Source organism: Nostoc sp., assembly GCF_036917815.1.
Lineage (GTDB): Bacteria > Cyanobacteriota > Cyanobacteriia > Cyanobacteriales > Nostocaceae > Nostoc.
This window is the reverse complement of record NZ_JBALEK010000002.1, coordinates 1-57671: the sequence shown is the minus strand read 5'-3', so window position 1 is coordinate 57671 and position 57671 is coordinate 1. Positions and strand designations below refer to the sequence as shown.

Genomic DNA, 57671 nt, shown 5'->3' with positions numbered 1-57671 from the left:
AAGGCAGAAGTATTATTGATTGGTCATTTGTCATTTGTCATTTGTAAGAACCAAGGACTACGATATGCGGCGCGAACGGTTGAGGGTGGGGACTTCCGCGATACGATTAAAAGGAAACAAGCGAGGCTAAAAACATGATCCTGCCTGGAGCAACTGTTCGCGTCAAGAATCCCGCAGATACCTATTATCGCTACGAAGGACTCGTGCAACGCCTGAGTGATGGCAAAGTAGCCGTATTATTTGAAGGTGGTAACTGGGATAAATTAGTTACCTTCCGCCTGAGCGAATTGGAACTTGTAGAGACCACCGCCGGACGTAAAAAAGCCAAATAAGATTAGTCATTAGTCATTTGTCCGTTGTCATTTGGCAAGAACTAATTACTAATGACCCTTACGGGTGATGCCTCCGGCACGCCAAGGGCGAACGCTAGTCACTCATGGGGGAAACCCCCAGACGCTCTCTACGAGACGCTGCGCGTAGCTTGCTTCTCTGTAAGAGTACGCGGACTCGCTTGCCGCCGGCGCTATCGCCCTTGGTGTCTCCCCTTCTCCCAAAGGGAGAGGCTAGCGCCAAGGGAGAAGACCGCGCTGGCTCACCAATGACTAATGACTAAATTACTATGCGCCTCCCATTACCACAGTTTGCCACTAGCGATCGCCATCCCAACCACATTGCGGAGGTAATTGAAACTACTAGTACTGAATTTCTGGCTCAGTGTTTAGAACCAGAAGATTTGACCTTTCCCTCTATGCCACCCTTTGGTAGTTGGGTTTGTTCTGTAGATGAGGAATCTGGCAATCAAATCTATGCTGTAGTGTATTATGCCACAACTATGCCCATAGATTCCGTACACCGAGCTAGAGCGTTGGGGTTATCCTTGCAAGACTTACGGGAGGAACAACCCCAAATATTTGCCATGCTCCGCACAGAATTCCGGGCTGCGATCGTGGGATTTGAACTATCTTCGCAAAATCAAAGTTATAACCAAAGAGTATATCAGTATCTTCCACCCCGTCCCCCGCAAATTCATCAAGCTGTTTATCGATGTGAACCAGAAGCTATCATTAAATTTACTGAAGAACTAGATTTTTTACGGACACTGCTTTGTATCAATGGTGCGCCAATCGAGTCGTTGACCGCAGCAGCCATTCGAGATGTATACCAGTTACGCAAAGCTGACCGAGAATGGCTAATTAAAGCTGGACGTAACTTGAGTGTGCTACTGAAAGACGACTACGATCGCTTGCGGTTCATTTTGAGTCAAATCCACCCGTAGGTACTTAGTTCTGAGACAATTACTTAGTTAGTGTAAATTAAGATTTCTGATTTTTCTTCAGGTGGCTTCTCAATTTACCCATCAGGCGATCGCCCCCAAGGTAATCGCTATTTTACCATAGCCCCTTCAATTCCTACATCATGGAACTCTTATCACAAGTTCTGGTTCTGGAACCAACTTCCCAAGTTCTTGGCAAGGAACCCATTGTTCCCTTTGCTATTTTACTGGTGGTCATCTTAGTTATACCCATCTTGTTCGATCGGCTAAGATTACCAGGATTAGTGGGTTTGGTTTTCTCAGGGCTAGTACTTGGTCCCTCAGGCTGGAATCTATTTGAGCCTGACTCGCCAATGATTAACCTCCTATCAGACATTGGGTTAATTTACTTGCTGTTTGTCGCTGGGCTAGAGGTTGATCTAGAAAAGTTCCGGCGAAGTAAAAGCCGTGCCTTTGGATTCGCTAGCTTGACTTTCAGTATACCCCTGGTGATGGGAACCTCATTAGGGCTGATTTTCGGCTATGGCTGGAATACTTCAATCTTAATTGGCTCTTTATTTACTTCCTATACCCTTTTGGGATATCCCATAATCAGCCGTTTGGGAGTGGTAAACAACGAAGCTGTTACTGTCACCATTGGAGCGACAATTTTTACAGATATTGGCGCAGTGCTGATCTTAGCCGTTTGTGTAGCGATCGCTCAAGCTGGAGCATTCAGCTTTGCTAAACTACTCACCTTGTCGGGTTGGTTAATTATTTATTCTGTTGCCGTTGTCACAGGCTTTGATTGGGCGGGCAAAGAATTTTTCAAGCGATCTGGAGACGACGAAGGAAACAAGTTTTTGTTTGTGTTGCTTTCGGTGTTTCTGGCGGCTGTGGGCGCTCAATTGATGGGTGTAGAAAAAATTGTTGGGGCTTTTTTAGCGGGTTTAGCGGTGAATGAAGCTGTGGGTGAAGGCCCTGTTAAAGAAAAGGTAGTATTTATTGGCAGTGTGCTATTCATTCCCATTTTCTTTGTTGACCTGGGCTTACTGATTAATCTACCCGCCTTTGTGAACAATCTGGACACGCTGAAGTTAACGCTGTTGATGATAGCCGGTTTGATTGTCAGTAAATTAATCGCGGCTTTGTTGACAAAACTAGTTTACCGCTACAAGTGGCAAGAAATGCTCACGATGTGGTCGCTGTCACTTCCCCAGGTTGGTACAACCTTAGCAGCGACGTTAGTGGGATATCGGGCGGGGTTGCTGCCACTAGAAGTATTACACAGCGTCATTGTCTTAATGCTTATTACATCAACCTTGGGGCCGTTGATGACCAGTCGAATAGCTGTTGGTTTAAATTCCTCACCAACCGAAGATCCAACACCACCCTTACCTGACCAGAACGCACCAGAGACAGACAGTGCTTTTACTATAGTCGTACCTGTGTATAATCCTCAGACTGAACAGTATTTGATTGAAATGGCGGCGTTATTAGCGCGTCAGTCTCAGGGGAAAATTATCCCACTGGCGATCGCTACTGCTGCCGCTCACATGGATGCACCGCAGTTAGAAGCCTCTCTACAACGGAGTGAACAGTTATTAACCAAAGCCACGGCACACAGTCGAATATTGGGCGTGGCCGCAGAACCAATGCTGCGAATTGATGATGCCTTTGCTCAAGGAATTAGTAGAGCTGCTCGTGAACAAAACGCTAATTTAATTGTTATGGGTTGGGGTAAACGCACTGGGTTACGAGCGCGTTTATTTGGGAATGTGATTGATGGTGTGCTTTGGGCATCCCATTGTCCAGTGATGGTGACACGTCTAGTAGAATCACCGAAAAAAATTCAGCGCATCTTAGTACCTATAGAAAATTTAACCGCACCGACATTACAGCCTGTACAATTTGCCCAGATGTTGGCAGAGGAAAATCAGAGCCATATTACTGTGCTGAATGTGTGCGATCGCCGCACTAGTTCGAGTAAAATTGCTTGGAGGCGATCGCATCTCTCCCTACTAGTATCTAAATTAGCTTTGACCAATCCCCCAGAAATTCAAATTATCGCTCACGAAAATGTTGCCCAAGCAATTTTGCAGGCAGCACGATTATATGATTTAGTAGTTTTACCTTTTATACGTAATCGTACCAGTCCTGGAGGGTTAGCTATTAGCGATGTCACAACCCAATTAGCCAGACAACTTACCTGCTCCATAGTCATGCTTGGAGAACCGCAACGCACTCAAACTAATGTAATTACCTCTAATGCGGTTACTACCATTACATCTACTGTATAATACAAGCCATAGTTCAATCTACTTAAGTAAGTGGGCACAATAAAACCAAACTGTGTGAAGAAAAGTAAACAAGGCTCAAACTCTTTTTCCCCCAGCTAAGTGCCTTATCCCAACGATAATTATTTACGCCGACCTACTTAAGTGGAGGTTGGGTATCCGAGAATTTCCACAAATCTTTGCAACAAATAAATCGGCTGTACAGATACACAGATGTTCGTCCCTCTCTTGTTGAAGATTTGATAAAGCTTAGGTAAAAAACCAACAATTTTCAAACAATGTTTGTTATTTTACTAATTAAATTCTTCAGGAAGCAGGTAAAAACATCATAAAACAAACTACATCCGTGAAAAATAGCTAAGTTCAACAAAAATTTTTGCTTGAGCCGTGTTCTTTTTTTTATTTTGTATTTTTGTCCCCAAGCTGGGTAATCTAAAAGTAAGTGCAATAGCTACTGAAAATATTTGTAAGTAACTGGGAAACTATGAGAATTTTGGTGACCGGCGGTGCTGGGTTTATTGGTTCCCATCTCATCGACCGACTAATGGCTGCTGGGCATGAATTAATATGCTTGGATAATTTTTACACTGGTCACAAACGTAATATCCTTAAATGGCTAGGTAATCCGTACTTTGAACTGATCCGCCACGATATTACCGAACCAATTCGGTTAGAAGTGGATCAAATTTATCATTTAGCTTGTCCAGCTTCACCAGTACATTACCAGTACAACCCAGTTAAAACCGTTAAAACTAACGTGATGGGAACACTGAACATGTTGGGACTGGCTAAACGTGTGAAAGCTAGGTTTTTCTTGGCTTCAACTAGTGAAGTATACGGAGATCCAGAAGTTCATCCCCAAACTGAAGAGTATAGGGGTAGCGTCAATCCCATTGGCATACGTTCATGCTACGACGAAGGTAAAAGGATTGCTGAGACTCTAGCGTTTGATTACTATAGGCAAAATAAAGTTGATATTCGAGTTGTGCGGATATTCAACACCTACGGGCCGAGAATGTTAGAAAACGATGGTCGGGTGGTGAGCAACTTTATAGTTCAAGCCTTACGGGGTAATCCTTTAACCGTATATGGTGATGGTTCGCAAACTCGTAGTTTCTGCTACGTTTCCGATTTGGTAGAAGGATTCATCCGCCTAATGAATAGCGACTACATTGGCCCAGTCAACCTGGGCAATCCTGGTGAATACACGATTTTACAATTGGCACAAACTGTGCAAAATATGATCAACCCGGACGCGGAGATTAAATTCGAGGAACTACCTTCGGACGATCCCCGGCGTCGCCAGCCCGATATCACAAAGGCAAAAACTTGGTTAAATTGGGAACCCACCATTCCTCTGCAAGAGGGGTTAAAACTGACAATAGAAGATTTTCGCGATCGCATTCAAGGCGATGTCAATAATTCAACCATCTAAGCAGCCTTTAGTGTCGCTTTGAATTTTCATGCAGGCTCACCCTCGATAACTAATCTGCTTAGTGGCTGAGTTTACTGCCAGTGTGTACGTGTCAAGTTGACAACTTCTTTTTGAAGACTAACCCAAAAAAAGTGAGGAGCTAAAAAATGCGTGTTTGTGTGATTGGTACTGGTTACGTTGGTTTAGTTACAGGTGCTTGCTTGGCTCATATTGGGCATGATGTAATTTGCGTAGACAACAACGAAGAAAAAGTTAAGTTGATGAAGTCTGGGCAGTCCCCAATTTTTGAGCCGGGACTCTCAGAAATTATGCAGTCTGCCATTCAAACAGAGAAAATTCATTTTACTAGCGATCTCGCAGCCGGAGTCACCCACGGGGAAATTTTGTTTATTGCTGTGGGAACACCACCTTTACCCACTGGTGAAAGTGATACTCGTTACGTCGAAGCTGTAGCCCGTGGGATTGGGGAAAATCTCAACGGTGGTTATAAAGTCATAGTGAATAAATCTACAGTACCCATTGGCTCAGGTGACTGGGTGCGGATGCTTGTTCTAGATGGTATTGCTGAACGGCAGAAAACACTGATACCCGCAGGTGGAGTGTCGAGTGATCAGAAATTACCTGAGTTTGCAGCCGAGTTTGATGTAGTCAGCAATCCAGAGTTTTTACGCGAAGGTTCGGCAGTTCACGACACCTTCAACCCCGATCGCATCGTACTAGGGGGCAATAGTCAGAGGGCAGTAGCCTTGATGAAGCAACTGTATGCCCCAATTGTGGAGCGGAAGTACGCTGAGGATCAATCTTTACCACCTGTGCCAATTTTGACAACAGACCTGAGTTCGGCGGAGATGATCAAATACGCCGCTAATGCCTTTTTAGCCACTAAGATTAGTTTTATTAACGAAGTCGCTAATATTTGCGATCGCGTCGGTGCTGATGTCACCCAAGTAGCCAAAGGTATCGGTCTAGACTCCCGCATTGGCAACAAGTTTTTACAAGCTGGTATTGGTTGGGGTGGTTCTTGCTTCCCCAAAGATGTCTCCGCCCTAATTCACACTGCTGATGACTATGGCTATGAAGCCCAGCTAATGAAAGCTGCTGTCAGTGTCAATGAACGCCAACGGTTGATTGCTTTAGAGAAACTTCAACAAGTTCTGAAAATTCTCAAAGGCAAAACAGTTGGACTACTCGGACTCACCTTCAAGCCAGATACCGACGACTTGCGCGACGCTCCAGCCCTCATCCTCATTGAGCAGCTAAATAGACTGGGAGCTAAAGTCAAAGCTTACGACCCCATTATTTCCCAAACAGGTATGCGTCATGGGCTTTCTGGGGTGTTAGTGGAAACCGATGCCGAAAGACTAGCTGATGGCTGCGATGCTTTGGTACTTGTCACCGAATGGCAGCAGTTCAGCACTCTCGACTATGTAAAGATGGCAAAATTAATGGCCCACCCAGTTATCATTGATGGTCGTAACTTCCTCGACCCCGAAGCACTGATCCGCGCTGGATTCCAATATGTAGGTGTGGGACGGTAGGCAATACAGTTCGGATCAGGTTTTTTAATACAACCCATAATCAATAACTCCTAACTCCCTTCAAAACCTCAAGATTTAAATACCGCCTAGATCATTCTAGGCGGTATTTAATTTGTTTAAAGCTTCACTTTACTTGGTGTTTTTGCGTGAAAATATCATATCAAGCGCTATGTGGAATACGTTCAACTTCAGCATATCCACTGAAAATAAGTTTTTGACCTTCAGTTTCTAATCTATTGAGCCTCATTTTCACTCCATCAAGGTCAAAACGATCCAAATCGACCATATTATCCAAAATTTCTACCAGCGCTACGCTCAAGGTTTGGGAAATTTCCCTTTGCGCTTCTGGCACTTGGTCAAGTTGAATTTTCGGATCTTTGAAAGAAACTCGCCGCCGCCTTTCTATGCCTATGCTTAGGATCATACTCAGGGGAACTAGTTCGCCATTGTTTAAATCTGCTTTTGCTAAAAGCTGTAAACGATTTTCAGGTAATAGCTGTACCTCAACTTCCGTAAAGGAGACTGGTTCACCGCCAGATAATGCCGTCAGTGATGGTACGGTGAGGTTAAGCAGGCGCTTTTTCACCAGTTCCGCATTAAAGGCTTGGTTTATGCCTGCTTCTGATAATATGACTTGAGCGATCGCCTGAGTAGGTTGCTTAAGGCTAAGTTTGCCACTTAAAACCGAGCCGAAGTCAATAGCCACCGCATCAGTTTCAAAAGTCATCTCCTCAACCGCGAAATCTCTCCGAATCACCAAGGCACGACCGCTCATTTTGAAGCTATCAATGCTGCCTTGCAAGAGCTTGCTGGAGGGGTAGCAGCGCACAAAGACTTCTACTGACTCGCTTTGAGTAAACAGGTGGCGAATCGTTTGGCTGGCGACCGTGTTGAGCATCCGCTCTCCCCAATCTGTGCCTTTAGGATCTTGTAAACCAGTAAGTCCGCCGAACATGTGGTTTTGGGTCTCTAGAAGTTCTTTGTACTTTTGTAACAAATTGTCAAGAATACAGCAAGCGATCCCGTGATTAATTGTGCTGATGCTGATGCATAGGATGGCTGATGGTTATAAATTCCATGTATCAGATGTTACTTTTACGCGTAGATATAGCCAAGCTGACACCAGGGGCAAGATAGTACAAATTTACCTAAAACTGAGGTTTGTAGTATCCCAATGACAGGACTGAAACCCTTATGATTTCGTTATAGCCTTGTCTAAGAATGTTAACATTTCTTAATCAAAGGCGATCGCAACCTCTACACCAAGTGCGATCGCCTCTCTCATAATCATGAGGCTATTTGGTAAATTGCAGGACGATATCTCGGTTCAGGAATTAGTTTTCCCACAATTTTGGCCGCATCTAACCATGCTTCTTTTGCTTTCAAAACTTCACGAAGTGCTTCTTCTTCTGTTGAACCAAACGCTGAACAGTACTTCAAATCAGGAATATCAGCAATATAGCCCTCATCTTCTTGACTGTAGAAAATATTAATATGATAGTTTTTCATCCTTCATCCTCCAAAGTAAGTGTATATTTTTCAATCAAAATCAAAAATTGACGGACTTGATACGGAACAGCTTCGCCCTTTCGATTTTGCAGGTTAACAAGCTCAGGAATATCTGGATTAGTAAATATGTGGTGACTACCATTAACCCGTGATAGAGAAAATCCAAATGCCTCAACCAAAGTCACCAGTTCATTAAATTGAATATTCTTAGAACCAGAAAGAACTTTCTCTAGCAATTTACGTTTTTTCGACATTATTTATACACTTTATCATCACAAAATCAAAAGCGTGTAGAGGCAAAGCAGCTTGTGATTGTACATCGCTATATTTCTCAGCAACTGAGTATCGCCACCAAAATACGCAGTAAATCTTCTATATCAGCAGGAACACGATATAAATTCAGGTTTTGAGTTATTTGTTTACTTTCTCGATTCAATAGAGCAAATTGCCAAATATACCCTGTAGAAACAGCCCCCTGTAAAATTGGCTCTTGAGAGTCAGTCCACGCATCAATAGCAATCAGTTCTACAGCAAGCTGAGTAAAACCCCTTGCCAAATCAGCATTTTTAGCTTCTACAACTAAGAGTTTATGGTCTGCGTGCAAATAATAATCAAGGTAACCTTTTAATTTTTCTGTAACCATTAAAGGATATTCGATTCTAAGTTGAGCGTGAGTGTAATGAACAACATCCAATAAAATGGGGGCAATTAGTAACTCTCTGCGAGCTGCCTCACTAGTCAAACTAATATATGGCAAACTCTCCTCAATCCTAGATTTGAGATTTGCGAGTCTGTCTAATTCAATGCTGGACTTTTGTAGATTGAGAGAGGAACGTTTTAAAGAATAGCCAAATTCAGCCAGTATATCTTCTGGCTCGAATGACATCTCAAAATAGCTTCTGAAAGTGTATGAGTGATTTGGTTGGAGGATGGGAATTTTGCTCATAGCTTTTAGTGTAAAATGATTATGTCCAAAGTTTTGGACATAAGTCACACAGTTTTAATGCCTGTCATTGAATCTAACAACTCTTTGCCACTTTCCCATCGGGAATCTGTAAAAATCCTGATCATTGGCTCCCGTCGAGGTATCAACAGGATTATTTAAAATATTTGATCCGCTTCTAGTGTAGTAAATGAGTCAGGATTGGAACCCAGGTGATCCGTTGCCGAAGGCAGAGGATGCCGAGATAGACCCTCGCAAAATTGAAGAATACTCCATGAATCCAAATAATCCTAGTAACCAAGGAAAGTGGATGGCATTCGCTGCAATTGGCTACGATGTACAAAATGCCGAGGCTCGTAACGCTGCGACTGTTGATGTAATCAGACAACTGCGTGAAGGTCTTGGCAATGCACCAGCCGTAAAAGGTCAGATAAGTATTTATGGTTTTCGATTTCAGGTAAGAGTGAGGATTCAGGGATTAAATAAAAGAGAGGGAACTCTTGTAACTCACTGGCAGATTGATAATGGAAAAGAGATTCCCCGACTAATCACAAACTGGCTGGAAGTAAACAAACGAGAGGAAGATAATAATGAAAGCTAAACTTTACGATCAAATAAAAACATTGGCACAAGTGCAACCAGATTTTGCCGACCAGATGATTCCTAAAAATACACTGGGAACAATTGTAGAATGCTACGAAAATCCTGAAGGTTATGCAGTAGATATTGCCATACCCAATCAAAAGTTAATTGGAAGCTATGAATACGTAAATGTTATTCTTACTGCTGACCAATTTGTGCTTGTGAATACTGTCTCGCAACCACTGAATGTTGTTACTCAGTAATGGCAAAACCTGATCGGGTCATGTGTAGGAGGATAGAGACGCGGATATGCGCTCTTAAGTTACCTACCTCGTCAACAACTTCCGCCGCAAATTATCCAACGCTGCATTCGCACTCACATAACGAATTAGAGAACGTCCTCGCACTGCACCAAACTGATACTCAAAACTTGCCACTTCATCCTTTGGCCCAGCTAAACCAACGTAAACTAAACCTACCGGCTTAGTATCTGTTCCTCCATTTGGGCCAGCAATTCCAGTGATACTCAATCCCCAAGTTGTTGCAAGGCGGGTTTTGACTCCAACAGCCATTTGCTCTGCAACGATCGCACTTACCGCCCCAAATCTATCTAAATCTTCCTGTTTAACCCCCAGCAGCCGAACCTTCACCGAATTGTCATAAGAAATTACTCCACCCCAAAAGTAATCAGAACTCCCAGAAATATCAGTCAACATTTGCCCTAAACCGCCACCAGTGCAAGATTCTGCCACTGAAAGGGTTTCTTTTGATGCCCGCAACAACTGACCGACCACGGAAGCAAGGGTATCATTATTAACGCCGTAAAAATCCAGTCCGGCAATTTCTTTAAGTTGTTTTTCAATGGGTGCAATTAAGGCTTCTGCTGCGGCTTCTGAAGTTGCTTTAGCAGAAACTCGCAATCTTACTTCCCCCTTGCCTGCATAAGGGGCGACTGTGGGATTTGGTAACTTTAAATAGGAAGCAACTTTTTCCGCCAAAGCCGATTCACCAATACCCCAAAATTTTAAACTCCGGCTGTGAATAATTTCTTTACCCCAACCTTGACTTTTGAGAAATGGCACAGCTGTTTCTTCCCACATCGAGTGCATTTCACTCGAAACACCGGGAAAGGTAAAAATTGTAATTTCAGGACGAGGTTGCCAGATAATACCTGGTGCTGTTCCCGTGAGGTTAGGTAGAATTTCTGCACCTTGGGGAATCAAAGCTTGCTTGCGGTTACTTGGTGACATAACCCGACCACGTTGGGCGAATTTCTGGGTTATATCTTCGATGATGTCAGAGCGTTCTACTAAGGGGACTTTAAAAAAATCGGCGATGGTTTCGCAGGTGAGATCATCTGGTGTTGGGCCAAGTCCACCAGTGAAAATGAGAATTTGCGCTCTGGAAATAGCAATTTCTATAACTTGTTTCAATCGTTCTGGATTATCCCCAACAACTGTTTGATAGTAATGGGGGATACCTAGCTGCGCTAATTGTTGCGCCAAAAACTGAGCATTACCGTTGAGGATATCTCCTAGCAATAGTTCAGTACCAACACAAATAATTTCTGCACTCATTGGATTGGGAATGGGGAGTAGGGAATGGGGAGTGAGGAATGGGGAGTGAGGGGACAAGGAGAATAAGTATATCCCATGCCCCATGCCCCATGCCCAATTATGCTAGTGCTGGTACAGGAATTTCCAGGTGAGGGTATAAGGGGAAGCGATCGCACAATGCCGCTACCCGTTGCCGACAATCTTGGGTTACTACCTCGGAATCTGGAGAAAGTAGGCGATCGCTAATAATGTTCGCAATCTCGGTAAATTCTGCTACTCCTAAGCCTCGCGTGGTCATTGCTGGCGAACCTAACCTCAGTCCACTGGTAACAAATGGCGATTGCGGATCAAAGGGAATAGTATTCTTGTTAGCAGTAATATTCACGGTACTAACTAGCTGATCTGCCTGTTTACCAGTTAGACTTACAGAGCGTAAATCTACTAATAGTAAATGGTTGTCAGTGCCATTAGACACTAACTTTAAACCCCGGTTTTGCAGTTGTTCGGCCAAAGCACGAGCATTTTCAATCACTTGGGCAGAATAGGTTTTAAACTCAGGCTTGAGGGCTTCTCCAAAAGCTACTGCCTTACCAGCAATAACGTGTTCCAATGGCCCGCCTTGGCTGCCAGGAAAAACAGATTTATCTAGCTTTTTACCTAGTTCTGCGTCACTGGTCAAAATTAAACCACCTCTAGGTCCGCGTAGAGTCTTATGGGTAGTTGTTGTCACCACATGACAATGAGGAATCGGATCGGGATGAAGACCACTAGCAACTAAACCAGCAATGTGGGCAATATCGGCAAGTAAATAGGCGCCGATTTCATCAGCAATACTACGGAATTTTTCAAAATCAATTATACGGGGATAAGCCGAATAACCACAAATCAGCAGCTTAGGACGCTCCCTCAGCGCCAGCTCCCGAATTTGGTCATAGTCAAGTTGTTCTGTTTGTTGACTAACCCCGTAATGACTAACTTGGAACCACTTACCTGAAACATTTACAGGGGAACCGTGGGTAAGATGTCCCCCATGAGACAAATCCATGCCCATAATTTTGTCCCCTGGTTGCAGCAGCGACAGGAATACTGCAAAATTGGCTTGTGCGCCAGAATGGGGTTGCACATTGGCATGAGCAGCACCAAATATCTGTTTAGCACGGTCGATCGCTATTTGCTCAATTTTGTCGATAAACTCACAACCGCCATAGTAGCGTTTACCAGGTAAACCCTCGGCATATTTATTTGTCAGTACTGAGCCTTGAGCCGCCAGTACAGCAGCAGAGGTAAAGTTTTCACTAGCAATCAACTCCAAGTGGTCTCGCTGACGCTGTAGTTCGTCGTTGATTAACTCTGCGATCGCCGGATCACTGGAGGAAAGAAAGTCTGAATTAGTCCTAGTCACTTCAATTATCCTTATGGAAATTTGTACAACGGCTGATTTTAGTTGGATGCAGCTCCTAAATAACAGTCAAGAGCAATGGTTTTTGACTGCTGCACAGAGGCGATTAATCGTCTGCGTACCCTGGAGGTTTATTTGTACCAACTTATTTATTATTAGACCCAAGCTCAATTAATGCATTAATTATCATAACCTTGCTTTTGGGAATCTTGATTTTGCGGCGATCGCTCTGATGTGATACAGAGAGAAAGGCGATCGCTTCGGTGTTACCGTGGAGTGAATTCCGAGTCAGGAGTGGGAAATATACTGAAGTAGTAAAACACCATTGCCCATAGGTGTCAACTTAACGTAGAAGCCAGTCTAGAACTAGCTTTTAGAGATTGTCTCGTTCCCAGTCAGAGACTGGGAATGCCCGTCGTTGGGGCTGCCGCCTCAAGACTGGCGGCAGCAGCGCAATTGATCTGCATTTCCAGCCAGAGGCTGTAAACGAGGTTTTAAAGGGGTTTTATCTTAAGTTGACACCAATGACCATTGCCCTACTTAATCATTCGTGAACAACAAGATCCCCGACTTCTTAAAGAAATCGAGGATCTGGGGGTTGCAATTTTCACAAATCAAATAGGATTAATATAGCGATTTTGATAGTAAGCCAAAATCTGGTTAACTCGTTGCCGACATTCTAAACCAGAGTTTGCCCTCCACGAAAGGCTCAAACCACCAATTTGACTTTGATTGTAATCAAATTCTTGGGATGATTGGGGAATTAAATCTACTTCCACCCCTTCGACTTGACGTAAATGCGCTGCTATTTCTCTATAGACAGCTAAAGGCAAACCAGCGAATTCAATTTTCTCCTTAGTCTCCATCTTTATGAAGCTCCCACATTAAAGGTATTTTGGGGGGGCGTTGTCGCTGAAACAGGATTGCCGGTAGCAGATGCAGCAGGCGGCGTTGAGTTGACAGCCCCTTCCCCTACCATTTTGGCAACTTCGATACCAAATTGTTCGAGAATCACAATCGGGTTGGAGCCTCCATTCATTTCAATACGTTTAATCAGTACGCCATTCGCTAATCGCTGTCCCGCCTGGACATAGCGACTCGCTGGCTCATCGGGTACTTTGATAATTGCCTGTGGTTCTTTACTAATTAGAACTACACCAGTCACAATAACTGCCCTTGCTAAGTCAGGTTGTGCTGGTGGTGGCAATACAGAGACTAAAGTCGGGTTGGCGACAACTTGAGGCAAAACCTTAGGCAAGACCGAAATCAAGGTAGGATTGACTTTTTTTGGTACAGGTTTCTGTTGATTTAAAGCTATCCTGGGTGTTGGAAGTTTTGGTTTTATTATCAATGCAGTCGGTAGTTTAGGCAACACGGGAACTGGTCTTCCAGGCGCTTTAGACATTCCCGGAACCAGTTGCCCGAAAAGTTGTGCAAAGGGGTCACTCCGATTTTTTGATATCTCAACTAACCGCACGCGCTCTGTAGCATTAGTGGATTGAATCAAGCTAGCAGATGCAGGATTAACTTGTGAAACCTGTTTGACAGGTATCACTGGATTTTTAAAGGATTGAGCCGTTGGTAGCGACTTTTTTGCTATTTGGGGAATTGGCGCAGGATTGATAGCTTGTTGTGTATCTTCAGAAGCACATCCAGCGATCGCCAAAGTTAGAATAGCTGCAATTGTAATTTTTGAAGTTCTGCCCATGAGCCTTTCTCAAAAGCCATTGGAAAATTGAAAAGTGGAAATCAATATGCCTAAAATTTGTATCAAAGGCAAAGTATGTTCCCTTTATAACCTAATTTTTGACATTTCAAGGGTTATTTTTAGCACTACCTACCCAGCATAACTGCGGGTTGGTGTTTGTTTGCAATCAATCCTCTGCCACACCCATAAGCTCTTTCATCAAATCCAGACCTTTCTTCACTCTACGGGAAACTGTTACTACACTGATGCCCAGATGTTCTGCAACTTGTTTTTGGGTCAAATCTTGCAAAAATACACATTCCAACACATCGCGGGTACGTTTTTCTAGCTGAAGCAGCGCCTGTTGTAAGCGAAGTTGGTCTTCTTGTGCCAGTTGAAAGCTGCGATAGTTAGGATCTGGAACCAATTCTCCCAAACAGGTAGAGCCTTCTTCGCCATCTTGGATTGGCACATCAAGACTTAAGGGAGCGCGATTAACCCATGCTAATTTAATTTCTTGCCATTCGTTTGGAGAAATTTCTAGTGCTGCTGCTAATTCTGAGTCGCTTGGTTGGCGATTATGTTTTGCCCGCCAAGAACGTGAAACTCCTATTGCTTGCTGTTGCAGCGCCAACCACCTGCGAGGAATTCGCACGGTGACACCTTTATCTCGGAGATAGTGTTGAATTTCACCCCGAATATAGGGAAGAGCGTAGGAACTGAAGGCGTGTCCTTTAGAAAGTTCAAATCTTTCAATCGCCCTGATTAAACCCAAACATCCAACCTGGAGCAAATCATCGTAGGTTTCATGACATTGATTTGTCCAGTAGTGAGCTTCTTTTCTCACAAGTCCAAAATTGAGTTTTACCAGTTGATTGCGGACATTTTCTGACGGAGATTGCTGATATTCCCGCAACAACTGCCAAATTTCGTGTTTTAGTTCATTGGTGACTGTGGTAGGCATAGCACCGGGTTTAGTGAGCAAATAAAGAATCAATTATTCATTTTTAAATTCAGCTGCGATCGCACGATATCAAAGACAATATCGCGCTATTTTTCCTAGAAAATACTATGGTAGATAGCAAAGCTTTTCTATCAAAATTACATAGGGTGCTTGACAATCGAGCAAAATTTAAATGGGCGAAATCACCATTTAGGTTGTTATTTATCTTTGGTATGACCTGTAGCTTTTTTTAGAACTACATAGGAATAAAATATAAAATTAATCACTAAATATCAAACCGAGATTGTACTTAACTTGAATTAATTAATGATGAAGCTAATTTAGAGAAACAAAACAACAGTAGTTACGTTTTTATTGGATAAGCAAAAGTTGGATTTACAGTAAAATTACGTGTCTATTCAACTGAGATTTATCCAACAATTAAAAATTACTAATAATCTTCAAAAAATAATACGTGTATTTACTCAAGCCAATAAAAAAAGGGCATCTTACCCTTTTTTGTACTTAAGTCTATGGTCAGGTTAAAGGGATGAATCAATTCACCCACAAAACCCAGGTATCATACTTTTCTCAATTGCAAGAGTTATTTCGCCCACAATTTTGCTCTACTTTAACTTTTCCCCATCTTTGTAGAAAATCTCTCAACCCTCCTGAAAAAAGATGGTAAATATAGCGCTTCTCAGTTGAGTTCAATACAGACTTAACCCCCAGCCTCTTAAAAGCAAGGAAAGGGGATTAAGTGTATTGCATACAAAGGAAAGGGGATTAAGTGTATTGCATACAAAGGAGAACCGCTATAAGTTGAGTTTTGCGATCAAGTCTGATACTTACAGAATTGTCGTTCTGAGTATAGCGGTTCTCGTTTACGTGAGGTACACCCGTAGGGGCACGGCACTGCCGTGCCCCTACACCTTGTGATGTAATGTTGTACCGCATCTGAATGGAAACCGCTATACCAGTCAGTTAAGTTACTTTCGAGGATTTAGCTACGAGTCGGTTCAACACGTCCATAAAATAGACCGCGAATCTTAACTTCTTTAGGTTCGCCAGCACCTAAATCTGTATCAGATGGCTGTTCGCTCTCGAAAGTACCAGCAATTTCACCACTAGAGTTATCCACTTTAGCGATTTGCAGAGAAATCTTGCCAGTGAGAATTTCAGCACGCTTGACGTTAGTGCGAGTAAGTTCCTCATCATCCGCTTGGGCGGGGAGAGCCACAGCATTATCGTAGCCACTGACGACACCACGACCCTTGGGATCGAGGAAGGCAGCACCACGATAGGAAGGAACTTTGAAGGTGCCTTCAAAGTCCGTAGAGGTGTTGATACTGGTTAAACTGGGTTGGGTTTGAGCAACCAAGTTTTTGATGGTGAACAGGAAAGGTACTCGCTCACCACCAGGAAGTTGCACTGTGATGGCTTGGAAATCCAGACCATCGGTTTCCGCAAAGGTCAGGCTATTATCGGCGTTGATTTTTAAGTTACCTTGCACCTGGTCAATGGTGGAAGTGTATCTAGTCAACAATTTACCAGCAACAAATTCTGCTTCTTGGCGTTTATTAGCAGGTTCTTCTTTGATGAAGAAGCTAGTTGGTTCCAAGCAAAGTTCTTTGATGGCATAAGACTGGCTAGAATCAATGGGAATGGAACCACGGCTTGTTTCTGCTAGTTGGGGGCATTTGTTAGCCAAACCAGTGCCACGAATTTGATCGTAAGTGAGTACATCTCTACTACTACTAGTAGGAGCATCACTACAAGCAGTTATTAGCCCCAGGCACAAAGCCAAGAATGCAACAATTAAAGCGCGATACCTCATGGTCAACCTCAATCTCAAAAATTAATATCTAAGTTGTAAAACTGCATCGAAGCTTTGATCTCTGATGAGAAGCCGCTACTCTGCAAAAAGCTACCTTTGGTCGGATACGGCTTTGCTCTGGTTAAGAGAGTTGAAGCAAGTGTCCGGGCGTTTAGGTTGTCAGCCTCTGCTCAAACTTTTCTCTGCTAAACGTGTCGCTCTCTTGAGCTTGGGGTGTAAACCCCAGACTAAGTAGCACACTGCATCCATTTGGGATGTGTGTTACTTGGGGAGCAAAAAACCAGCAGTTTTACTGTTGGTGGCATTTGTTAGAGTTGGGCGGGTGGATGAGTAAGCTCCACACAGAGCAGCATAAATGCTTGCCTCGAAGAGCGCGAAGAGGGGTGTCTGCTTCGCACTTTGCTTTTGCTATATGCAAAAGCAGCGTCGCCCAAGTCTTTTTGTATCATGTATGTGACGCTACTACATACAGCCCATTGTTTGATGGGTAAATCAGCCAGATCATACGATTTTTTTTAACTCAAAATCAAAGTACTCAAAATCGAAGAAAGTCTCGTTTTGATCACATCTAGCTGCTGTGGAGGCTATGCTAAAGGTTACTACGCTCTTTTAGGAGCGATCGCAATTGCTTTTGATAAAGATACAAATCTAGTTATATTCACCCCTGACTAGGGCAAGTGAGGGGACAAGAGCGACAAACTAGGGAAAATTAAAAATCTCCGGTAAATTTGAGTTGACCTCAATTTATACGGAAAGGGTGGCATGAACGATCACAAAAATCTGGAATTAGAGAAGTTGTCCTCTCAACTGCAAGCGATCGCAACTGTGGTAGGTGATACAGTTACAGCTTGTAAAGACGATACTGTAGCTCTTTTAGCTTTATTGCGGCAATTGGAGCAGTTACACCGAGAGATCCGGGATGGGGTTTTTCAAGAGAGTTTGCCTGTTAACCGTCAGCAACTCTACTCACTGCTGAAAGATATTGAGTCTGAGGGAGGCTGGCCTTATATTGAGCGGATGAGACTACAAGCTTTTTTAGCCAATTTGCCACAAGAGCGTCCCGAAGAAAATAACCATGAAGTTTTGGAGAGCGATCGCTCCTTGAGCTGATCATCCCGAAAATTATTTTGTCGCTCTGAATTAACAACTCCGATCGCCTCATCAACCGCTAAACCAAAAGCGGTTGCTCATTGAGGCTTCAACCTAATTCGTAATTCGTAATTTAAAAAGGTTTTCTACGGGTTATGCCATCACAAAGAAGGCGATCGCGCTTCTCAAGATTGCGGTTGTATTTGAGGTAATCGCCCACCCAGTCGCAACCACGAACAAGCAAATCATCAAGATTTAAATTCCACAGAATTATCGTCTTGTCATCACTAGCTGATGCTAATGTTTGACCATCTGGGCTAAAACTGACACTTAAGACTGAAGCGCGATGCCCATTGAGACTTTTAATTAATTTGCCGTCACTGCTCCAGAGTTTCACTGTACTGTCCCAACTGGCGGCGGCGAGCAATTCACCATTAGGGCTGAAACTGACGGCATTAACGCTATCGCTGTACCCTTTTAATAGGGTTTTTAACAACGTCCCATCCCGTCGCCACAGTTTCACGGTGTTATCCCAGCTAGCAGAAGCGAGTAACTCGTCGGTGGGACTAAAGCTGACACCCATCACCCAGCTGTCATTCGGCGAGAAAGTTTTAAGCAAAGTACCATCCCTTTGCCAAAGTTTAACAGTTTGATCGTCACTGGCAGAGGCTAAAACCTGACTATCATGGCTGAAATTTACGCTATTTACCCAACCCTGATGCCCCACTAAGGTTTTGAGCAACTTGCCTTGACGGTTCCAAAGTTTCACTGTCTTATCTTTGCTAGCTGATGCTAAAAACTGACCATCAGGACTGAAATTCACGCTCATCACACCATCGTTATGCCCGTGAAGAGTCCTGATTAAAGTACCGTCAAGCCGCCAAAGTTTCACTGTTTTGTCAAAACTTCCTGAGGCCAGGATTTCACCTTTGGGGTCAAAACTGACACTAGAAACTTGGTCTGTGTGCCCCACCAAAGTTTTGTATAGTCGGGTTTTTACCTCGCCACTAGTGGTGTAGCGTTGCCAAAGTTTGACAGTGCGATCGCTACTACCAGAAGCTAGCATCTGACCGTCGGGACTCCAAGCAACGCTCAAAACTCGCTTCTGATGCCCTTGCAGAATAGACGGTGTTGGAGCATCTAAACTCCATAGTTTCACGCTTTTGTCGAAACTTCCTGATGCCAGCAGTTTGTTATTTGGACTGAAAGCGATGCTGACGACAGCATCGCTGTGTCCTTTGAAAGTTTTGAGTAAAGTGCCAGTGATACTCCAGAGGTTTATGGTTTTGTCTTCACTTGCGGAAGCTAACTTTTTACTATCGGAACTAAAGCTCAAACTCCACACTGTATTGCTATGCTGCCGTAAAGTTTTGTAAGGACGAAAGTCAAAGCCGTCTTTAGCACTGTTAATCTCCCGCCGCCAAAGTTTCACTGTCTTATCTCGACCTGCTGATGCCAAAAATTTACCGTCCGGGCTGAAAACAGCTACAATCACACCGTCCTGATGTCCTTGTAAAGTTGTAACCAGGCTACCGTCCCGTCGCCAGATTTTCACTGTCTTGTCGTCGCTGGCTGAGGCGATAAATTGACCATCGGGACTGAAGTTTACCCAGTTAACCCACCCTTGATGTCCCCTCAGTATTTTTACTAAGCTACCGTCTTTCCGCCAGAGTTTTACGGTTTTATCCTTACTGCCACTAGCTAGCAATTCGCCATCAGGACTGAAATTAACGCTATAAACCCAATCTCCATGTCCTTTCAGGGTTTTATATGGCTTAGGGTTAAATTCACCTGTAACCGGGTTTTTGTGCCAAATTTGCACTGTTTTGTCGAGACTGCCAGACGCTAGGCTTTGACCATCCGGGCTAAAACTTACACAACTAACAGCATCAGTGTGACCTTTGAGAGTTTGGAGTAAGGTCCCGTCAGGACGCCAAAGTTTCACTGTCTGATCTCGACTACCTGATGCTAGCAACTGACCATCTGGGCTGAAAGTTACTCCCCAAACAATATCAGTATGCCCTTCTAGGCGGTTAACCTCCGTTACGCCATAAACTGCCTGTTCCAGGGCTGTCACGACTCGCATTCGGGTATCTGGTTGCACAACCTCTGCCTGTTTAAGCCCTCTCCAAGCCCGCAAACTTTCTAATAGGGCATCAAATTCTTTATTAGAGGCAAACAAAGCTTCGCTAGTAGAAGTGATCGCACTAATGTTGAAGTTGGTTTCACTGCTTTCAGCTCGGAGAGTTTGGCGGACTGCTGCTCTTTTTTGCAAGTCGGCTTGCCACCATAATACTGCTATTGTTCCCCCCATGATTGCCAGGATTGCGCCTGCTATCCGTGCTTCTCGCAGTCGCCGTTGCAGCACCAGATTTAGTTGCTGTTGACTAAGTTTTTGGGCTACTTCCGCTCTAGTTTTTTCAAGTTTGATTTTTTCTAATTCGGCGAGCATACCATAATTGTTCTTTTGGCGAATTGGTTCAACTAAATAATCGTGAACCAACTGGTAGCGATCGCCTAACTCTTCTCTAACTCGCAACACCAAACCGGAACCCACCAATATTTCTAAAATCAGTTCCCCAACTGTGTCAAAGCTTGATATTCTATCTATATCATGATTATTAACTAATATAGTCGCTAAATCAGCTTTAGTTTTTAACGGTCGCGTTCCCTTTTCATCAGTTAACTCAAATAATAACTTCCAACTTAACTCTTCATTTTGTTGACCACAATCTTTGATCACTTCCCCCAGCCAGCGTTCCACCAATTTTGTCGAGCCACCACAAAGCTTGTATTGTCCCAATGTGGTAATGTTTTCTATTTGGAGTTGAGCGCCGACTATTTGTAATTCAATTGGATGTACTTCGTCTAATTCTCCTGTCAAATCCTGCACTAATCGGTTAATTAATTCCTCACTCAGTTCATAATGTGAACGTTGAGTCAGACTTTGAATTATGGCTTTGGCATCTTGACTAGAGAATTTTCCTAAATAGTAGCGAATATCTTTATCGAGAATATTTTTATTAATTACGCCTAAATCATATAACCCAGTACTATTTTTCTGGCTCAAACGTTCAAACTCTAATAAATGATGTAAATAATCTTCTCGTAAGGAAAGAATAATTTTTACATAAGAAATATTTAAACATTCACTAAAAAATTTATAAAATTCTATTCTTTGTGTGGGAGGATTACTAACAAAGAAAAATTCTTCAAACTGGTCTAATATGATAACTATTGTATGATTTCGCTCAGATGCTAACCGAATTTTTTCTACTAGGATCGTGGGTGTAGAGTCAAGACTAACCGATGTTCCTGTGTATGCCAGCGCTTGGTTGATACTGCTGATTAAGATTGTCATCCAATCAGTATAAACAGATAAAACAATCGGTATAGCAATACGTTCACCGATAACTTTTCCCTTGATTGCTGGGACTAAACCAGCTTTGAGAATTGAACTTTTACCTACACCTGATGGACCATAAATTACTGTGAGTTTGTAGTCAGCGCGGCTAATTCTTTCAATTAAGCGATTGACATCTTGTTGCCGTCCAGAAGCAGATATTTCTTGAGCAATTTCTTCAGCAATAAACGGTATTTTGTGAGGTTCCAGTACTGGGTTAATTCTGGGGCGTTGCGGCTGCAATTGACTTGCCCCGATAAAGGCACGAAAGCCGTATTGATGTTCTATTTTAATTTTTTCTTGCTTCAGCTTAAAGGCTTCTGTATAGTTATGACGCTCAAAAAAGTAAAGCGATCGCAGTTCCTCTAAAATCTCTAAGTAAAGTGATGGCTGATGTTGTAGCTCACAAACTACCCTCGCCCATTCCAAATTATTAATAGCTTCCTCCGACTCACCCAGATGCCTTTGTGTACGTGCGAGCAAGAGAAGATACCAACTTTCTTGTCGCCGCGTTCGCAAAGCTTCTCGCAGAGAAACTTCTGTTGCTTCTTCAGAAATAGAAAGTGCTGTATTCGCTAATTCATAAGCCAGTACCCAATTCGACTCAGAAGCCGCCACATTTGCCAAAAAACCGTAATTTTGAGCAACTTGTGCGGGAGTTCCATAAGTTTTATGTAGATGTAATGACTTTTGAGCTAATTCTTTTAACTCATCCCAGGCTTGTAAGCGTTGCAGCATTTCACAAGCAGGCGAAATGAATTTAGCAACTAAGTCTTCTCTTTGTACCTGCTCCAATACCTCCAAGCATTGCTTAAACCACAACAGAGCATGTTCGCAATAGCTACTAGTATTCTGGTATAAGTCTGCCATTCGGTGATAACAAAGCCCCAGGTGGAATAGTACTATTGCTTGTTTAAGTAAAAACGAGGAGAGGGAAGGGCGAGGGGATGAGAGGGGCAAAGAAGAATTACTCTCCCACTGTGCTACTCTGCTTGCTTCCTGCTGCCATAACGCTAGGCTTCTTTGATAATTGGCTAAAGCACCATTAATTTGATCGTTGGCGTATTTATCTCGCCCCAACACAAATTCTAAACTAGCTTCTAATCCTGGTGTTAATTTAACACCATACAGGCGCAGCAAATCATTACGGGCTGATTCTATTTCGTGGCGGTGTTGGGACTTGGGATCTAAATCTAGGAAGGCATTAGATAAAAAGGTTTCGGCACCTGCTGCTAGAACTTTAGCAAATAGAGATTCTTCTTCTTGACGGATCAAAGCAATTAAATCTGCTTTGGCCATTTCAAATTTAATAGTGGTTGCAGCCCAGCTTTTGAAATCAGGCGCTAATCTTGAAAGTAATGATGCCACTTCATCTTGTAGCCACAACACCACTGGAAATGGAAAAGTCGCGGCATAGATATCTCGTGCTTGGTTGATGCCTGTAAGTAAGTTTTCCAGGTAGGTAGTTGACTCAATACCGAAAACCATCACAGCAGATGGCAAAGAGTCTGTAAGGACGGCAGGATTATCAAAAGATAGTTCTGAGACTATTGTGCTGTGTAAAGAAGTCGTTGAAGGATTGAGAACGATTTCTCTGATATAGATGTCTTTGGTGGTGGAGCGAATATTCTCTAACATTTGCTCACGTAATCGCCCATAGTTACATCGAACTAAAATCAGAGCAAATTGACCTTGAGAAAGTGCGATCGCTCTAATCAGTCTTTGCAAAGTATGCTGATTTTCTTTGGTGTAGAAGCGTAGCTGCTTGTCATTAGTCATTAGTCATTGGGAATTGGGAATTGGGCACTTGTACTGAGCGCAGTCGTTGGCGCAGCCTAAGAAGAGAAGTATGGGGAATTGGGCATTGGGCATTAGTTATTAGGGACTGACAAATAACAAAATACCCAAAAAACTGGCGAAAAAACTCTCTCCTCCTCATTCCTCTGTGTCGCGCCAATTGCTTCTCCCAGGGGGAGACGCTACGCGTAGCAAGATCCCCGGAGGGGTACAAGTCTCTTAACCGCAAGGGCGCACTGGCAACTCTATTTATTGTCTGGAGTGGTAGCCTGTGGCAAGCCGCTATCGCGTCTACGTTTCTTTGGGTAATTTATTTCTTGGAAGTACCTTAATCTAATGACTAGGGACTGACAAGAAATAAATTATCCATTTTGTGGGGTGGGCAACATGAGCGCTCTAAATCTGGGACGGGTGGGGACACCCATCCCACAAAAAATTTGGGATGTTTTTTTATTTGTCAGTCCCCTAATAACTAATGACTAATAACTAATGACTAATGACTTGTTACTTATTTTGTTGCCAAGCCAAAACTTTTTCTGTTTCTGCCAAGGCTGGACTGATGCCAAACCAGCGGCCTACAGGATCGCGATATTCAAACAGATACATACTTCTAAGTAAGCTCTGATAGTCAGACTCACCTTTAACTTTCTGCTGCTGCACTACTTCAAACAATAATTCCCACTGGGATTCATCAATAGCTAATAGCAGATCGTCGCGGTAGTCCTTAATCACGGCTTCTAAGCAGTCCCTAGAAAAAGGTGGATCTTGTCGTTGCAGGCAGCTATAAAGTAAACCCAATAAGTTACGAATGTGACCACCACTAACGCGACATATCCGATCCAAAGTTTGGGAGTGATCGAACAATTCTGTAATTAATAAAAGCCTTTCATTCAAAGGAACTTCTGGAAAAGCTCTTGCTAGAACTAATTGGCGCACTAATGACATACCTGGTTCGTAGTCATTGCCATCTCTTTGCCGCACCAATACCATCGGCAGTACTTTCGGCGCAATCCCTCCCCCCAGGCGATTTTTTAGTGTCTCATACTCATTGGAGAAAATTAACGTTAGAGGAATTGTGTAAACTAGGTGGCACTTGAGTCGGCGTAGCTGTTCGCCTCGGTCGATAAAAAGGTATTCTGGTTGCGATCGCCCTGATGCTAAGGGACGCATATCCACTCGATCCAAATTATCTACAATCACTACCAGTCCTTTTTGACCCCGTAGCTTTAGCTGTTCAACAGCCTTTTCTAAAATTTCTTCGTTAATCGCTTGCAAAATACTATTGGTACGTGGTTCCAGATATTGCCTCAGTTGATTTCGCATCTGGGTGCTATCTTTGGTTTTGGCGGTAATTTTGGCAATACCCAAAGACAATTCTGCTTGTCCAGAAAGCTCTATAGGGCTTTGCAAAAAATCGCCTACTTCTTTAAACAAATTGGTAAAGTAACCACCTTTGAGTTTGATGTTAATGCCTTCTAAACTGGCACTGACTTGACGGGCTACACTCAGCAAAATATCGCTGATATCAATATCCGCCATGTCTAAATCTTGACTAGACTCAAAATAAACCACATGAAATCCCGCTAATTCCAGTTCTGTCTTGAGGCGCTGTAATTCCGTTGACTTCCCGCAGCCAATGTGACCCGTAAATAACTGGCAGGTTGGCTCATCAGGAGAAATCCGAACGATAGTCCGTTGCAATTCTTCGACAATCTTGCAACCACGTACATCAGCAAAATCTATGTAATACTGCCGATCTAGCCCGTTACTTATATTTAGCGTGTAGCTGGGGTTACATGCTTTATAAAATCGTGACAAGTTTAATGTCGTTCTCATGTATGTAGAGGTGTATGTAGATGCAGTTTAATTCGTATCTTTTATACAATTAATCTCTATCCAGGATGTAAGCGTACGATTGACTCACAAGTTGTTAGTGTATTACAAAAAACATGACTTGGTGCATTATCACTGTCAGTAGTACGGTAGAGATTTAATTGACCATAATAGCCTTAAGCACATCTGTCCTTTTTACACCTGCTATTGAGATTTTGACAATCTCTAGCTTTTGTTTAATCTGGCGCAAACCTTTAAGGCTTAGTGAATCAGTCAAAAAAGCTACAAGAGTACATGGTTCTCAGTTTGTATAACTGATGAGATAGGAATGGTATTAATTATAGCAATGTACACAGAGAACCAGAAATACTTATATATCACTTCATGTTATATTTGTCAAGAAAACAAAATCCTCAGCATCTCAATTAATATTTTGTAATCTTTAGGGAAAAATCTTCAAAAAGAACTTGTCAAAAAGACTACAGTCAGTTAAAAATGGACACCGGAAACTTTAATAGCAATGATCACTAGCGCCATAATCGAATGGCACGCTTGTAAAACCCAAAGACTTGTGTAACCTCGTTCCTAGCCTCCAGGCTGGGAATGTATTCTGAGGGGCTGCTGCCTCTGGTCAAGAAATAGGGGGGGCTGTATCTTAACTTAGTGCCATTCCGCCATAATCCTTGTGTAGTTACTGTAAAGTGTTACTAAAAATAAAAAGAGTCTTGAGGAGAGTGGCTAACAGATGCCAATATAGCAGTTCTCAATTGCATGAAATACAGACCTAACCCCCAGCCCCTTCCCTGCAAGGGAAGGGGAGTAAGACTTAAAGCCTCTCTCCTTTTAGGAGAGAGGTCAAAACTGTACTGCACCCAAGCGAGAACCGCTATAGTGTTTACTGAAATTAATCATGATCCGAGTATGTCAAGGAATTTAGATTGCAACCAGAAAGGGGTTTGAATGGCTGGCATAATATCAGTTTCCCGCACGGATCTAGCCCAGCGTCGTCAGAAATTACGTCGGCAACGGCAGATGAAAATTATTCAGGCTATTTGGCGAACCTTTGCCATTACTGGTTTTGCGGGTGGATTGCTGTGGGTGGCAGTCCAACCGGTGTGGATGCTAAAGGCTCCCAAACAAATAGTGATGAAATCAGGTAATAAATTACTGTCGGATCAAACAACTCAGTCACTGTTGGTGCTATCTTACCCCCAGTCTTTGTGGCGGATTGAACCGTCAGCGATCGCTAACTCTTTGAAGAAACAACCAACTATTGCCCAAGCGATCGTCAAACGCCGCCTGTTTCCTCCTGGATTAATCATCGAAATTCAAGAACGAGTACCTGTAGCGGTGACTCAAACACCTAGCAACAAAAAAGTCACAATCGGCTTACTAGATGCAAGTGGGGCCTGGATGCCCTTAGAAAAATACACATCACTGAATCCCACTAGCAAATTACCTAATCTCAGAGTAATTGGTTCACCAAAACAATACTGCCTCAACTGGACTCAACTTCATCAAGCTGTCAGCCAAAGTCCCGTGAAAGTTATGGAAATTGATTGCCAAGATCCAGCGAATTTAATTTTGAAAACAGAACTAGGAAATGTGCATCTCGGCGTTCCAGGTTCCCAGTTGTCTGAACAAATTAAGGTACTCGCCCAAATGCGCCCTTTAGCAGCAAAATTAAATTCCAGTGAAATAGAGTATATCGATCTGAAAAATCCCGAAGTTCCATTAGTACAGATGAACCAAAATAACCAAAAATTAACTCCCAAAATCCCTAAAAACATCTAGTACGACACGGCGGAAATAAAGCAACTATTTTAAATAGCCAGAAAGCCTACAAAATAAGCATTCTTTCTTTTTACTTTTGCCTTTTTACTTTTGCCTTCTTGTACTAGGGTGTTTAATGTATTGATAGCTCCTAGTAAATTCAGAAGTTTTATGCTGATAAATATATTTATTATTTTCAGTTTTCTGGCAAACCGCACGAAAATCGGCATTAACTTCTAATTAGAATAAGAAGATCAATCATAAAATCTCCATTCCGAGTAAAAGACCCTCAATTGTTACCGTAGCATCTAATAGTAGGGTGCAAAATATCGGACAATCTAATGATGGTCTATAGCGTGTAAAACGCCTTCTGCCCATACATTCTTTGACTAAACCCAGTGCGAAAAAGAGAAAAATGCTTGAGTTTTTCATTAAAAACAGAGGGCACTGATGAGAACGGTTTATGCCGCCATCCAAGTGCAGAGCCAAAAATGCTGCGGCTTTGGTCTGTTGAGGACACTTCCAAAGACAGTTTACCGAAGTTTCAATCTGTAAGGAAAAATGCCGCCCAAAGTAGCGTAAATTGCTTATGGGCAATCAATTTGGACTGATCTGTGCTGTAATTCCTATTGGATGACGAAACCACTTAGGAAATCTTGATTTGTTGACCACACCAGTAAGGGTTCTCGTAGGATAGAGTATTCCTCCAACAAAGTGTCCCTTAAGACCCCCCAAAGAACAAATGAATCAGGTATAGTCTGACAAGTAAATTCTTGCTTATTTTAACCTTAAGGATAAGTAAGTAGAATGTAAATTTTGTGTCTAAAGTTGCAATCATCCCCAATGGTGAAACCTATTAACAATATTATTATTGAGGCAGAGAAGATACCCTGTAGTGTGTCTTTACAAGGGATGCCCTCCGATGAGAATAATGAAGAGATTAATGTCTGGTTGAAGTTATACACATCACTTTTAGATAAATATAGGTATACTTCTCTAGAATTGACTGTGCGATCGGCTGCGTTAAAAGCTTATCCCATCGCAAATTTTCCCACTGCCAATTCTGTTAGGCTTGGCAGTAGTGAAAACAATCAAGAACAATGCCATAGTATTGTGGCAGTGTCAAACTAAAGTTGACTCTTAGGTGAATAACACCTGAAAAAGTCGTTTATCTACCCTTTCACAAATCCAATGACACTTGATAATAACCAAGGACTTAACTATAAAAATTCCCAATCTGCGGGACAGCCAGGGTTCTCTCTGGCAGTTAACTCGACCAACCCCTTTAATAACTCCGGGATGAACTTCGGACAAAATCACGATAATAAGAAGATTTTTGCGGAAAATAGCCGAATTGGTGAGATTGTTCCTGGTCGGGTCGCCAACATCAAAGTGATTGGTGTCGGTGGTGGTGGTGGCAATGCTGTTAACCGCATGATCGAGTCTGATGTCTCTGGGGTAGAGTTTTGGTCAATTAACACTGATGCTCAAGCTCTTACCTTAGCTGGCGCTCCAAGTCGATTGCAAATTGGACAGAAATTAACGCGGGGTTTAGGAGCAGGTGGTAATCCTGCCATTGGTCAAAAGGCAGCTGAGGAATCACGGGATGAAATTGCTACGGCTTTGGAGGGTGCAGACCTAGTATTTATCACTGCTGGGATGGGCGGTGGTACTGGGACGGGCGCAGCCCCGATTGTGGCAGAAATAGCCAAAGAAATGGGCGCTCTCACTGTTGGTGTAGTCACACGTCCATTTGTGTTTGAGGGACGCCGCCGCACCAGCCAAGCGGAACAAGGTATTGATGGACTAAAAAGTAGGGTAGATACGCTGATTATTATCCCTAACAACAAACTATTGGAAGTGATCCCCGAACAAACGCCTGTGCAAGAAGCTTTTCGCTATGCAGATGATGTGCTGCGTCAAGGGGTGCAAGGTATTTCTGATATCATCACGATCCCTGGTTTGGTAAACGTTGACTTTGCTGATGTCCGAGCTGTGATGGCAGATGCGGGATCGGCATTGATGGGAATTGGCGTGAGTTCTGGAAAATCTAGAGCCAGAGAAGCTGCGATCGCAGCTATTTCTTCCCCGTTGCTAGAATGTTCTATTGAAGGTGCTAGAGGTGTTGTCTTTAATATTACTGGTGGTACTGACCTGACTTTGCATGAAGTCAATGCCGCCGCAGAAGCAATCTATGAAGTAGTTGATCCCAATGCCAATATTATTTTTGGGGCTGTAATTGATGACAGACTCCAAGGGGAGGTAAGAATTACTGTGATTGCCACCGGATTTACAGGTGAAGTGCAAGCTGCGGTACAACAAAGCGTAGCTAACGTTCGAGTAGCACCTAACACCTCCAAGCGACCAACAACACAGCAACCCGCAGTTAATCCCCCAACCTCAACTCCAACTGCAACTCCAACTCCAATTCCAGAACCAAAAGAAAAAATTGGATTGGATATACCTGATTTTCTGAAAAACCGACGTACACCAAGGAATTAAAAGATTTTGGATTTGAGACTCCGATGTGAGCGCTCAGTCGAACAACTTTAGATTAACTTATCAGTCTCGGTTCAGGCTGAGTGCTGTATAAAATCTGCTAGTTTCAGGGTTTTACCAAGGGCAGGGGTAAGCAATCTGTTGTCATACCCAATTTTGGCAATTGGTAAAAAAACTCGTCAACGCTACTTTATAGAATGGATTTGGGCAGGAGTCTGCTGGCTGGTATGTCCAGCTATGCTTTTGTAACCAAAAAATAGGAAGACCTGCCCAACTAAGGATAAGTAAATTTACTAAAGGTATCGGTAAGTGGAAATTATTTTTTAATTTTCAGGGTTTGTTCAATCCATTGAATTATCTGATGACCAAGGTGAGTGCCATCTAATCGATCAATCTCACGAATTCCGGTAGGACTGGTGACATTAACTTCAGTTAGGTAGCCACCGATAATGTCAATACCCACAAAAGTTAAACCGTCTTGGCGTAAGCGTTCGGCTAATTGGGTACAGATTTCATACTCTCTTGGGGTAATTTCGGTTTGAGCGACGGTGCCACCAGTTGCCATATTATTGCGAAAATCAGTTCCGCTAGAGAGGCGATTGAGCGCACCAATTGGTTCGCCATTGAGCAAGATAATTCGCTTATCTCCTGCTTTTGCCTCCGGTAAATAGGTTTGTACCATTACTGGCACTCGACCTTGCAGGGTACTGAGTTCGACAATAGAGTTAAAATTGCGATCGCCTGGTTGCAAAAACAAAATACCTTCCCCAGCTTTGTTACCTAGTGGTTTGAGAATTGCTGCCCCCTTTGCTTCCACAAATTGCCGAATCAACTGCTTATCAGCACTGACAATCGTCTCTGGAATCGCTTTTGTAAACTGGAGGGCGTACATTTTCTCATTTGCCCCCCGGATACCACTAGGACTATTAATCACCAGGGTTTTATTTTGGTCAATGTAATCAAGAATATAAGTCGCATAAAGGTATGAATCATTGACAGGTGGATCTGTCCGCATAAATACGGCATCCATTGTCTCTAAAGAAGTTAAGGAAGAATCGCTCAACTTATACCAAGGATTTGCCGCTACCCACCGTCTGTCTACCAACTGCACTGGTACAACTTCAACTCGCTGTAGGAAAGCCCAAGCTTTGCTTTCCACCACACTCAGCAGATTTACCTGAGTTATCCAAACTTCGTGTCCCAGGATTTGCGCTGCTTCGATCAGGGCAACACTGGTATCATGACACGGGTCAAGCAGATGGATAGGATCAATGATAAAAGCCAGTTTCACCCTTTATACCTCAATCACCAAGAAATTAAATAGTTATTCAATTATTATCTCTTGATGACCTTACCAATAGACGTACATTTGTACTGCTGAGTAGAACATCGAGCGTAAAGTCTTGTGGAAAGATATCGCTTTTGTGATAAAAAAGCACGTAAAAAAGGCAGCGCGTTCCTCTTCGTTCCAGAGTTGTAGCGACTGCCGTATAGTTTGCAGTGGCTTGTCGCTAGGGCAATATCTTCTGAATCTAAACGCTATTGTTAGAAGTTAGTAGCTCATCCAGCTTGCCTTGACTATCTAAAGCGTGGATGTCATCACAACCACCAATATGATCATCATTGATGAAGATTTGTGGTAAGGAGCGCCGTCCATTTGCTCTTTGAGCCATTTTATTTCTCGCTGCTTCATCTCCATCAATGCTGTATTCGGTAAATTCAACCCCCTTGTTTTTCAGCAAACTTTTGGCACGAATGCAAAACGGGCAAGTCCTCCAGGTGTAAATTTCTACTTTTGCAGCCATGATGTCCTCAACTTGATTTAATACTTCTTAATTTTAGAACTTTGCCACTGGCTGTAGTTGCCCTATCTCGTTTTGACTTTATTCTCAGAAGTGGCGAACTAAATTTGCCTTCCTGTGGTCTGAAATTCATTGATGAAGAAAAGGTACATTTGCACCACATCGACGGAAATCACGCCAATTGGAAAAAGAATAATCTAGAAGCAATTCATGAGAGTTGTCACGATTACAAACACATGGGCAAAAGCGCAAGCTGAGAACATCGGAAGCTGGATGCACAGAAATGGGCACGTCCAGATTTAACTGAGAGGTGCGGGGAATAATATCCCCCATCGACTCAACCAAATAAAAATCGTTAAAAAGCCTGTTTTATAGGCTTTTTAGCGATTGTATAGCTTCCTTAGAGTAGGGGTATGTTAGTATACTTACGCCTCTAGGGGAGTGTCCTTTAAGCTGTCACTAAAGACTTCTTCTTCACCACTCTCAGCGCACCTACAGCAAATAAGCCGAGGGCTGCGGCTGTATTAGGTTCAGGCACTTGTTTAGGCGGAGATGGCGGAGCTTGATAATATGCTGGCCCATTTCTGGCTATTACTTTGAAATCAGGTCCGTTGTAATTTGCATTCGTTGTTATTTGAATACCACTAAGAGAGGTTACTCCCAATTGCTTAAGTTGGACTCCCCATGAACCTACTTCTTGAGCGCCATCAATTTCTGTAGTGTCAATGCTATAGCCTGCATCTTTTTGGTCTTGGCGATTCAGTTGTAAGAATGTACCTATTAACTTGCCAGTGCTATCAATGGCTTGAATACCCAAGTCACTATTCATACCCCGTTCCCAAAAGAACAGGTTGTCTAATCCAGTATTATCTTTCTGAATGGAACTGTCGAAAAAGAGGTTCATTTTAAAAGATCCGGCATCTTCTGTATCAATAATGTTGTTTAAGTTTTTGTTCCCCAGGAAGGTAGCAATTTCAGCACCAGTTGGGTCTTTCAGACCAGAAACAGCTATGGGAGAAGAAGCTTTATCACCTTTATCTGTACTCGCTGCCCCGGTGTTATTGTTTTTGTCGCCTGGTGTACTCGTACTTCCTGGTTCAACGTTTGTGATTGGTGTGTTAGATAAGATATCTACTTTATTAATGAAAGAGAAATTATTAAATTTAGTTCCATCCTGAGTAACAGAATTTAGCCAAATATCACCTTTGGAAGCGTCTGCGCCTGTAAGAGATTGAGTGAAATTAGTCTGAAATGTGGCAGCATTAACGGATGGAGAAAATGCTAAAGCTGTTCCAAAATATATAAAAACAAAAGTTGATATGCTGCGAAATTTCATCGATTTTGCTGTGTTTTTTAGTAGTTGAATTAATATGCTATTTCTTGAGAAGAAATAGCATATTAATTTTTAAATGTAGTACTAGCAAGGATTAGCTGATATTGCTTAACTGCAATTTGTTGTAGCTTGATAGTTGACATTCGGATAAATCTACTCAATGACTATTCGATTTATTGATTAGGAATTGATAGCTCTAACTTGTCATAAAGAATCCTGCATAGTCCATCTTTTATCTATATGTTTATTAAAAATTTAATTTAGGAGGTAAAAGTTTTAATTTCTTAGGTATATATCTACGAGACAGTAATTACACGGAGTAACTAGATTTGGAATATTCCAGCAAAAAACTGGACTATGGAATGAACTATTTTCTAATTTAGAAATATCTTTAATAAAATTTAATTTAATTTATTTCATCTTCTGTGGTGGTGCAGGAGTGCGATCGCAAGCACACAGAAGCAGTCTACAGAGGTATACAGTTTTTACCATAATCGTTCAAACTATTACGGCAAAAGCTTTTTCAATATATTTGTATGGGTAACTTCAGCTTAGTGAAGTACAAATATTCTTTATCTTTAATAGCAAATGCCGTAGTCAATAGAACTACGGCATTTTTAACTGAAATACAAAACTTTAATTTCAGTATTTACCCACAGTCAACTGCATATTCAATTAGCTGGGCAAGGCGGTGGCGTAGGGTTTCTAATCCCAAGCGCTGACTCGCAGAAATAAATACTGCCAGGGGAAATTCTTCTCTAGCTATAGCTAGTGTCTCACTATCGGCTTGATCAATCTTGTTAAAAATAACCAGCGCTGGACCAGGAGTTATGGGCATTTGTGCCAAGATTTCTCTGACTGAGCGAATATGACGCAACCAAGCGGGGTGAGACAAATCCACCAAATGTAGTAGGGCATCGGCTTCTGTGACTTCCTCCAAGGTGGCGCGGAAGGCATCCATTAACGATGCAGGCAGTTCATGTATAAACCCTACTGTATCTGTAATCAGAATTTCCTGATGTTCATTTGTTTCGCCATAAGGAATTACCAGGCGGCGGGTGGTAGGATCGAGGGTGGCAAATAATTGGTCGGCTGTATAAACTTCTGCGTTAGTGAGAGCATTTAGTAAAGTGGACTTGCCAGCGTTGGTATATCCAACCAAAGCCACTGAAGGAACTTCCCGATGTTGCCGTCGCTGCCGTAACCGCGACCGATGGGCTTGTAACTGGGTTACTTCTTTTTGCAGTCGGGAAATACGCTGCCCAATGGCACGGCGTTCTGTTTCCAGTTTGGTTTCACCAGGGCCACGAGTCCCAATACCACCACCTAATCGGGACATGGTGCGACCTCTACCAGCCAATCGCGGCTGCATGTATTCTAACTGTGCTAGTTCTACTTGCAACTTACCGGCACGGGACTGAGCGCGTTGGGCAAAGATATCTAAAATAACTTCGGTGCGGTCAACTACCCGAATACCAATTTGTATTTCTAAGTTACGGACTTGGGAGGGTGAGAGGTCGCGGTCAAAGACTACAAGATTGACCCCTAGTGTTTGGGCTGTTAGGGCAATTTCTTGCACCTTACCTTCGCCAACTACAGTTTGAGGATGAATGCGCGATCGCTTTTGTTGTATTGTCTGTAATACATCTCCGCCAGCAGTATCAACTAAACGTCCCAATTCCACTAGGTTGTCTTGGAATTGTAGGGGAGTTATCTCACTGGTCATCACTCCCACAATTAGCACGCGATCGTGGTCAGCATCTACTTCCTGGGCGATAAATTCGCGCTGGAATTCCGCTTCCAGATTTTCTACCAAGTCTACTAAATCCTGATCTGCCAGATCGTCCAAGTCCAAAGGTGGCGATATATTCCAACTTGGGGATTGGATTTGGCTTTCTCCAACCTTGGGAGCCGCAGGACTAGTAATTAAAGTGCGAGACTCTTGGGGTGTCAGATGAGCTAGATAAGCTTCTTTGACATACCCGGTAGCACCGCCTCCCCGCCGTGTAAATCCCGCTCCGGTTATATTTAGGACAACTAGGGCATCTAAGCGTTGCAGTGCCATAGCCGTGAGCGCCCCTTCATTGGGCGGTTCTGGCTTGAGATGGGTGGCGATGCAACGAATACCACTGAGTCGTTCTGCACCGTAACGGGGCAATTCCATCGGTGGTATTTGGGTTTGACGCGGTGTGCCTACGCCGACGCGAATCACTTGTCCGCGACGGTTGATGTAGGCGCACACAGGCTGATTGACTTCTGTGCTAATTGCTGCCAGACGCTGGGAAAAATCAGGTGTGGTGATGCGATCGCCTGGTATGCGCTGGTGGTACAGTCGCTGTAGTTGCTTCAGCTGGCTGGACTTCAGACCTTGGAGATTTCCAAAAATAGTTTCTATAGGCGTTTTTGACCAGTTAAATGGCCCCCCGAATCCTTATATGTCTATTTTACAACAGGGTTTAGGCTCCTATCTCTCTCCTTTGAGGGATGCGTTAGCAATTAGTTCACGGTGGGTATTTATTTGACGCTATTTTGGTGGTAGTAACTCACAAATCGAGCAATGCTAACAACACGCGCCGCCTCAGAACAAAGGGCTGTATTGAGAAATATCAGTTGGCAGACTTTTGAAACCATGCTAGCTGAGATGGGAGAGGATAGAGCCTCTCGCATCACCTATGACCAAGGAATGCTGGAAATTATGACTCCACTGATGCCCCATGAACATTGGAATTGCTTGTTGAAAATGCTCATTTTCGTTTTGGGTGAAGAGTTAAATTTAGAGATTTTTCCTACAGGTTCAACGACTTTGAAACGAGAAGATTTGCGGCGTGGTGCGGAACCAGATAGCAGTTACTATATTCGCAATGAAGCGTTGGTGAGTCACAAATCAGAAATTGATTTGAACCGTGACCCAGCACCCGATTTAGTAGTAGAAATAGATTTAACGAGTTCTTCGCTGAATAAATTTGATATTTATGCGTCTTTAGGTGTTATGGAACTTTGGCGTTATGAGGAAGGTGTGTTGTATATTTACCAATTGCAACAAGGGCAATATATAGAGTGTAATAATTCGCTAATTTTTGCACAATTGCCTTTAATTGAAATTGCTCGATTTTTAGAAGAAAGTCAAAGAATTGGCGTGATGAAAATGACGAGAAGTTTTCGGGAGTGGGTGAAGGAGAAAATTTAAGTATTTAGTAATGTCGAAGTATTATTACGAATTACCAATTACGAATTATTTAAGGATCTATTTCACCAGTTTGTTGAACTGCAAAATTGATAATAGTTTCACTTAACCTAATTCCACGAGCAATCATTCTGTCAATTGCTTGTTTAATATCAATCGGGTATCCTTCTCGGTGTGCGCGCAACAAAATACCGATAGTACCTGTAACAGAAAGACCGCTTAACCTGGCAACTCGTCTACCAGCTGCTTCATCAATGCAAACAGTCTGGATATTTTCATTGAGCGCAAGTTGGATAACAGAAGCTTCTCCTAAATCTAAAGAATTAAGTAAGAATGGAGAAATATTAGTTAAGGGTACTTGCGATTTTTGTAGCCAATCTGCATCCTCAAATTCACTTACTGCAAATCCGCTTGCACCTCCAGCAAGTATTTCTTGACAAACTTCAAAGGGAACCAAAACCTGAGTATACAAAGATTGAAGAATTCTTAAATCTCCTATTGCCGCTATTATAGAAATAAGTGGTGCTGTGTTGATAACAATTATATTAGTTTCAAGCATTCGCTAAATCAGATATAAGTTCCTCTTCTGTTAAATCAATCATTGCTACACCATAACGGTGTAAATTAAGTAAAAAAGTTACCCTATCTATACCTGCTAACTGTGCAGCTAAACCAGAAGAAATGCGTTTCATTTCAAATAGTTTAACTGCCATCGCCATTTTAGCTTCTTGTTCAAACTGTTCTCGCGTTTGCTGTAAGGCATCTGGTAAAGTTTCTGGATAGTCAATTTGAAGTTGTGACATGATTTTATCAGGATGATCGCTTTTAATTTTCAGTCGTCATAAAGTCCTTGGTCTTCTGGTGCGTAGCCATTCAAAAAAGCGTCATGGCTACGAATGCTTTTGAGTTCTTCCACATCAATTATGTTGTCATTCTCAGTTTCCCAGTCTTCACCATCCAAAACCGAGAATTCTGTTAATTCAGGATCATTCAAAAAATCTTCGGCGGTAGCGGCGATCAAAGGTTCTAATATTTTGTGACGTTCTTCTAAAGATCGGCTAGCAATTTCTTTGAGAGATAGCTGTTTTTGCTCTTGTCCATTTTCTGACATTTGATTTACGTTCTTCAAGATAGGTTAACTTTATTAATTTTAATTTCTAGATATTGCTTTTAATTTAAATTATAGCATTTCCCAAGCTAGTAAGGTACACCCGTAGGGGCACGGCAGTGCCGTGCCCCTATACCTTGCGATATAATGTTGTACCTCATCTGAATGGGAACAGCTATAGTATTTTCAATGCGAGTGTGAAAGAGATCGCTACATTAATTTAGTCTTTATAGCGATTATTGAATCAATGCTTGAAAGCGTTCATCTTCCCGAATACTATCAAAATCCGAGTCACTCTTTGCTATCTCACGATATTTTTCATGGCTCAGATTAATTGCTTGTTGTAGATTCTCTAGTGCTTGCTCAATATTACCTTGAAGGGCATAACAGCTAGCTTTGTTGTACCAAGCTTCGCGAGCATCAGGTTTCAATTTCAGCACTTGATCGTAGGATGCGATCGCTTGTTCGTAGTTTTCTAAATTTACCAGCGCATAGCCCTTAGCGTACCAGGCTAAATAGTCATCTGGTTTAATTTCTAGTACTTGATCGTAGGAATTAATTGCTGCTTCATAATGTCCTAAATTCTCTAGCACAATACCTCTATCGTACCAAGCTAAATAGTAATCAGGTTGAATTTTTAATGCTTCTTCATAAGATGTAATTGCTGACTTATAACGTCCTAATTTTTCTAAAATATAGCCCTTACCATACCAAGCTAAATGGTAGTTAGGTTGAATTTTAAGTGCTTCTTCATAAGATGTAATCGCTTCTTCATAGCGTCCTAAATTTCCTAGTGCAATGCCCCTATTGTTCCAAAGTAAATGTAAATAATGTAAATTAGGTTGAATTTTTAGAGCTTCTTCATAAGATGCAATTGCTGCCTTATAACTTCCTAAATTTCTTAGTAAATTGCCTCGATTATTCCAAGCTTCATGAAAATCAGACTTGATTTTCAGTGCTTCTTCGTAAGATGCGATCGCTGCTTCATAACGTCCTAAATTTCCTAGTGCGATGCCCCGATTGTACCAAGCTTGGTGATAATCAGGCTGAATTTTCACTGCTTCATCATAGGATGCGATCGCTATTTCATTTTCGTTAGCAGTAATTAATAAATTTCCCAATTCACATAGTAAGCTTGGCTTTCGACTTGCTGTCTGGAATTTCTCTGTCAGCATATCTTTTATTTCCAGAAGTTTCTCTATTTTTTTCTCACGACTAAGTTTGAAATATTCTTCATAACCTTTTTTATCCAGTAAACGGGATGATTCTTCATCCACCACTTCTGGCGTTGTGGGTAATTCAAACACCCCAGAACGCCAATCAAAAAAATCTGGGGCGCGATGAATAAAATAGTTTATCGAAAATGAACGTAAAAGAAAAATAAAGCTAATGGTAAAATCATCTCTAAAGCGTTCTCGCTGTTGATTTAAGTGATTTAAAATATGCGGAACACTAGTTAAATTGCTAAATTGCCCTTCGGTAATTTCCCCAAAACTTCTTTTTTCATATTTATATAAAGAATATTCCAGACCTTTAATCAATAAAATATCAATTTGCTTGTCTTTAACAAACTCTGCTACTGGCTGATATAAATTATCAATCGCCTCAACAAAACGCAGCACTGCAATCTTCTTCTGCGGAATCTCCTGGGGAAGTTTGACAATAAATTTGTCTGCTTCCACAGGTGTACATTGCACAAAAAACAAACCAAATCCTGATTTACGCCTCAGTGCGCGAAGCAAATCTTGATAAACTTCTTCTGGTTCTGGGGGTAAATCATCATCCCAATCACTTAAATTTTGGTTCATGAAAGTTTTGCTACAGCTTCTTTAAATTCTGGAATTCCTTGAATCAATGGATGAATATCATACCAACGCTGCATCTCTCCATCATCATCAAAATATCGGTATTCTAAAAGACAACGGTTATACATCAAACTCCGATACAAGTCGTCATTAATAATCCGCTTAGAACAAGAGACTTTCGCTAACAGATCCCATTGATGATCTTCCACAGCGCGGCGATAAGTATCTCTGGCTTGAGTAATTGCTCGTCGCACCGCCTTTTCTGAAACAGGTAATTCTTCAGTGCGTCCAATGGCATCTTGAGTTAACAATAGCAAATTCCTCACATGACCTCCACTCATTAAACAAAGTCTGTCTAAGGTTTGGGGACTGTCAAAAATTTCCTTCTCTAGTGATAGTTCGGGTGCAATTTGCCGGACTCGCTTGTTAATTACTTCCTTAACTTTCTTGAGTCCTGGCTGGTAAACGTCTCCCTTGAGAGTGTTTACCATAATCATCGGCAAAATTTGGGGGTCGCCGTAGATATCTCTGAGGTCTGTTGCCCTGGTAGAATAGACCATTGAAATGGGGACAGTGTAAATCAAATGGCAATCTAAAGCTTGGAGTTGTTCGCTACGGTCTAAAAAGACTTCCTCATAGTTGGTGCGGCCGTCGCCGTCTTTAACTAACACCATCCGGTCTAAATTATCGACAATTACCGCCAGTTTATTGTCGCCATTAGGTAAGTGCTGTTTTGCATCCACCAGAAACTCATTTAACACCTGAATTAAAGTGACGGTGTGAGGATCAATTTTTTGGCGAATCTTCTGGCGTAATTCAGGAACAGCTCTTAAATTCGCGGTCAACTTGGCGAATTGAGCAAGCTGCACTTCTACAGCCATCTTCTCAAACTCTATGGGAGTCAGCGCCAAATCTTTTAAATCTACCCAACGATCTTTCAACCAGTCGAGTATCGGGCGAGGACTAGCAATTCCTTTTAAATCTTTGAGCAAACGGCGGGTACAGGCGAGAAGAATATCTGTATATTGGGCATCTTCAGAATCGATATCCTCTTCATCAGCCGCAAAATAGACTACATAAAATTGCCGATTTTCTAAATACTTCTTTAACCTGAGTAATTCTGTAGACTTTCCCGCACCCCGATGACCAGAATACAATTGGCAAGTATTTGTATTTGCCAATTGCATCCGATTTCCCAATTCTTGCAAAATATCGGCATCTCCCCGCACATCCTGACAATCTACATATTTTGGATCGCCTGCGGGTAAGGGTTCAAAGGGGTTAAAGGCGTTGTAGAGGTTTGCGAGTAAGTCAGTACTATTAACCATAGGTAAAAAATATAGCAATGATGGTCATAATAATCGAGATTAGGGACTTCCAAATAAAAAAACATCCCAAATTTTTTGTGGGACGGGTGGGGACACCCATCCCACAATTAGGGCGGGCAAGATGCCATTGGTGTCAACTTAACCTATAAGCCACTCTAGAACTAGCTTTTAGAGGTTGTCTCGTTACCCAGTCAGAGACTGGGAATGCCCGTCGTTGAGGCTCCGCCTCAAGCCTTGCGGCAGAGCCGCAATGAATAGCATTTCCAGCCAGAGGCTGGAAACGAGTTTTTAAAGGGATTTAATCTTAAGTTGACACCAATGGCAAGATGGCATAAGCCAGAAAGCCCTCATGTAGAGACGCGATATAGAGAGACGCGACGTTAGAGAGACGCGATAAATCGCCGTCTCTACAGAGAATCTACTTGTCAATTATTCCTTAACAGACTACTATTTCCGACTTGTGTGTACACCGTAGCTCCTAAAAGGAGAGAGAAATAGAAGCGAGGTTTTCCAGATACCGTGAAAAGTCAGAAAGTATCATAGACAACAAAACTTTTCTCAATCATCGCACCCAAGAAAACTTTTCGAGTTACTTAAGACTGTTAGAATTTATTCAAAGACTTGTGGAATCTGCTCTTCGTAAACAGACTAGACTTGCATAAATTACTCTTAACAACTTTCCCCTCACATCATGAACCGCTTTACCTCTATTTTGCTAGCCGGCTTGATAGCATCTGCTTCAGCTTTGGCTATTTCTCCAAAAGCTGATGCTAAAACACCAGTGTCTTATGTTGCTGAGTTAGATAACTACGGCTATCAACGCAACAATGATCGGAACTACGAAGGTCAGAATCGCGATCGCAGAGATGGTGATTCTGAGCGCGATAATAATCGCCGTAATGAGCGTGAGAATAATCGCCGCTTTGAGGGCGATAAAAACCACCGCTTTGAGCGTGAGAATAATCGCCGCTTTGAGCGTGAGAATAACCTTCGCAACATTCGTGAAAATAAGCGTCGCTATGAACGCGATCGCGATTGGGGTCGTGGTTAATCCCTCCGCTCTGTATTACTCGCGGTGTCTGTTCTAAGCAAACAACTGTGTGGTCAGCAATCGTCAGTCAATCGGTTAGATTCGGATTCGCGTAGGCGTAGCCCAACCTAGTGGTCTGTCAAATTCATTTTGACGGTTAGAGAGACGCGATCAATCGCCGTCTCTACAGAAAACTTATTCGTCAATTAGTTCTTGACAGACTACTAGGCATCGCCAATGTGAGTTACCATTTTTGCCCCACCCGCTTCAAAACATCTGTGACTACCCGATGCCGATGCTAACCATTTGTAGGATTCATTTTCCTCAATTGGTAAATTTTTATAGCCTCGTTCATGTTTATCTACATGGTCAAGATTTTGGCTACACAGTTGTAACAGGCTTAAGTGTATACACGGAAGACCTGTATGCCGGGTGGGGTTCTTTTTTTGATTTATCGCTCTTCTATGACTCTGGAGAGAGAATAATCCAGGCGATTAGAAATCGCGGCTACACAAGCAAAGTCCGCCTGCGCGGACTAACGTCAAAATAGGGTTTCAAATTTAATCTGATGAGAGTAATAAAAGAGCGTTATGCAAGAAGTCTAAGATTGATCCCCGCTTCGGACGACATTTTCAGCTTTAGGGTAAGATCGATCCTTAGTTGTTCACGGATATTATGCCTCAAAACCACAACAGCAATTCCCGAAGATTGCCCAAAATTAGAACCACGATTTTCTACATCTTCGCGGTTGTCAGTGTTTTAGTAATCGCTTTTCCTTGGCTGTACGAAATTAAAACCAAGGCTGGGATTGACATATTACCTGGACGACACGCTGGAACTTTTTTTGAAAAACATACCCACGGACTTTTTAAATGTGAGTGGCTTTATCCTTACCATTGCGACCGCCCCCGCCCCCAAGGTTAAGTAGGGGAAGTGAACCCCAGACAATTCAAAAGGATCTTGGCTGAATAGTCTTCGCTGACTGGTTAAATAACAAATCTCGTGATTTATCAGGATCAAGCGCTTGAGTTGTCAATGCTTCGGCTTTCTGATATGCGCGAATTGTTGCTGGACGGGCTTTAATTGTCTCAAACCAGCGCTTGATATTAGGAAAATCTTCTAAGTTTTGACTTTGGCGTTCATGGGGCACAATCCAGGGATAAGCAGCAATATCAGCGATGGAATAATCGCCAGCCACAAATTCTCTATCTGCTAGTTGCTTATTTAGTATTGCATATAAGCGCCCCGTTTCATTTACGTAGCGGTTAATGGCATATTCAATCTTTTCGGGAGCATAAGTACTAAAGTGATGATTTTGTCCCGCCATTGGCCCTAGCCCTGCCATTTGCCAGAACAACCATTCTAAAACTTGAGTGCGCTGCCGTAAATCTTGGGGGATTAATTTACCGGTTTTTTCTGCCAAATATAGCAAGATTGCACCAGACTCAAATACCGAAATTGGCGCACCTCCATCTAATGGTTCTTGGTCAACGATCGCGGGGATGCGATTGTTAGGAGAAATCTTCAGAAATTCCGGTTTAAATTGATCCCCAGCCCCAATATTCACAGGAATTATGGTGTATGGTAAGCCGATTTCTTCTAAAAGAATTGTAATTTTATGACCGTTTGGGGTTGTCCAATAGTAAAGTTCAATCATGATGATTTTTCCTGATATTTAGGGTGGTAATTTAAACGCCTAGGCGCCTCGCCTTCCCGCAGGGTAGGAATACAGAGGTACGCAGAGTTGTACTAAGATTGTGGTGATTTGGCGATCGCAGCCCAAACTCTATGGTGAACCTGAAGAATTGGCGTGGGATATTTGGCTGCGAGTAATGTTGCCAATTCTTGGTCAAATACTTCTACCAATTCTTGTGTTAAGCTGGCTCCCACGCCCGCACTAGCACGAATTCTTCCCCGCCAGTCTTCGTGTGTATAAGACACAAATACATCGTAAGAAAATGTGCGGATTTCTCGGAATCCTCCTTCGCCAATGTCTTGTAACCACAGGGGATGCAAGCCATTACCGCCGCCCATATTCCACGCGGGATTATGAGCTTTGATTAGTTGTTCTGTTGCTTCAACTACATTACCTTTTAAGGGTATCCAATCAAAATGTGCGATCGCGATCGAGCCATTTCCTCTCAATATCCGAGTAATTTCCTGGACGGCACGCAAACGGTCAAACCAATGCCAACACTGCCCAGCTGTCACCACATCAGCACTGGCGTCTGGTAACTCGGTATTCTCGGCAGTTGCGACTCGATAATCTACTTGGAGTTGGACAGCTTCGCTTAACTGTCTTGCTTGTTCTAACAGTGAAACTGATGGGTCGATGCCAATTACATAAGCACCTCTATCGGCAAAGCCCCGTGCTAGTGTTCCTGTTCCCGTACCAAGGTCAACAATATTTTGCCCTGGTAAACCTATGCCATATTCAGACAGTTTGTTAAATAATGAACTGGGAAAGCCAGCGCGGTGTTTTGCATAATCAGTAGCAGTTGCACCAAAATCAATTTTCATACCTGCAAAACTATTCTTGTAACAATTGTCTAGGCTAGAAGTTCTCTACCCACGGACGTAGTTCTACTTCCCACGTCCAAGCACTGCGGGGTTGGCGAAGAATGCTGAGATAAGTTTGAGCGATCGCATCGGGGTCAAGAGTACTATCAGGATTATCTAATGGATCTTGGCGAACTGCTGAACGGATTGCACCATCAATCACGAAATGCGCCACATGGATATTCTTTGGTGCTAATTCCCTAGCAATACTCTGAGCCAAACCACGTAGTGCAAATTTACCCATTGCAAAGGGAGCAGATAGAGGATAACCCTTGACACTGGCTGAGGCTCCAGTAAAAAATATAGCACCGCCGCCAAGTTGCAAAAACCTTTTGGTAGCAGCTTGGGCTACAAGAAAGCCACCATAAGCAGTGATATCTAGGGTTTTTGCCACCTCGCCAGGGTCTAGATCGACAAGAGACCCCCGTACCCGGAAACTGGGATTGTAAATGACAATATTCGGGGAACCGATTTTATGATCAATATCAATAAATAACTGTTCTACTTGATCTGGCTTTGAAACATCAGCAGCGAAACTAACTGCGCCGATTTCACTACTCAATTGAGCAAGTTTTTCAATTTGGCGAGCCGCTAAAGCTACGGTGATTCCTTCTTTAGCAAATAGACGAGCTAAAGAAGCGCTCAATCCATTACCTGCACCGACAATTAAAGCTGTTGTTGCCATATTTTAAACCTGTAGTGCTTATTCTGCCTAGCTTAGAGCTTTTTTTAGTGCCATTCGATTAAGACATTTATAGATTAAGAATTGAGCGTAACTGAAGATAATTGTGAATTGCCCTTAGTGGGACTTTGACCAATTTGCAGTACACAAACTGCGGCAATCAGACAGAGAACGCCTGATAAAATAAACGCTTGTAAATAACTACCCGTCCAAGTTCTCAACACTCCGGCTCCGAATGCTGCTGTGGCTGCACCAAGCTGGTGTCCGGCGACAATCCAACCGAACATCACGCCGACATTTTCTTTACCGAAGATGTTGGCAACCAGACGGACTGTTGGTGGTACAGTGGCAATCCAATCAAGTCCATAGAAGACGGCGAAAATGGAAAGTCCATAGAAGGAAAAGTTGAAACTGAAGGGTAAGAAAATCAAAGACAAACCCCGCAATCCGTAGTACCAGCACAATAAGTAGCGATTGTTCCATCGGTCAGATAGCCAACCGGACATAGTAGTTCCCAAAAAATCGAATAGTCCCATAATTGCCAAAAGCCCCGCAGCCTTGACTTCCGGGATACCGTGGTCAATACAAGCAGGAATCAGGTGAGTACCAATTAACCCATTTGTGCTAGCACCACAGATAAAAAAGCTACCAAATAGCAGCCAGAAGTCGCGGTTACGCATTCCCAGCCAGAGAGCGTTGAGAGTAGAGGCGATGGAATTCACTTTTGGCTTTAACACTTCCACCGTTTCGCTGTTGTCGCCAAAGGGTCGCAAACCGACATCCGTCGGGCGATCGCGCATGAAGACTGCGATCGCTGGAATAATTAGAAGTGCAGCACCAGTCAGAGCCAGAGCCGCAGTTCGCCAACCAAAGCGATCGGCGACTGAGGCCAGTATGGGTAAAAACACCAGTTGCCCCGTAGCTGTACTGGCAGTTAAGATGCCCAGAACTAGACCCCGCTTTGACAAAAACCAGCGATTGACAACAATAGCACCCAAAACCAGGGCGATAACTCCACTACCAGATCCGACAACTACACCCCATAGCAAGACTAGCTGCCAGGAAGCTGTCATCAAAGTGGTTAAACCGACACCGAGAGCAATGACGGCAAGGGAGAACACCATCATCCGGCGAATGCCGATCCGCTCCATAACTGTGGCAGCAAAAGGGCCAATTAATCCGTAAAGTACTAAGTTAATGGAGATTGCCAAAGATATAGTTGCTCTACTCCAACCGAACTCCTGTTCTAGAGGCACTATAAAAACTCCAGGCGCAGAGCGAATTCCGGCTGCCACCAGCAAGGCTAGGAATGTTAAACCTGCGACGAGCCAGCCATAGTGGAACGAACGACGCGCTAGGAAGGAAGCTAGTGACATGAGTGGGGAGTCGGGAAGATGGGGCTAAAGGCAATTAATCCAAAGATGGATTTTGGGGACGGGCAGTGTGCAAACAATATCCCTACTCAGGAAAATATCTGTTATTTTTTGGATTCTAATGGATAACTGTCAGGGTTCGCTGATGAACTAATGACATATTCAGGGTAGGCTGGGATGCCATGCTCGTGTAAATCCAAACCTGACAATTCGCCTTCTTTCGATACACGCAGTGTCCCAGTCAAGTTTACCAAATACATCAACCCCATTGCCACCGCAAAGGTAGACACAGTAATAATTAGGTTGCCGATAACTTGTGCGCTCAACACTTGTATCCCTCCACCATAAAGCAGACCTCGTAAGGGTGCAGAGACATCAGGCGAGATTGGGCCAGTCGCGCCGAATTCACCAGTGGCAAACAAGCCTAGCGACCACGTTCCCCAAATCCCGCAAAAACCATGTACAGGAACTGCACCAATCGGATCGTCAATCCGAAGCCATTCCAAGAGGTCTATGCCTAGAATTACAACTACGCCAGCTACCGCCCCAATAATGATAGAACCTGTTGGATTCACCCAATAGCAAGGGCAAGTGATCGCAACTAAGCCCGCCAAGAAACCGTTGACTGTAAAGCTCAAATCCCACTTTTTGGTTTTCGGATATCCAAAAAACAGTGCCGATAAACCACCTGCACACGCTGCCAAGGTAGTATTAGCGGCAACCCGTCCAGTCCCCACAAAGTCCATTGCTGAGAGTGTCGAGCCGGGGTTGAAACCGTACCAGCCGAACCACAGAATCAGACCACCGGAAGCAGCAATTACAAGGTCATGGGGTAACATTGGCCCGCCACCGTCGCGCTTAAATCTCCGACCCAAACGTGGCCCAAGAACGATCGCACCAGCCAGGGCAATGAATCCCCCAATGGTGTGAACAACTGTAGAGCCGGCAAAGTCATGGAAGCCAATTCCTAAGAAAGGCAAGAAAGTGTCTTTGCTGCCCATCGTTGCCAGAAAACCGTCTGGTCCCCAAGCCCAGTGTCCGATAATTGGGTAGATGAATCCAGAAACACCAATGCTGTAGAGAATATCGCCAATAAACCCTGTCCGCCCAATCATCGCCCCAGAGGTAATAGTTGAGCAGGTGTCTGCAAAAGCGAACTGAAACAGCCAGAATGCCAGAAATGCTACGCCTGTAGTTTCATAAGTTGCGGGCGCACCTTGCAAGAAAAACCAATTTAGTCCAATCAAGCCGTTACCATGACTGAACATGAAAGCAAAGCCCCATGCATAGAACAATAAACCGCAAAGACAGGTGTCAACGATACACTCCATCAAGACGTTGACAGTTTCACGAGAGCGGCAAAAACCTGCTTCCAGCATCGTAAAACCTACCTGCATTGCGAATACTAGGAAGGCCGCTAGCAGTGTCCAGAGTGTATTAATCGGGTTAACAATGTCATTGCCTTTGAGTACTGGATCGGCTGCCAGAGCTGGTGTTCCCATCAAATTGGGGATGATGACAAATACCATGAACAGCATGATGATAGCCATTCCCTTGCCTAGCAGTAGTAAGTAACCGTAGCGCCTCCACTCTTTTTCACGCAAACGCTGTCGCAATCGTACCAACTTGTTAACTTGCTGACTTTGCTCAACAGTCGTCGGTATTTTCTTGATTGTGGAGAATTGCTGAGACTTAACCCGGAAAAAGCCTTTCTTGACTGGGGTAGATACCGCCTTCACAAAAAAGCTCCAAAAGCTTGTTACCAAATAGCCAAATATGTTGAGGCAATTTAGGCTCTTTTTTCTCAAAGAACTACAAGCCTTAAATAAGATATTTTTTAGTTTGCTTCTCTTGTTACCCACTAAGTAAAACCTCCATTAAGGTAAGTATTGTTAAACAACCCCAACTCAATTTTCAGGAAAAATTTGAAAGTATTTGTCTCTAATACACTTGAGCGTGATTGTCTCGAAACTGATAGCCCATCACATTAAAATAGTTGCTGTAGTATCAACGACGTTTTTCAACAAGAGGTTGACCACAGTTTTTTAATATCAAAAATCCTGATATTGGGGAAAACGTCAAGGAGTCAAGAGGAAGTTATCTTCGTTACATCAGTAGCGAACAATTGTTTCCTTACAATATCAGTGTTTTCCGATATTAAGATAAAATCATCCAGAATATTATTAATTTTATATACAACAAGTGAAGAAGTTGTTACTTTTAAGCACCATAATAAATCTCGTCACATCTGCGTCATAAGTTTGTCATATATTCGTCAAACAAATGTGAAAATCTGAAATCCCCCCGATGTATTGGGGGGAAACAAGAAATCCAGTTCCCTCACGCCACTTGCTACAACGGGGGGAACCCCCGCAAAGCAGTGGCTCCCCAATATATCGGGGAGGGTTAGGGTGGGGTAAAACCTAGGTTAATCAACTATTTCAGACTTGTGTGTACACCGTAACCTTAAAGGAAGTGAGGAATGGAAGTGAGGCAAAGTGTATTGCATTCAAACAAGAACCGCTATATTCGCGTTTGGTTAGAGGTTGTTATTTGGAAGTCTCCACTCCCCACTCCCCCGCCTTTTTCCAAGGAAGTTTTACCGTAAATCGGCTACCTTTTCCTAACTGACTTTCGGCATGAACAGTTCCACCGTGCAACTCGACAATTTTTTGCACCATCACTAATCCTAAACCAGTGCCTGTAGAACGACGGGTAGAGGCATTTTCAACCTGCACAAAAGGTTGGAATAATTTAAAAAGGTCATCAGAAAGCATTCCAATACCCGTATCTACCACACTGAAAAAGATATATTCATTTGTGGAATTTGGCTGGACTTCAATCCAAACTTCACCTCCTTCTTTAGTAAACTTGATAGCGTTAGTCAGCAAGTTGATAAATACTTGGAGAATACGGCGTTCATCGACTTGGATGGGTTCGAGTTCTTCAGGTACTTGTGCCCTCAGTCGGATATTTTTCTGGAACGCCATCTGTTTGACAAAACTCAGGCTGGAGTCACATATTCCCTGAATCGAAGTAGTAGTTAGTTGCAGTTCTATCTTGCTGGATTGAATATCGGTAAGGTCAAGGATCTGGTTAATCAATTCTAGTAGGTTCTTACCGTTAGATTCCAGAATATTTAGAGATTGGCGCTGTTCTTCACTCACAAGGCTGTATACTTCATCTTGGAGTGATTCTGTAATTCCCAGAATGGAGTTTAAGGGAGTCTTCAGTTCATAGCTGATGTTTGTTAAAAAGGTGCTTTTGGCACGATTTGCTACTTCGGCAGTTTCTTTAGCCTCACGCAGATCGGATTCTGCACGTTTGCGATCGCATATTTCTAAAGTTAGGGCGACAAATTCCGCCATTGAGCTAACAAAGTTTTGCTCACTCAGTTCCCATATCCGAGGAATACCAACCTGTTCATACAATACTGTTCCCACCACTTCGCCCCCAACCCAAATAGAGGTATCAATTAGGGATACAATGTTATTTGATTCTAATAGTTCATCAGATAATTCCCGTACCCGTGGATCGGTGCGAGTGTCACTGACGGCGATGGTATAGCTAGATGCCAAGGCTTTAAAGTAGATGGGATAATCTGCAAGGTTGCGTTCTAAACCTGCCGAATGTCTTTGGTTGCTACGTTCATAGAGACTTATACATTGTAGTTTGGTGCGTTGGCGCAGCCCGCCTTCTCTACGAGACGCTCCGCGAACGGCATCCCCATTGAATAACCACACGCCCACTCGCTCTACTTCCAAAGCGTTAGCGGCTTTTTCGGTGATGACTTTGAATGCTGTTTCCAGATTTCCTTCAAAAATCCCTTTGTGATTTGCCAGCTCTACCAGTACTCGATGATGCTGTCCCAGTTTTTGCTCACTGTTGATGTGTTCTTGAGTTCGCTGCTTAACTTGCAATTCTAACTCTTCATTTTTGGTAGTCAGTGCGGTAAAAGTTTTGCGTAAATGCTGGGCCATCTCGTTGAAAGATTCACTCAGCACCTCTAGTTCCTTAATACCCTGTACTTTCACCACAGAGTCTTCATAATTGGTAAAATCGGCTAAATCTTTTGTCGCGGTACTGAAGTCCAAAATTGGCTGAGTTATCCAACGGGCGGTAAAAATCCCCATTAAAATAGCTAGTCCCAATGCTCCCACACAGAGAAAAATTGTAGTTTGAGTGTTGCGATCAATTTGTCCCATAAAGTCTGCTTCGGGGACAGCCACTACTATTAACCAATTGACATTTGCTTCGCCCTTGAAGGGTCTAACTTCTAAAAATTGTCGTTTGCCGTCAAACGAGAAATCTAGTTGCTGTAAACTTGGAATCTGGTCAAAGTTACTAAATTTAGTTGTTAAATATTTAGCGGTTGCTTGAGTAAAAGAATTACTACTCTGGGAAGCTGCTAACCTAATGGGTTTACCATTTTGTAAGCGGAATGGTTCTTCGGTTGTGGAACTTGCTACTAATAGCCCCGATCGCTCGATAATATAACTTTGCCCAGACTTGCCAACTTTGATGTTTTGCAGCAAATCTCCAATTTGTGATAAGTGAATGAGAGTGCTGTTGACTCCGAGTAACTCATCTTGGGAGTTATATATAGGAAGAGAAGCACTAATCAGAAGTGTTGGTTCAGTGCGAGGTGTAAAAATCTGACTAAAGCTGAATTTTTTGGCGGTAACTGCTGTTTGATAATCAGGACGCGATCGCGCATCATAGTTTTTAATCACCTCTGGTAGTTGGGTACGTTGACCTTGAGAGTCAATTTTGTAGGTGTAAAGGTCGTAACCAGTTGACTTCCCAGCTTTTCTGAGTAAAAATTGGCGATCGTTGAGCTTCTCCACCGCTAGATATTCTTGCTGTTCATTGCTTGCCGTTAAGGCCAACGCATCTGGAAAAATCTTTAACTGCTCTATTAAATATGACTCCCAGGTTGCCAGATTCTCTATCTTCAGCAACCCCATATCAATGATATTTTGATTCCCGCGTAGTACCTGACGCGGGGTTGAAAGATAAGTTTGTAAATTCTGCTCGACTCGATTAGCAACTTCATGGCGCAATTCGGTAGCTACCTCATTTACTGCTTTTTGCCCGTTGTCGATTGATAAGTATGCAGTCAATCCCACAGCTAGCAATATTTGCAGGAGAAACAACCCTACCAGAATTAAACTTAGAGGTACGGCTTTCAACAGGGAAAAAACACCACTTGTCCCAGTATTTTTGTTCATCTGCCCACTCTCCCTACTTCCCCGTCCTCTCCTGTAGTACTGAGTACAACACCTGGAGTTTGCTGTTCTGTGGGCTGATGCATAGTTTGTACTCGGTCAGGTCAAGTGCCAATATAGCACTTCTGGCAAAAGAACAAAACGTTAGTTAACTGCACTTAGAGATTTCATCAGTCAAATATTGCCGTGAACAACAAGATCCCCGACTTCTTAGAGAAGTCGGGGATCTAAACCTTGTGAAGATTGCTATATAACCTTTCCTAATTATATCGGACTTACGCACTATACAAATTAAGCATCATGTGTATGACGGAATTCGGTCGTTTCAAACTATAGAGCGATCGCCCTCAAACAGAATGATTTAAGACTTAAGTATTGACAATTTAAGTAAGTCGGCGCAATTGTAAAGCAAATATCTTTCTTTTTTCAGGATTAGAAATTACTTCGCGCCAAAAAACGCCAGCATTTTTTCGAGCGCGCCTGCGCTGTGCATCCGATCTCCATTTTCTAAAGACTGCTGCGCTGCCTCAGCCGCTCTTTTTCTCATTTGGTTTTCGTAAGAAGCAATAGCAGTTTGTATCTCACTAAAATTTTCGTTGCACAAACACTGGCTCAATTCCAAAGCATCAAGCATAGCCATGTTTGCGCCTTCTCCTGCAAAGGGCGGCATTACATGTGCGGCATCGCCGAGCATGGTTAAGTTGGGCTGGGCTTCCCAGTTTTGATTCAAAGGCATACAATAAATGGGTCGCCCAATAAAAGGTGTGGCTGCATCTTCAAACAGTTCGTACCAGATACTGCTCCATTCGGAATATTCTTCTTTGAACCATGCCAGCATTTGTGTTTTATCATAATAATCTAAGCCACTATTTGCTGCCCAGTTTTCATCTGTTTTGAAACTTGCGTAAAAAGTTAGGTCACCATTGCCTTTGAGACCCATCAATAAATTCTTTGTATTTCCGAAAGCCATTATTTTTCCGCCATTCAGCAATTTATAAATATGAGGCGTTGCTTTTTTTGCATCATAAATATTGCCTTCAAGCATTGTAATGCCTGAATAAAAAGCTTTGACGTCTGTGATGTATGGACGGATTTTAGAATTGGCGCCATCAGCAGCAATGACAATATCTGCGTAAGCAGATGAACCGCTTTTGAAATGCAACAACCAGCCCACATTTTGTTTTTCCATTGAAATCAAATGGCTGTCCCACACAACTGTTTTCAGTTGTAAAGATTCCAGCAACATATTTCGTAATGGACCACGGTCTATTTCAGGACGAAAATGTTCACTGTCAAAATCTTCATCAGGTTTGGTTTCGTGGTCGCTAAAAAATATTTCTGCACGTTCATTCACGATAACCATTTTATCGGCACCGGGACGAAAATTCTTTTTAAACTCGCTTAATAAATTTGCTTTGCGTAAAGCCGCCATTCCCGACCCTTCATGCATATCAAGCGGCGAGCCTACCATACGAGCATCTTTATTAAAATCTCGTTCATACACTTTTACGTTTGCACCTTTGAGTTGTAAAAGTCGTGCTAAGGTTAGTCCACCGGGACCGCCACCAACTATAGCGATTTGTTTATTTTGTATCCACTTAGCTACGACTTCATCCATAAGTTCCATAAATCTTATTTTAACGTATGCAGCAACGCCGCACGCAAGCGACAGAACTATTTATTATACGGAATTTTTCCGTATAATCTTTTTCTAAATCTAGATATATCAAGCATTACAAGCACCTCTTGTCGTATTATACCGAAAACTTCTTTTTTATATCCTAGGACTAGCCCTTTCAAGGTGGCCAACGAAGATACGTTGTTTCAGTGCTAGCATCTTGAATCATCCGCTCAGATTTTGGGCTTTTTGAAGATTTAAATAACCAATCTTGGTTCCAAATTTCACCACCTTGAAAGGGCTGGTCTTATCTAAATAAAAAAATTGACAATCAATTTATGGTGATTTTTTATTAGCCTTCTCTAACAGGGATTTTCCATATTCATCAGCTTCTAAAGAATCCTCAAAAACAGGAACTCCCATTTTTTCAAGATACCTTATATATATTGCATTCCATTGATCATCTTCAACTAAAAACATATAAATGTCATTTTTATCCACAACATATATTAGCCCTCTGTTCAATTTAGGCGTACCCCAAATATAAGAATTTTCTATTAAACCGATATGCGTCGTCAGATAATCATGGATCAGATCATCAGTAATTCCAGGTCTAGTCTTAACTTTAACTTTTCCAGTTTTCATATTTATAATTTACTATTTAACTAGGACAAGACTTGTTGCATGATAAACCCAACAATTTAAGGTTTACTTTATAAATGGTCTTTTATAATCATGAACATCAGAGCCACTGTTGTGCCAAATTTAATAGCTTGTCTACTCGACTTTCTAATTCTTGTTTGTACACCAATTCTTCTATCCATTGTCGGGGGATGTTTTTGTACCCAAAATGCGCTCCTAACAAAGCTCCAGCAACAGCAGCATTAGTGTCGGCATCGCCCCCTTGATGAATAATTTGGAGAATCCCATCTTCATAAGATTTTGCGTGTTGAAGTGCCCAAAAGCCAGCCCCCGTTGTCTTGAGGGTGTACCCAGTTCCACCTTTTTCTCCAGGGTTTAAACCTTCGTCTAAATCTAGTGCTTCTAAAGACAAAGTTGCGGCTTTCTCAAAATACTCTTGAATAGACGGATGGTATTCTTGCACGACAATCGCTATGGATTGCATTAAGGAGTCAATATCAATTTCTTGGCGTAGTAAAGCGCTAATTGCAAGACTTACCGCCACGCATGAACCAACGCACCGAGGATCGTAATGGGTAATTTGGCAAACCTGCTCGGCGTTGTGTCTAACTTTTTCAGGAAAGGAATATTCCCAAATACCCAACACAGAAGTTCTCATTACACCGCCATTGGCAGCCGCTTTCTGCCCAGATGCTTCCCAAATCTGCTTTGCAACCAAATGAGGGTTATCTAAAAAATTAGGAGAGTGGACTACAGAATAAACAGTTTGACCCATACCCATACCGTCTGTAACTGCCCAATGATGAAAGCGTGCCGCAATATCAAGTATTTCAACTTGCTGCTTTTCTAACAAACTATCGAGAATGCACAGCATCTGGTCAGTATCATCTGTCCAATCACCAGGAGTCCAACCACTTACATTGTGATAGCGAACAATTTGACTGTAGCTGCTCAACCCATCTGGATATTCTTTGCAAACTTGAGACTTTGGTATCCATTCTGTCCCAAAACCCAGAGCATCTCCTATGGCTTGACCGAAAATGACACCACGAATTTTATCAACTACAACTGAATCCATATTATTCTTCCTTAATAAATCTAACTGTAGACAGATGAAATTTGAAACGCTAATTTTAGAAAGTCTCTGTTCAGAACACTTAGTAGATGGGAACTCTAGCTAATAAGGTTAATTACAGTATCCCACCCAACATTGCCAATCATGTCCCATCCTCCTCATCCCACTTTAGGCGAATATTCTTACCCTCGCTTGACTAGAAGCCTGAGTGCTGTTGAAAGTTGGGGCTTTGGTTTGACAGCTCATATTTCTTGGACAGCATTGGTTCCAGCAATTCATGCAGCTCTGGGTCCCCAAGCTATTTTTGTCTGGATACCTGCGGTGATTTTGGGAATGCTGCTCAACTATCAGGTAAAACGCTTAGGTATGCATTTCATAAATGTGGCTGGAGGAACACCCAACTATGCTACTAAGCTGCTGCAAAACTACCCAGGATTAGCTCGCTATGCAGCAATTGGATACCTCCTGAATTGGGTTTCCTACCTGTCAGTTAATACAATCGTACTCAGAGATTTAATTAAAGTGAATTTGGAGGCGTTGGGTATTAGCTGTCCAGACATATTTCTGGATATCAGCTTTACACTGTTGCCTTTTATCGTGGCGTTTAGTGGGACTCGCGCCCTGAGTATTTTACATTTGTTTTTTGTAATTCCAGCCTTTGGACTGCTAATCACCTTCTGTATACAAGGTCTTGGTTGGTTAGCGTTTTCTCCGATTAGTCCTGGGTTTTTTCCTAGCACTTGGTCATCTTTGAGCTTTGTGGATTGGGCAAAGTGGTTCTTTTTCGTCACTTATGCAACCTATAGCTGTGAAACGGCTTCTTCCTTTGTCGCCGATAGCCGCAATCCTACCCAAACGTTACGCTTTCTAGACGTTGCGGCTTGGATGATGCCCCCTATCTTTTTGGGAGGGTCTTGGGTAGTGATGCGGTTAGCAACAAATCCCAACCTTCAAGACAATGCTTTCCTAAATCTTGTGGCGGCTTCTCAGCCCTTTTGGGGAAAATTCGCTGGTTTAAGTGTTTCTTTTTTGCTCGTAGCTGCTTGTCTATTAGGTTCGGCAACTGTGGTTTCTAATTGCCCACGAATTTTGTATCAACTGGCTTTAGATAACCACATCTCACCAGTATTTTCCGTTGTCTCCCGTCGGGGTGTGTTTGTCCCAGCCTTGACATTAACACTGGTGTTGTGCTTAATCTACTTGATTTGGGGAGATGTCGCGCAAATCGTGGCTGTTGGTAACGTGGGTTGGTTTGTCTCCTTTATGTTACTGCATCTGGGGCTTTGGCTGCGGCGCGATCGCCCCGAAGTTTTATTCCCTCGCCTATCTCTGGGTATTCTGTTGTTAGAAGTTGTGGTGCTGCTGGTGGGCGGATTTGCCTGGGGTTGGCTCAACTTGCTGATTGGGCTGTTCTTTCCCATTGGTGTCCTGGGAATTGATGCGGTGATTCGCCGTGTGAATTTCGCTCCATTCCATCCCAGTTGGTGGATGCGGCGATATCGCACACGCCCTGTGGTAATCATTAAAGACTCAGTAATTCTTCAGGTGAGCATCCTAATTTTTTTACTGTGTAGCGCCGTGGGAGTTGGCTGGTTATTTGGTGTCAAACTTAATAAAGTGACAAGTGCGGGGGGTGAAAATATCTTTGTGGTGCTGCTGATGAGTGTAGCATTTGTGGGAGTAGCGATCGCCTGTTGGACAACTTTACCGCAAGTGGTGGCGATCGCAGAAGCCCGAGAAGCTGCCGAACACCTATTTACTGTTGCCCAAGATGCTATTTTAGTGGTAGACGATCAAGGCATTATCCGCCAAGCTAACCCAGCCACTAAATCGTTCTTTGGTGTTAACTCATCTGAGATGCGGGGAAATCACCTCAACTTATGGCTACCTGCATTAGTCTACCATCCAGAGCAGTGGGCAAAGCGTAGCGAACAAACCCTAGTTGCCAATGGGAAAAACAGAACCCTGGAAGTTTCCATCTCAGACCGACCACATCAGGATTTTCAAGAGTATGTCGTCATTCTCCACGACATTACCCAGCGCAAACAAGCAGAGCAGATATTGCGATACTCAGAAGCACAATTGCGTCAAGAGGCAAAACAGCTAGCATCTCAACTAGTGCAGAGTGAAAAAATGTCCAGTTTGGGGCAGTTAGTAGCAGGTGTAGCGCACGAAATCAACAACCCAGTTAACTTTATCTATGGCAATATCAATTTTGCAAATCAATATATCCAAGATTTACTGGGACTGCTGCAATTGTACCAGCAAAACTATCCTAATCCAGTAACGGAAATTCAAGAAGAAACAGAAGCCATCGACTTAAATTTTCTGATTGGAGACTTGCCAAGCTTGCTAACTTCTATGACGGTTGGAGCCGAAAGAATCACAGAAATTGTCCTATCTCTGCGAAACTTTTCCCGATTAGATGAAGCAGAGATGAAAGCTGTGAATATCCATGAGGGGATAGATAATACGTTGACGATTCTGGAACATCGCTTCAAAGCTAAATCTAACTATCTAGCAATTGAGGTCATTAAAGAGTACGGCGAACTGCCATTAGTAGAATGTTATGCTGGACAACTCAATCAAGTATTTATGAATCTTCTGGCAAATGCCATTGATGCTTTAGAAGAGGCAGTGGAGAATGGTGAGTGGGGAGTAGAACAAAAAGCGCTCCCTATTCCCAACTCCCTAGTCCCTACTCCTCAAATACGCATTCATACTAAACTTACTAGCGAAAATCAGGTAATTATTGGCATTAGCGACAATGGTACAGGCATTCCAGAAAAGGTACAAAAACACTTATTTGAACCATTCTTTACTACTAAACCAATTGGTAAAGGTACTGGGTTAGGTTTATCTATTAGTTACCAGATTATCACCCAAAAACATGGGGGAAAATTACAATGCATTTCTGCTCCTGGACAAGGGACAGAATTTGTAATTGTAATTCCCCTAAACCAGCAAGGTATCTGATAAGCTAAAAAAAATCTAAGTAATCTAGTTTTGGCTGTTAAATGTTGATAAACTTCTTTTAAAATTTCTAGAATTTCTATGGTTGGTGTCCTAGCAACTCCTCCTATAGCAATATAGCCAAGCGGAATCAATACCTTTAGTAGTTGAGGTAGTGAATAGCAATTGGCGTGATGATTATTTAAAAAAAGCTGCTGACTATGAGGCTGTAGGCATCCCAGAATACTGGATTGTAGACTATGCGGTTTTAGGCGGTAGGCGATTTATTGGCAACCCTAAACAACCAACTGTCTCGCTTTACACTTTAATTGAGGGAGAATACCAAGTCAGCCAGTTTCAAGGTAGCGATGGCTGCGGTGGTAAACAACGCATTATAAAGGGTAGGTTGAAAACCCCTGAGAAACAGCAACGCAGTTGCGTATTTCGTACTTCAGGCAGGGGATGAAAACCACGATGCAGGCTTTAGCCTGCCTTGATGCAATGCTTTCTAATTAATTCCTCTAAAAATTCGCTAGCACTAATACTACTTTTAACAGCCAATTCTTGTACAGAGTACCAA

At 42.7% G+C, this 57671-nt stretch carries 47 protein-coding genes and 2 pseudogenes (1 of these 49 running past the window's edge); 19 read left to right on the top strand and 30 right to left on the bottom strand.

The window, feature by feature from the left end; translation table 11 throughout:
- The 6 genes from rodA to V7K97_RS00475 all read left to right on the top strand — a co-directional run.
- Nucleotides 1-19: the 3' end of a rod shape-determining protein RodA gene (rodA, locus tag V7K97_RS00500; protein WP_334798752.1), read on the top strand. Its footprint begins 1295 nt before the window's first position; 19 of the gene's 1314 nt are visible here — the last part of the coding sequence; its start codon lies beyond the left edge, outside the window; it ends in the stop codon at nucleotides 17-19.
- Nucleotides 20-134: 115 nt separating this feature from the next.
- Nucleotides 135-332 carry an NAD(P)H dehydrogenase subunit NdhS gene (locus V7K97_RS00495; protein ID WP_099099801.1) on the top strand — a complete coding sequence of 66 codons (198 nt, stop codon included), beginning with the start codon at nucleotides 135-137 and terminating at the stop codon, nucleotides 330-332.
- A gap of 287 nt (nucleotides 333-619) precedes the next feature.
- Nucleotides 620-1276 (top strand): HAS-barrel domain-containing protein, encoded by a 657-nt coding sequence (locus V7K97_RS00490; protein WP_334798751.1) that lies wholly within the window; start codon nucleotides 620-622, stop codon nucleotides 1274-1276.
- Nucleotides 1277-1416: 140 nt separating this feature from the next.
- A complete protein-coding gene (locus V7K97_RS00485; protein ID WP_334798750.1) occupies nucleotides 1417-3552 on the top strand; it encodes a cation:proton antiporter domain-containing protein in 2136 nt (711 codons plus the stop codon).
- A gap of 481 nt (nucleotides 3553-4033) precedes the next feature.
- Nucleotides 4034-4984 (top strand): UDP-glucuronic acid decarboxylase family protein, encoded by a 951-nt coding sequence (locus tag V7K97_RS00480; protein ID WP_334798749.1) that lies wholly within the window; start codon nucleotides 4034-4036, stop codon nucleotides 4982-4984.
- Nucleotides 4985-5130: 146 nt separating this feature from the next.
- Nucleotides 5131-6522 carry a UDP-glucose dehydrogenase family protein gene (locus V7K97_RS00475; protein WP_334798748.1) on the top strand — a complete coding sequence of 464 codons (1392 nt, stop codon included), beginning with the start codon at nucleotides 5131-5133 and terminating at the stop codon, nucleotides 6520-6522.
- Nucleotides 6523-6682: 160 nt separating this feature from the next.
- Here the strand turns inward: V7K97_RS00475 and V7K97_RS00470 are convergent, their stop codons facing one another.
- The 4 genes from V7K97_RS00470 to V7K97_RS00455 form a co-directional block, all read right to left on the bottom strand.
- Complete coding sequence (locus V7K97_RS00470; protein ID WP_334798747.1) at nucleotides 6683-7477, bottom strand: LmeA family phospholipid-binding protein; 795 nt, start codon at nucleotides 7475-7477, stop codon at nucleotides 6683-6685.
- Between the two features lie 332 nt (nucleotides 7478-7809).
- Complete coding sequence (locus tag V7K97_RS00465; RefSeq protein ID WP_334798746.1) at nucleotides 7810-8031, bottom strand: type II toxin-antitoxin system HicB family antitoxin; 222 nt, start codon at nucleotides 8029-8031, stop codon at nucleotides 7810-7812.
- Nucleotides 8028-8285: a type II toxin-antitoxin system HicA family toxin gene (locus tag V7K97_RS00460; RefSeq protein ID WP_334798745.1), complete on the bottom strand. Its 258-nt coding sequence runs from the start codon at nucleotides 8283-8285 to the stop codon at nucleotides 8028-8030. The genes V7K97_RS00465 and V7K97_RS00460 overlap by 4 nt, the downstream gene beginning before the upstream one ends.
- A gap of 77 nt (nucleotides 8286-8362) precedes the next feature.
- Nucleotides 8363-8977 (bottom strand): hypothetical protein, encoded by a 615-nt coding sequence (locus tag V7K97_RS00455; protein WP_334798744.1) that lies wholly within the window; start codon nucleotides 8975-8977, stop codon nucleotides 8363-8365.
- 187 nt (nucleotides 8978-9164) lie between these two features.
- On the opposite strand from V7K97_RS00455, the gene V7K97_RS00450 reads away from it, so the two are divergent.
- Together V7K97_RS00450 and V7K97_RS00445 are read left to right on the top strand one after the other, a co-directional pair.
- Entirely contained in the window at nucleotides 9165-9575 is a 411-nt protein-coding gene (locus tag V7K97_RS00450) for a DUF6883 domain-containing protein (protein ID WP_334798743.1), read from the top strand.
- Nucleotides 9565-9819 carry a hypothetical protein gene (locus V7K97_RS00445; protein WP_334798742.1) on the top strand — a complete coding sequence of 85 codons (255 nt, stop codon included), beginning with the start codon at nucleotides 9565-9567 and terminating at the stop codon, nucleotides 9817-9819. The genes V7K97_RS00450 and V7K97_RS00445 overlap by 11 nt, the downstream gene beginning before the upstream one ends.
- A gap of 63 nt (nucleotides 9820-9882) precedes the next feature.
- Here the strand turns inward: V7K97_RS00445 and V7K97_RS00440 are convergent, their stop codons facing one another.
- The 6 genes from V7K97_RS00440 to V7K97_RS00415 form a co-directional block, all read right to left on the bottom strand.
- Nucleotides 9883-11133 carry a competence/damage-inducible protein A gene (locus V7K97_RS00440; protein ID WP_334798741.1) on the bottom strand — a complete coding sequence of 417 codons (1251 nt, stop codon included), beginning with the start codon at nucleotides 11131-11133 and terminating at the stop codon, nucleotides 9883-9885.
- Between the two features lie 97 nt (nucleotides 11134-11230).
- On the bottom strand, nucleotides 11231-12514 hold the full coding sequence (gene glyA / locus V7K97_RS00435) for a serine hydroxymethyltransferase (protein WP_334798740.1): 1284 nt from the start codon (nucleotides 12512-12514) through the stop codon (nucleotides 11231-11233).
- A 611-nt stretch (nucleotides 12515-13125) separates the two neighbouring features.
- Nucleotides 13126-13377, bottom strand: a complete 252-nt coding sequence (locus tag V7K97_RS00430) for a hypothetical protein (protein ID WP_334798739.1) — start codon at nucleotides 13375-13377, stop codon at nucleotides 13126-13128.
- A 2-nt stretch (nucleotides 13378-13379) separates the two neighbouring features.
- Nucleotides 13380-14219 (bottom strand): hypothetical protein, encoded by an 840-nt coding sequence (locus V7K97_RS00425; RefSeq protein ID WP_334798738.1) that lies wholly within the window; start codon nucleotides 14217-14219, stop codon nucleotides 13380-13382.
- 166 nt (nucleotides 14220-14385) lie between these two features.
- Nucleotides 14386-15162: an RNA polymerase sigma factor SigF gene (locus tag V7K97_RS00420; RefSeq protein WP_334798737.1), complete on the bottom strand. Its 777-nt coding sequence runs from the start codon at nucleotides 15160-15162 to the stop codon at nucleotides 14386-14388.
- 982 nt (nucleotides 15163-16144) lie between these two features.
- The gene (locus tag V7K97_RS00415; RefSeq protein ID WP_334798736.1) at nucleotides 16145-16978 is read right to left on the bottom strand and encodes a photosystem II manganese-stabilizing polypeptide; all 834 of its coding nucleotides are present in this window, start codon (nucleotides 16976-16978) and stop codon (nucleotides 16145-16147) included.
- A gap of 762 nt (nucleotides 16979-17740) precedes the next feature.
- Here V7K97_RS00415 and V7K97_RS00410 point away from each other — a divergent pair.
- Nucleotides 17741-18088 (top strand): hypothetical protein, encoded by a 348-nt coding sequence (locus tag V7K97_RS00410; RefSeq protein WP_334798735.1) that lies wholly within the window; start codon nucleotides 17741-17743, stop codon nucleotides 18086-18088.
- A gap of 112 nt (nucleotides 18089-18200) precedes the next feature.
- Here V7K97_RS00410 and V7K97_RS00405 read toward each other — a convergent pair whose 3' ends face one another.
- Together V7K97_RS00405 and V7K97_RS00400 are read right to left on the bottom strand one after the other, a co-directional pair.
- Nucleotides 18201-23249 carry an nSTAND1 domain-containing NTPase gene (locus tag V7K97_RS00405; RefSeq protein WP_334798734.1) on the bottom strand — a complete coding sequence of 1683 codons (5049 nt, stop codon included), beginning with the start codon at nucleotides 23247-23249 and terminating at the stop codon, nucleotides 18201-18203.
- 522 nt (nucleotides 23250-23771) lie between these two features.
- On the bottom strand, nucleotides 23772-25103 hold the full coding sequence (locus V7K97_RS00400) for a P-loop NTPase fold protein (RefSeq protein ID WP_334798733.1): 1332 nt from the start codon (nucleotides 25101-25103) through the stop codon (nucleotides 23772-23774).
- A 957-nt stretch (nucleotides 25104-26060) separates the two neighbouring features.
- Between V7K97_RS00400 and V7K97_RS00395 the strand changes: the two genes are divergently transcribed.
- The 3 genes from V7K97_RS00395 (at nucleotide 26061) to ftsZ (ending at nucleotide 29375) form a co-directional block, all read left to right on the top strand.
- Entirely contained in the window at nucleotides 26061-26894 is an 834-nt protein-coding gene (locus tag V7K97_RS00395) for a cell division protein FtsQ/DivIB (protein WP_334798732.1), read from the top strand.
- An 822-nt stretch (nucleotides 26895-27716) separates the two neighbouring features.
- On the top strand, nucleotides 27717-28004 hold the full coding sequence (locus V7K97_RS00390; protein ID WP_334798731.1) for a hypothetical protein: 288 nt from the start codon (nucleotides 27717-27719) through the stop codon (nucleotides 28002-28004).
- Between the two features lie 60 nt (nucleotides 28005-28064).
- Nucleotides 28065-29375, top strand: coding sequence for a cell division protein FtsZ (ftsZ, locus tag V7K97_RS00385; RefSeq protein WP_334798730.1), 1311 nt, complete (start codon nucleotides 28065-28067; stop codon nucleotides 29373-29375).
- 313 nt (nucleotides 29376-29688) lie between these two features.
- On the opposite strand, the gene gshB is transcribed toward ftsZ, so the two are convergent.
- Together gshB and grxC are read right to left on the bottom strand one after the other, a co-directional pair.
- Nucleotides 29689-30663 (bottom strand): glutathione synthase, encoded by a 975-nt coding sequence (gene gshB / locus V7K97_RS00380; protein WP_334798729.1) that lies wholly within the window; start codon nucleotides 30661-30663, stop codon nucleotides 29689-29691.
- Nucleotides 30664-30904: 241 nt separating this feature from the next.
- Nucleotides 30905-31177 (bottom strand): glutaredoxin 3, encoded by a 273-nt coding sequence (gene grxC, locus V7K97_RS00375; RefSeq protein WP_334798728.1) that lies wholly within the window; start codon nucleotides 31175-31177, stop codon nucleotides 30905-30907.
- Between the two features lie 113 nt (nucleotides 31178-31290).
- On the opposite strand from grxC, the pseudogene V7K97_RS00370 reads away from it, so the two are divergent.
- Nucleotides 31291-31431: pseudogene (locus V7K97_RS00370) on the top strand (group II intron reverse transcriptase); the annotation flags it as partial.
- 191 nt (nucleotides 31432-31622) lie between these two features.
- Here the strand turns inward: V7K97_RS00370 and V7K97_RS00365 are convergent.
- Nucleotides 31623-32510 (bottom strand): exosortase-dependent surface protein XDP2, encoded by an 888-nt coding sequence (locus V7K97_RS00365; protein WP_334798727.1) that lies wholly within the window; start codon nucleotides 32508-32510, stop codon nucleotides 31623-31625.
- Nucleotides 32511-33156: 646 nt separating this feature from the next.
- Nucleotides 33157-34872 carry a GTPase HflX gene (hflX, locus tag V7K97_RS00360; RefSeq protein WP_334798792.1) on the bottom strand — a complete coding sequence of 572 codons (1716 nt, stop codon included), beginning with the start codon at nucleotides 34870-34872 and terminating at the stop codon, nucleotides 33157-33159.
- Here hflX and V7K97_RS00355 point away from each other — a divergent pair.
- Both V7K97_RS00355 and V7K97_RS00350 read left to right on the top strand, forming a co-directional pair.
- Nucleotides 34757-35029: a hypothetical protein gene (locus V7K97_RS00355; protein ID WP_334798726.1), complete on the top strand. Its 273-nt coding sequence runs from the start codon at nucleotides 34757-34759 to the stop codon at nucleotides 35027-35029. The genes hflX and V7K97_RS00355 overlap by 116 nt on opposite strands.
- A gap of 35 nt (nucleotides 35030-35064) precedes the next feature.
- Nucleotides 35065-35694: a Uma2 family endonuclease gene (locus V7K97_RS00350; RefSeq protein ID WP_334798725.1), complete on the top strand. Its 630-nt coding sequence runs from the start codon at nucleotides 35065-35067 to the stop codon at nucleotides 35692-35694.
- 49 nt (nucleotides 35695-35743) lie between these two features.
- Here the strand turns inward: V7K97_RS00350 and V7K97_RS00345 are convergent, their stop codons facing one another.
- The 5 genes from V7K97_RS00345 to V7K97_RS00325 all read right to left on the bottom strand — a co-directional run bounded on the left by V7K97_RS00345 (nucleotide 35744) and on the right by V7K97_RS00325 (nucleotide 39932).
- Nucleotides 35744-36250, bottom strand: a complete 507-nt coding sequence (locus V7K97_RS00345) for a DUF3368 domain-containing protein (RefSeq protein WP_334798724.1) — start codon at nucleotides 36248-36250, stop codon at nucleotides 35744-35746.
- Complete coding sequence (locus V7K97_RS00340) at nucleotides 36243-36497, bottom strand: UPF0175 family protein (RefSeq protein ID WP_334798791.1); 255 nt, start codon at nucleotides 36495-36497, stop codon at nucleotides 36243-36245. Before V7K97_RS00340 ends, V7K97_RS00345 begins: the two co-directional genes overlap by 8 nt.
- 26 nt (nucleotides 36498-36523) lie before the next feature.
- Complete coding sequence (locus tag V7K97_RS00335; RefSeq protein WP_334798723.1) at nucleotides 36524-36820, bottom strand: hypothetical protein; 297 nt, start codon at nucleotides 36818-36820, stop codon at nucleotides 36524-36526.
- A 215-nt stretch (nucleotides 36821-37035) separates the two neighbouring features.
- Nucleotides 37036-38607, bottom strand: coding sequence for a tetratricopeptide repeat protein (locus tag V7K97_RS00330; protein WP_334798722.1), 1572 nt, complete (start codon nucleotides 38605-38607; stop codon nucleotides 37036-37038).
- On the bottom strand, nucleotides 38604-39932 hold the full coding sequence (locus V7K97_RS00325) for an ATP-binding protein (RefSeq protein WP_334798721.1): 1329 nt from the start codon (nucleotides 39930-39932) through the stop codon (nucleotides 38604-38606). Before V7K97_RS00325 ends, V7K97_RS00330 begins: the two co-directional genes overlap by 4 nt.
- A 691-nt stretch (nucleotides 39933-40623) precedes the next feature.
- Between V7K97_RS00325 and V7K97_RS00320 the strand changes: the two genes are divergently transcribed.
- Both V7K97_RS00320 and V7K97_RS00315 read left to right on the top strand, forming a co-directional pair.
- Nucleotides 40624-40983: a hypothetical protein gene (locus tag V7K97_RS00320; RefSeq protein WP_334798720.1), complete on the top strand. Its 360-nt coding sequence runs from the start codon at nucleotides 40624-40626 to the stop codon at nucleotides 40981-40983.
- 654 nt (nucleotides 40984-41637) lie between these two features.
- Complete coding sequence (locus V7K97_RS00315) at nucleotides 41638-41886, top strand: hypothetical protein (protein WP_334798719.1); 249 nt, start codon at nucleotides 41638-41640, stop codon at nucleotides 41884-41886.
- A gap of 25 nt (nucleotides 41887-41911) precedes the next feature.
- Here the strand turns inward: V7K97_RS00315 and V7K97_RS00310 are convergent, their stop codons facing one another.
- The 9 genes from V7K97_RS00310 to V7K97_RS00270 form a co-directional block, all read right to left on the bottom strand.
- Nucleotides 41912-42619 (bottom strand): glutathione binding-like protein, encoded by a 708-nt coding sequence (locus V7K97_RS00310; protein WP_334798718.1) that lies wholly within the window; start codon nucleotides 42617-42619, stop codon nucleotides 41912-41914.
- Between the two features lie 92 nt (nucleotides 42620-42711).
- On the bottom strand, nucleotides 42712-43482 hold the full coding sequence (locus V7K97_RS00305) for a class I SAM-dependent methyltransferase (protein ID WP_334798717.1): 771 nt from the start codon (nucleotides 43480-43482) through the stop codon (nucleotides 42712-42714).
- Nucleotides 43483-43516: 34 nt separating this feature from the next.
- Nucleotides 43517-44206 carry an SDR family NAD(P)-dependent oxidoreductase gene (locus V7K97_RS00300; protein ID WP_334798716.1) on the bottom strand — a complete coding sequence of 230 codons (690 nt, stop codon included), beginning with the start codon at nucleotides 44204-44206 and terminating at the stop codon, nucleotides 43517-43519.
- Nucleotides 44207-44280: 74 nt separating this feature from the next.
- Nucleotides 44281-45579 (bottom strand): MFS transporter, encoded by a 1299-nt coding sequence (locus tag V7K97_RS00295; protein ID WP_334798715.1) that lies wholly within the window; start codon nucleotides 45577-45579, stop codon nucleotides 44281-44283.
- A 101-nt stretch (nucleotides 45580-45680) separates the two neighbouring features.
- On the bottom strand, nucleotides 45681-47315 hold the full coding sequence (locus tag V7K97_RS00290) for an ammonium transporter (protein WP_334798714.1): 1635 nt from the start codon (nucleotides 47313-47315) through the stop codon (nucleotides 45681-45683).
- Between the two features lie 810 nt (nucleotides 47316-48125).
- Nucleotides 48126-50807 carry a sensor histidine kinase gene (locus V7K97_RS00285; RefSeq protein ID WP_334798713.1) on the bottom strand — a complete coding sequence of 894 codons (2682 nt, stop codon included), beginning with the start codon at nucleotides 50805-50807 and terminating at the stop codon, nucleotides 48126-48128.
- Nucleotides 50808-51243: 436 nt separating this feature from the next.
- The gene (locus V7K97_RS00280) at nucleotides 51244-52431 is read right to left on the bottom strand and encodes an FAD-dependent oxidoreductase (protein WP_334798712.1); all 1188 of its coding nucleotides are present in this window, start codon (nucleotides 52429-52431) and stop codon (nucleotides 51244-51246) included.
- A 327-nt stretch (nucleotides 52432-52758) separates the two neighbouring features.
- A complete protein-coding gene (locus V7K97_RS00275) occupies nucleotides 52759-53067 on the bottom strand; it encodes a hypothetical protein (RefSeq protein WP_334798711.1) in 309 nt (102 codons plus the stop codon).
- Between the two features lie 97 nt (nucleotides 53068-53164).
- Nucleotides 53165-54142 carry an ADP-ribosylglycohydrolase family protein gene (locus V7K97_RS00270; protein ID WP_334798710.1) on the bottom strand — a complete coding sequence of 326 codons (978 nt, stop codon included), beginning with the start codon at nucleotides 54140-54142 and terminating at the stop codon, nucleotides 53165-53167.
- Between the two features lie 141 nt (nucleotides 54143-54283).
- Between V7K97_RS00270 and V7K97_RS00265 the strand changes: the two genes are divergently transcribed.
- Together V7K97_RS00265 and V7K97_RS00260 are read left to right on the top strand one after the other, a co-directional pair.
- Nucleotides 54284-57115 carry an ATP-binding protein gene (locus V7K97_RS00265; protein WP_334798709.1) on the top strand — a complete coding sequence of 944 codons (2832 nt, stop codon included), beginning with the start codon at nucleotides 54284-54286 and terminating at the stop codon, nucleotides 57113-57115.
- Nucleotides 57116-57230: 115 nt separating this feature from the next.
- A pseudogene (locus tag V7K97_RS00260) lies at nucleotides 57231-57557 on the top strand (Uma2 family endonuclease); the annotation flags it as partial.
- Nucleotides 57558-57671 lie beyond the last annotated feature (114 nt).

Excerpts from the sequence above, each read along its gene's own strand:
- V7K97_RS00495 (WP_099099801.1), top strand. The coding sequence starts at position 135 with ATGATCCTGCCTGGAGCAACTGTTCGCGTCAAGAATCCCGCAGATACC.
- V7K97_RS00490 (WP_334798751.1), top strand. The coding sequence starts at position 620 with ATGCGCCTCCCATTACCACAGTTTGCCACTAGCGATCGCCATCCCAAC.
- V7K97_RS00485 (WP_334798750.1), top strand. The coding sequence starts at position 1,417 with ATGGAACTCTTATCACAAGTTCTGGTTCTGGAACCAACTTCCCAAGTT.
- V7K97_RS00480 (WP_334798749.1), top strand. The coding sequence starts at position 4,034 with ATGAGAATTTTGGTGACCGGCGGTGCTGGGTTTATTGGTTCCCATCTC.
- V7K97_RS00475 (WP_334798748.1), top strand. The coding sequence starts at position 5,131 with ATGCGTGTTTGTGTGATTGGTACTGGTTACGTTGGTTTAGTTACAGGT.
- V7K97_RS00470 (WP_334798747.1), bottom strand. The coding sequence starts at position 7,477 with ATGTTCGGCGGACTTACTGGTTTACAAGATCCTAAAGGCACAGATTGG.
- V7K97_RS00465 (WP_334798746.1), bottom strand. The coding sequence starts at position 8,031 with ATGAAAAACTATCATATTAATATTTTCTACAGTCAAGAAGATGAGGGC.
- V7K97_RS00460 (WP_334798745.1), bottom strand. The coding sequence starts at position 8,285 with ATGTCGAAAAAACGTAAATTGCTAGAGAAAGTTCTTTCTGGTTCTAAG.
- V7K97_RS00455 (WP_334798744.1), bottom strand. The coding sequence starts at position 8,977 with ATGAGCAAAATTCCCATCCTCCAACCAAATCACTCATACACTTTCAGA.
- V7K97_RS00450 (WP_334798743.1), top strand. The coding sequence starts at position 9,165 with ATGAGTCAGGATTGGAACCCAGGTGATCCGTTGCCGAAGGCAGAGGAT.
- V7K97_RS00445 (WP_334798742.1), top strand. The coding sequence starts at position 9,565 with ATGAAAGCTAAACTTTACGATCAAATAAAAACATTGGCACAAGTGCAA.
- V7K97_RS00440 (WP_334798741.1), bottom strand. The coding sequence starts at position 11,133 with ATGAGTGCAGAAATTATTTGTGTTGGTACTGAACTATTGCTAGGAGAT.
- V7K97_RS00430 (WP_334798739.1), bottom strand. The coding sequence starts at position 13,377 with ATGGAGACTAAGGAGAAAATTGAATTCGCTGGTTTGCCTTTAGCTGTC.
- V7K97_RS00425 (WP_334798738.1), bottom strand. The coding sequence starts at position 14,219 with ATGGGCAGAACTTCAAAAATTACAATTGCAGCTATTCTAACTTTGGCG.
- V7K97_RS00420 (WP_334798737.1), bottom strand. The coding sequence starts at position 15,162 with ATGCCTACCACAGTCACCAATGAACTAAAACACGAAATTTGGCAGTTG.
- V7K97_RS00415 (WP_334798736.1), bottom strand. The coding sequence starts at position 16,978 with ATGAGGTATCGCGCTTTAATTGTTGCATTCTTGGCTTTGTGCCTGGGG.
- V7K97_RS00410 (WP_334798735.1), top strand. The coding sequence starts at position 17,741 with ATGAACGATCACAAAAATCTGGAATTAGAGAAGTTGTCCTCTCAACTG.
- V7K97_RS00405 (WP_334798734.1), bottom strand. The coding sequence starts at position 23,249 with ATGACTAATGACAAGCAGCTACGCTTCTACACCAAAGAAAATCAGCAT.
- V7K97_RS00400 (WP_334798733.1), bottom strand. The coding sequence starts at position 25,103 with ATGAGAACGACATTAAACTTGTCACGATTTTATAAAGCATGTAACCCC.
- V7K97_RS00395 (WP_334798732.1), top strand. The coding sequence starts at position 26,061 with ATGGCTGGCATAATATCAGTTTCCCGCACGGATCTAGCCCAGCGTCGT.
- V7K97_RS00390 (WP_334798731.1), top strand. The coding sequence starts at position 27,717 with ATGGTGAAACCTATTAACAATATTATTATTGAGGCAGAGAAGATACCC.
- ftsZ (WP_334798730.1), top strand. The coding sequence starts at position 28,065 with ATGACACTTGATAATAACCAAGGACTTAACTATAAAAATTCCCAATCT.
- grxC (WP_334798728.1), bottom strand. The coding sequence starts at position 31,177 with ATGGCTGCAAAAGTAGAAATTTACACCTGGAGGACTTGCCCGTTTTGC.
- V7K97_RS00365 (WP_334798727.1), bottom strand. The coding sequence starts at position 32,510 with ATGAAATTTCGCAGCATATCAACTTTTGTTTTTATATATTTTGGAACA.
- V7K97_RS00350 (WP_334798725.1), top strand. The coding sequence starts at position 35,065 with ATGCTAACAACACGCGCCGCCTCAGAACAAAGGGCTGTATTGAGAAAT.
- V7K97_RS00345 (WP_334798724.1), bottom strand. The coding sequence starts at position 36,250 with ATGCTTGAAACTAATATAATTGTTATCAACACAGCACCACTTATTTCT.
- V7K97_RS00330 (WP_334798722.1), bottom strand. The coding sequence starts at position 38,607 with ATGAACCAAAATTTAAGTGATTGGGATGATGATTTACCCCCAGAACCA.
- V7K97_RS00325 (WP_334798721.1), bottom strand. The coding sequence starts at position 39,932 with ATGGTTAATAGTACTGACTTACTCGCAAACCTCTACAACGCCTTTAAC.
- V7K97_RS00320 (WP_334798720.1), top strand. The coding sequence starts at position 40,624 with ATGAACCGCTTTACCTCTATTTTGCTAGCCGGCTTGATAGCATCTGCT.
- V7K97_RS00315 (WP_334798719.1), top strand. The coding sequence starts at position 41,638 with ATGCCTCAAAACCACAACAGCAATTCCCGAAGATTGCCCAAAATTAGA.
- V7K97_RS00310 (WP_334798718.1), bottom strand. The coding sequence starts at position 42,619 with ATGATTGAACTTTACTATTGGACAACCCCAAACGGTCATAAAATTACA.
- V7K97_RS00305 (WP_334798717.1), bottom strand. The coding sequence starts at position 43,482 with ATGAAAATTGATTTTGGTGCAACTGCTACTGATTATGCAAAACACCGC.
- V7K97_RS00300 (WP_334798716.1), bottom strand. The coding sequence starts at position 44,206 with ATGGCAACAACAGCTTTAATTGTCGGTGCAGGTAATGGATTGAGCGCT.
- V7K97_RS00295 (WP_334798715.1), bottom strand. The coding sequence starts at position 45,579 with ATGTCACTAGCTTCCTTCCTAGCGCGTCGTTCGTTCCACTATGGCTGG.
- V7K97_RS00285 (WP_334798713.1), bottom strand. The coding sequence starts at position 50,807 with ATGAACAAAAATACTGGGACAAGTGGTGTTTTTTCCCTGTTGAAAGCC.
- V7K97_RS00280 (WP_334798712.1), bottom strand. The coding sequence starts at position 52,431 with ATGGAACTTATGGATGAAGTCGTAGCTAAGTGGATACAAAATAAACAA.
- V7K97_RS00275 (WP_334798711.1), bottom strand. The coding sequence starts at position 53,067 with ATGAAAACTGGAAAAGTTAAAGTTAAGACTAGACCTGGAATTACTGAT.
- V7K97_RS00270 (WP_334798710.1), bottom strand. The coding sequence starts at position 54,142 with ATGGATTCAGTTGTAGTTGATAAAATTCGTGGTGTCATTTTCGGTCAA.
- V7K97_RS00265 (WP_334798709.1), top strand. The coding sequence starts at position 54,284 with ATGTCCCATCCTCCTCATCCCACTTTAGGCGAATATTCTTACCCTCGC.